Source organism: Xenorhabdus doucetiae (assembly GCF_000968195.1).
In the GTDB taxonomy this organism is placed as follows: domain Bacteria; phylum Pseudomonadota; class Gammaproteobacteria; order Enterobacterales; family Enterobacteriaceae; genus Xenorhabdus; species Xenorhabdus doucetiae.
In genome coordinates this window covers 2,767,392-2,825,062 of sequence record NZ_FO704550.1, presented here as the reverse complement: position 1 = coordinate 2,825,062, position 57,671 = coordinate 2,767,392, and the positions used below count along the sequence as shown (strand labels likewise).

The 57,671-nt window shown below is 47.3% G+C and carries 49 protein-coding genes, 1 tRNA gene and 1 pseudogene (2 of these 51 cut by a window edge); 15 read left to right on the top strand and 36 right to left on the bottom strand.

The annotated features are described in order from the left end of the window. The 9 genes from cvpA to XDD1_RS12225 all read right to left on the bottom strand — a co-directional run. On the bottom strand, positions 1–114 hold the 5' end (the start) of the coding sequence (gene cvpA, locus XDD1_RS12265) for a colicin V production protein (RefSeq protein WP_045971542.1). The gene continues 375 nt to the left of window position 1, outside the view; only the first 114 of its 489 coding nucleotides appear in the window; it begins with the start codon at positions 112–114; its stop codon lies off the left edge, out of view. Between the two features lie 115 nt (positions 115–229). Beyond that, positions 230–916, bottom strand: a complete 687-nt coding sequence (dedD, locus tag XDD1_RS12260) for a cell division protein DedD (RefSeq protein WP_045971540.1) — start codon at positions 914–916, stop codon at positions 230–232. After that, a complete protein-coding gene (gene folC, locus XDD1_RS12255; RefSeq protein ID WP_045971538.1) occupies positions 906–2,219 on the bottom strand; it encodes a bifunctional tetrahydrofolate synthase/dihydrofolate synthase in 1,314 nt (437 codons plus the stop codon). The genes dedD and folC overlap by 11 nt, the downstream gene beginning before the upstream one ends. Further along, complete coding sequence (accD, locus tag XDD1_RS12250; protein ID WP_045971536.1) at positions 2,212–3,159, bottom strand: acetyl-CoA carboxylase, carboxyltransferase subunit beta; 948 nt, start codon at positions 3,157–3,159, stop codon at positions 2,212–2,214. The genes folC and accD overlap by 8 nt, the downstream gene beginning before the upstream one ends. 117 nt (positions 3,160–3,276) lie before the next feature. Further along, complete coding sequence (locus tag XDD1_RS12245; protein ID WP_045971534.1) at positions 3,277–3,975, bottom strand: DedA family protein; 699 nt, start codon at positions 3,973–3,975, stop codon at positions 3,277–3,279. Positions 3,976–4,021: 46 nt separating this feature from the next. Continuing rightward, on the bottom strand, positions 4,022–4,861 hold the full coding sequence (gene truA, locus XDD1_RS12240) for a tRNA pseudouridine(38-40) synthase TruA (protein WP_045971532.1): 840 nt from the start codon (positions 4,859–4,861) through the stop codon (positions 4,022–4,024). Next, the gene (locus XDD1_RS12235; RefSeq protein WP_045971530.1) at positions 4,861–5,871 is read right to left on the bottom strand and encodes an aspartate-semialdehyde dehydrogenase; all 1,011 of its coding nucleotides are present in this window, start codon (positions 5,869–5,871) and stop codon (positions 4,861–4,863) included. The genes truA and XDD1_RS12235 overlap by 1 nt, the downstream gene beginning before the upstream one ends. Before the next feature lie 68 nt (positions 5,872–5,939). Beyond that, entirely contained in the window at positions 5,940–7,067 is a 1,128-nt protein-coding gene (gene pdxB / locus XDD1_RS12230; protein WP_045971528.1) for a 4-phosphoerythronate dehydrogenase PdxB, read from the bottom strand. 135 nt (positions 7,068–7,202) lie between these two features. After that, positions 7,203–7,982 (bottom strand): AraC family transcriptional regulator, encoded by a 780-nt coding sequence (locus XDD1_RS12225; RefSeq protein ID WP_045971526.1) that lies wholly within the window; start codon positions 7,980–7,982, stop codon positions 7,203–7,205. 165 nt (positions 7,983–8,147) lie between these two features. Between XDD1_RS12225 and XDD1_RS12220 the strand changes: the two genes are divergently transcribed. Then, on the top strand, positions 8,148–9,059 hold the full coding sequence (locus XDD1_RS12220) for a DMT family transporter (RefSeq protein ID WP_045971524.1): 912 nt from the start codon (positions 8,148–8,150) through the stop codon (positions 9,057–9,059). Here the strand turns inward: XDD1_RS12220 and XDD1_RS12215 are convergent. Next, the gene (locus tag XDD1_RS12215) at positions 9,000–10,433 is read right to left on the bottom strand and encodes a sensor histidine kinase (RefSeq protein WP_045971522.1); all 1,434 of its coding nucleotides are present in this window, start codon (positions 10,431–10,433) and stop codon (positions 9,000–9,002) included. The two genes, XDD1_RS12220 and XDD1_RS12215, sit on opposite strands and share 60 nt — an antisense overlap. Next, on the bottom strand, positions 10,430–11,095 hold the full coding sequence (gene tctD, locus XDD1_RS12210; RefSeq protein ID WP_045971520.1) for a transcriptional regulator TctD: 666 nt from the start codon (positions 11,093–11,095) through the stop codon (positions 10,430–10,432). Before tctD ends, XDD1_RS12215 begins: the two co-directional genes overlap by 4 nt. A 284-nt stretch (positions 11,096–11,379) precedes the next feature. Between tctD and XDD1_RS12205 the strand changes: the two genes are divergently transcribed. From XDD1_RS12205 to XDD1_RS12195, 3 genes are read left to right on the top strand one after another with little or no spacing between them, the layout of a single operon-like run. Beyond that, positions 11,380–12,354: a Bug family tripartite tricarboxylate transporter substrate binding protein gene (locus XDD1_RS12205; protein WP_045971518.1), complete on the top strand. Its 975-nt coding sequence runs from the start codon at positions 11,380–11,382 to the stop codon at positions 12,352–12,354. A 13-nt stretch (positions 12,355–12,367) separates the two neighbouring features. Next, positions 12,368–12,799, top strand: coding sequence for a tripartite tricarboxylate transporter TctB family protein (locus XDD1_RS12200; protein WP_045971516.1), 432 nt, complete (start codon positions 12,368–12,370; stop codon positions 12,797–12,799). Positions 12,800–12,809: 10 nt separating this feature from the next. Beyond that, complete coding sequence (locus XDD1_RS12195; RefSeq protein ID WP_045971513.1) at positions 12,810–14,330, top strand: tripartite tricarboxylate transporter permease; 1,521 nt, start codon at positions 12,810–12,812, stop codon at positions 14,328–14,330. Between the two features lie 59 nt (positions 14,331–14,389). Here the strand turns inward: XDD1_RS12195 and fabB are convergent, their stop codons facing one another. Then, positions 14,390–15,604: a beta-ketoacyl-ACP synthase I gene (fabB, locus tag XDD1_RS12190; protein WP_045971511.1), complete on the bottom strand. Its 1,215-nt coding sequence runs from the start codon at positions 15,602–15,604 to the stop codon at positions 14,390–14,392. 203 nt (positions 15,605–15,807) lie between these two features. Between fabB and mnmC the strand changes: the two genes are divergently transcribed. Further along, on the top strand, positions 15,808–17,856 hold the full coding sequence (gene mnmC / locus XDD1_RS12185; protein ID WP_045973558.1) for a bifunctional tRNA (5-methylaminomethyl-2-thiouridine)(34)-methyltransferase MnmD/FAD-dependent 5-carboxymethylaminomethyl-2-thiouridine(34) oxidoreductase MnmC: 2,049 nt from the start codon (positions 15,808–15,810) through the stop codon (positions 17,854–17,856). A 117-nt stretch (positions 17,857–17,973) separates the two neighbouring features. Here mnmC and XDD1_RS12180 read toward each other — a convergent pair whose 3' ends face one another. The 13 genes from XDD1_RS12180 to hutI form a co-directional block, all read right to left on the bottom strand. Continuing rightward, entirely contained in the window at positions 17,974–18,492 is a 519-nt protein-coding gene (locus XDD1_RS12180) for a GNAT family N-acetyltransferase (RefSeq protein WP_045973557.1), read from the bottom strand. Positions 18,493–18,497: 5 nt separating this feature from the next. Next, complete coding sequence (locus tag XDD1_RS19450; protein WP_052705699.1) at positions 18,498–19,628, bottom strand: coiled-coil domain-containing protein; 1,131 nt, start codon at positions 19,626–19,628, stop codon at positions 18,498–18,500. A gap of 511 nt (positions 19,629–20,139) precedes the next feature. Next, positions 20,140–20,415 (bottom strand): YfcL family protein, encoded by a 276-nt coding sequence (locus XDD1_RS12170; protein ID WP_045973553.1) that lies wholly within the window; start codon positions 20,413–20,415, stop codon positions 20,140–20,142. Positions 20,416–20,437: 22 nt separating this feature from the next. After that, on the bottom strand, positions 20,438–20,989 hold the full coding sequence (locus XDD1_RS12165) for an elongation factor P hydroxylase (RefSeq protein ID WP_045971510.1): 552 nt from the start codon (positions 20,987–20,989) through the stop codon (positions 20,438–20,440). Positions 20,990–21,010: 21 nt separating this feature from the next. Continuing rightward, positions 21,011–21,811, bottom strand: a complete 801-nt coding sequence (locus XDD1_RS12160; RefSeq protein ID WP_045971508.1) for a sulfite exporter TauE/SafE family protein — start codon at positions 21,809–21,811, stop codon at positions 21,011–21,013. A gap of 13 nt (positions 21,812–21,824) precedes the next feature. Continuing rightward, positions 21,825–22,907: a chorismate synthase gene (gene aroC / locus XDD1_RS12155; RefSeq protein ID WP_045971506.1), complete on the bottom strand. Its 1,083-nt coding sequence runs from the start codon at positions 22,905–22,907 to the stop codon at positions 21,825–21,827. Positions 22,908–23,152: 245 nt separating this feature from the next. Continuing rightward, positions 23,153–24,088 (bottom strand): 50S ribosomal protein L3 N(5)-glutamine methyltransferase, encoded by a 936-nt coding sequence (prmB, locus tag XDD1_RS12150; RefSeq protein WP_045971504.1) that lies wholly within the window; start codon positions 24,086–24,088, stop codon positions 23,153–23,155. Between the two features lie 182 nt (positions 24,089–24,270). After that, entirely contained in the window at positions 24,271–25,629 is a 1,359-nt protein-coding gene (locus XDD1_RS12145) for an amino acid permease (RefSeq protein WP_045971502.1), read from the bottom strand. 92 nt (positions 25,630–25,721) lie between these two features. After that, positions 25,722–27,254 carry a histidine ammonia-lyase gene (gene hutH / locus XDD1_RS12140; RefSeq protein WP_045971500.1) on the bottom strand — a complete coding sequence of 511 codons (1,533 nt, stop codon included), beginning with the start codon at positions 27,252–27,254 and terminating at the stop codon, positions 25,722–25,724. Between the two features lie 14 nt (positions 27,255–27,268). Next, positions 27,269–28,963 carry a urocanate hydratase gene (hutU, locus tag XDD1_RS12135; RefSeq protein WP_197541032.1) on the bottom strand — a complete coding sequence of 565 codons (1,695 nt, stop codon included), beginning with the start codon at positions 28,961–28,963 and terminating at the stop codon, positions 27,269–27,271. Between the two features lie 316 nt (positions 28,964–29,279). After that, a complete protein-coding gene (gene hutC / locus XDD1_RS12130) occupies positions 29,280–30,041 on the bottom strand; it encodes a histidine utilization repressor (protein WP_408068275.1) in 762 nt (253 codons plus the stop codon). Between the two features lie 46 nt (positions 30,042–30,087). Beyond that, complete coding sequence (gene hutG / locus XDD1_RS12125; RefSeq protein ID WP_045971496.1) at positions 30,088–31,047, bottom strand: formimidoylglutamase; 960 nt, start codon at positions 31,045–31,047, stop codon at positions 30,088–30,090. 18 nt (positions 31,048–31,065) lie between these two features. Beyond that, complete coding sequence (gene hutI / locus XDD1_RS12120) at positions 31,066–32,313, bottom strand: imidazolonepropionase (RefSeq protein WP_045971494.1); 1,248 nt, start codon at positions 32,311–32,313, stop codon at positions 31,066–31,068. A gap of 187 nt (positions 32,314–32,500) precedes the next feature. Here hutI and smrB point away from each other — a divergent pair, with 187 nt between their 5' ends. Beyond that, positions 32,501–33,043 carry an endonuclease SmrB gene (gene smrB / locus XDD1_RS12115; RefSeq protein WP_045971492.1) on the top strand — a complete coding sequence of 181 codons (543 nt, stop codon included), beginning with the start codon at positions 32,501–32,503 and terminating at the stop codon, positions 33,041–33,043. A 30-nt stretch (positions 33,044–33,073) separates the two neighbouring features. Here smrB and sixA read toward each other — a convergent pair whose 3' ends face one another. The 4 genes from sixA to XDD1_RS12095 all read right to left on the bottom strand — a co-directional run bounded on the left by sixA (position 33,074) and on the right by XDD1_RS12095 (position 37,678). Further along, complete coding sequence (gene sixA, locus XDD1_RS12110) at positions 33,074–33,556, bottom strand: phosphohistidine phosphatase SixA (RefSeq protein ID WP_045971490.1); 483 nt, start codon at positions 33,554–33,556, stop codon at positions 33,074–33,076. 21 nt (positions 33,557–33,577) lie between these two features. Continuing rightward, a complete protein-coding gene (gene fadJ / locus XDD1_RS12105; RefSeq protein WP_045971488.1) occupies positions 33,578–35,776 on the bottom strand; it encodes a fatty acid oxidation complex subunit alpha FadJ in 2,199 nt (732 codons plus the stop codon). Further along, positions 35,776–37,086 (bottom strand): acetyl-CoA C-acyltransferase FadI, encoded by a 1,311-nt coding sequence (gene fadI / locus XDD1_RS12100; RefSeq protein WP_045971486.1) that lies wholly within the window; start codon positions 37,084–37,086, stop codon positions 35,776–35,778. Before fadI ends, fadJ begins: the two co-directional genes overlap by 1 nt. A 295-nt stretch (positions 37,087–37,381) precedes the next feature. Continuing rightward, entirely contained in the window at positions 37,382–37,678 is a 297-nt protein-coding gene (locus tag XDD1_RS12095; RefSeq protein WP_084721136.1) for a YfcZ/YiiS family protein, read from the bottom strand. 351 nt (positions 37,679–38,029) lie between these two features. Here XDD1_RS12095 and fadL point away from each other — a divergent pair, with 351 nt between their 5' ends. Continuing rightward, on the top strand, positions 38,030–39,337 hold the full coding sequence (gene fadL / locus XDD1_RS12090; RefSeq protein ID WP_045971484.1) for a long-chain fatty acid transporter FadL: 1,308 nt from the start codon (positions 38,030–38,032) through the stop codon (positions 39,335–39,337). A gap of 74 nt (positions 39,338–39,411) precedes the next feature. Here the strand turns inward: fadL and mlaA are convergent, their stop codons facing one another. After that, positions 39,412–40,164: a phospholipid-binding lipoprotein MlaA gene (gene mlaA / locus XDD1_RS12085; protein WP_045971482.1), complete on the bottom strand. Its 753-nt coding sequence runs from the start codon at positions 40,162–40,164 to the stop codon at positions 39,412–39,414. 188 nt (positions 40,165–40,352) lie between these two features. Between mlaA and XDD1_RS12080 the strand changes: the two genes are divergently transcribed. From XDD1_RS12080 to XDD1_RS12070, 3 genes and pseudogenes are all read left to right on the top strand, one after another. After that, positions 40,353–40,427 (top strand) — tRNA-Arg (locus XDD1_RS12080). Positions 40,428–40,551: 124 nt separating this feature from the next. Next, positions 40,552–40,776: pseudogene (locus XDD1_RS12075) on the top strand (Arm DNA-binding domain-containing protein); the annotation flags it as partial. A gap of 70 nt (positions 40,777–40,846) precedes the next feature. After that, on the top strand, positions 40,847–41,170 hold the full coding sequence (locus XDD1_RS12070) for an IS630 transposase-related protein (RefSeq protein WP_045971478.1): 324 nt from the start codon (positions 40,847–40,849) through the stop codon (positions 41,168–41,170). Here XDD1_RS12070 and XDD1_RS20225 read toward each other — a convergent pair. Beyond that, positions 41,151–41,282, bottom strand: a complete 132-nt coding sequence (locus XDD1_RS20225; protein WP_269450518.1) for a hypothetical protein — start codon at positions 41,280–41,282, stop codon at positions 41,151–41,153. The genes XDD1_RS12070 and XDD1_RS20225 overlap by 20 nt on opposite strands. A 95-nt stretch (positions 41,283–41,377) precedes the next feature. On the opposite strand from XDD1_RS20225, the gene XDD1_RS18920 reads away from it, so the two are divergent. Further along, the gene (locus XDD1_RS18920) at positions 41,378–41,677 is read left to right on the top strand and encodes a transposase (RefSeq protein ID WP_231854403.1); all 300 of its coding nucleotides are present in this window, start codon (positions 41,378–41,380) and stop codon (positions 41,675–41,677) included. Positions 41,678–41,761: 84 nt separating this feature from the next. On the opposite strand, the gene XDD1_RS12065 is transcribed toward XDD1_RS18920, so the two are convergent. Together XDD1_RS12065 and XDD1_RS12060 are read right to left on the bottom strand one after the other, a co-directional pair. Continuing rightward, positions 41,762–42,286 (bottom strand): hypothetical protein, encoded by a 525-nt coding sequence (locus tag XDD1_RS12065; RefSeq protein WP_045971476.1) that lies wholly within the window; start codon positions 42,284–42,286, stop codon positions 41,762–41,764. Positions 42,287–42,398: 112 nt separating this feature from the next. Beyond that, positions 42,399–42,638: a hypothetical protein gene (locus XDD1_RS12060; RefSeq protein WP_231854402.1), complete on the bottom strand. Its 240-nt coding sequence runs from the start codon at positions 42,636–42,638 to the stop codon at positions 42,399–42,401. A 263-nt stretch (positions 42,639–42,901) separates the two neighbouring features. Between XDD1_RS12060 and XDD1_RS12055 the strand changes: the two genes are divergently transcribed. From XDD1_RS12055 to XDD1_RS12045, 3 genes are read left to right on the top strand one after another with little or no spacing between them, the layout of a single operon-like run. After that, positions 42,902–44,452: a recombinase family protein gene (locus XDD1_RS12055; RefSeq protein WP_045971472.1), complete on the top strand. Its 1,551-nt coding sequence runs from the start codon at positions 42,902–42,904 to the stop codon at positions 44,450–44,452. Next, positions 44,449–45,351, top strand: coding sequence for a ParB/RepB/Spo0J family partition protein (locus XDD1_RS12050; RefSeq protein WP_045971471.1), 903 nt, complete (start codon positions 44,449–44,451; stop codon positions 45,349–45,351). Before XDD1_RS12055 ends, XDD1_RS12050 begins: the two co-directional genes overlap by 4 nt. Beyond that, positions 45,348–45,839 carry a ParB/RepB/Spo0J family partition protein gene (locus tag XDD1_RS12045; protein WP_052705697.1) on the top strand — a complete coding sequence of 164 codons (492 nt, stop codon included), beginning with the start codon at positions 45,348–45,350 and terminating at the stop codon, positions 45,837–45,839. The genes XDD1_RS12050 and XDD1_RS12045 overlap by 4 nt, the downstream gene beginning before the upstream one ends. Here XDD1_RS12045 and XDD1_RS12040 read toward each other — a convergent pair. Next, the gene (locus tag XDD1_RS12040) at positions 45,806–46,342 is read right to left on the bottom strand and encodes an IS630 family transposase (RefSeq protein ID WP_084720900.1); all 537 of its coding nucleotides are present in this window, start codon (positions 46,340–46,342) and stop codon (positions 45,806–45,808) included. The two genes, XDD1_RS12045 and XDD1_RS12040, sit on opposite strands and share 34 nt — an antisense overlap. Next, positions 46,336–46,809: a helix-turn-helix domain-containing protein gene (locus XDD1_RS12035; RefSeq protein WP_045968011.1), complete on the bottom strand. Its 474-nt coding sequence runs from the start codon at positions 46,807–46,809 to the stop codon at positions 46,336–46,338. The genes XDD1_RS12040 and XDD1_RS12035 overlap by 7 nt, the downstream gene beginning before the upstream one ends. Positions 46,810–47,026: 217 nt before the next feature. Between XDD1_RS12035 and XDD1_RS12030 the strand changes: the two genes are divergently transcribed. Then, on the top strand, positions 47,027–48,064 hold the full coding sequence (locus tag XDD1_RS12030; protein WP_045968390.1) for an IS630 family transposase: 1,038 nt from the start codon (positions 47,027–47,029) through the stop codon (positions 48,062–48,064). Positions 48,065–48,444: 380 nt separating this feature from the next. On the opposite strand, the gene XDD1_RS12025 is transcribed toward XDD1_RS12030, so the two are convergent. After that, positions 48,445–57,671 carry the 3' portion of a non-ribosomal peptide synthetase gene (locus XDD1_RS12025; RefSeq protein WP_052705696.1) on the bottom strand. It continues 2,398 nt past the right edge of the window, so only the last 9,227 of its 11,625 coding nucleotides appear in the window; the start codon falls outside the window, past its right edge; the stop codon is at positions 48,445–48,447.

Genomic DNA, 57,671 nt, shown 5'->3' with positions numbered 1-57,671 from the left:
GAAAGCACAGCCCCATGTTATCAGGGAGAGCGCTTCGCGAACAAAACCACGAATCAGGCTAACCAGTGCCGAGAAGCCAATAATGGCAATAATCGTATAATCAATCCAGACCATATCTTAATCCAAAAACAGGCCCCCGACATTCAGGTCGGGCGCATTCTAACAGAAAACGAAAACGTTTGCGTAGTGGATTCATCACTCTACCGAAAATAATTTAAAGACCCTCCGATTATGGCCTATAGTTTTTGATCTGCCCTTGTAATCCCGTAATTTCCCTCAATTCGGCCAAAATGGATTCCAGTGCCTGCCTTGACGCATTCGGCCCGACATAGATCCGGGTCAATTGCCCCTGTACCGGAGAAGCAGGCACAGTGTATACCTGATGCCCGGAAAGGCGCAGCTTCGCCACTATCTCGCCAACTTTATCCGCATTTTTTAATGCGCCAAGTTGCACCACATAGGCTGTTGCCTGAGGCGCTTGTTCTGCTGGCTTCGGTTTAGTCTCTGGCTGGCTTTCAATACGCGATTCCGGTTTCACCTGCGGTTTAGTTTCTAGTTTCGGCTGAGGCGGGGATTCAGGTTTCACCGTTGTTTTAGGATCTTGTGTACCAGTAACAGGGGGGGCTATTACTGGCTCTGAAGACGGTAACCTGGACAGTGTTTCTAAATCTGGCTCTTGCTCCTGTGATTGCATGGCTTGTACAGCCCCTTCAGGCGGTGTGGACGGCATGTTTTGTGCCAATGGCGGGATCGAGTCAATATCTTCTTCATCACCCGGTTTTGGCACCAAAGGAATCGCAGCAAATTGCTCTTCGTTATATTTCTTATCGCCATCAAAAATCATCGGCAACACAATCACGCCCAATGCGACAAGCACGAGGGTTCCAACCAAGCGATTTTGAAATTTACTGGCCACTTTCCTTGCCCTCCTCCGATTCCTCCACAACCAATGCCTCCATCACATGGGCAACCGTGTGGAAAGAACCACAGACCACAATGATATCCTGCACCGATGCGTCTTCCATTGCCTGCTGCCAGGCTGATTCGACTTGCGGGAAGGTTCTGGCGTGGGCCAGATGCCCAGACAATATTTCAGCTTCGGCTCCCCGCAGTTCATGCAGTGATGCGCAGTACCATTCATCAATTTGTTGGGAAAGACAGGCGAGCGTACCGGCAATGTCTTTGTCTGCCAACATGCCAACGACACCACGAATTTTACTGCCCGCTGAACGAGGCAGTTCGGCCAATTTTTGCACCAGATAACCCGCAGCATGTGGATTATGAGCCACATCCAAAATGACCAGCGGATGTTGCCTGATAATTTGGAAACGTCCCGGCAATTGGGCGTTTCTCAATCCCGTATGGATGGCCTGTTCATCAATGGCGCGGCTGACTTTATCATCCTGTTGCAATAAGCAGTGGATCACCCCCATCGCCGTCGCAGCATTTGCCAACGGCAGGTTGGGTAAAGGCAATGCATTGAATTGCTGATTACCACCTGACCAATTCCAGCGATTTTCATGTTGTGAGAAGTGCCAATCCACACCACGACGAAAGAGCTTCGCGCCCAATTCATCCGCAGTGTCAGCAATTGAATAAGGCATATCCGGTTCACCCACTACCGCAAAATGCCCGCGGCGGAAAATACCGGCTTTTTCACGGCCAATGTGTTCACGATCTGAACCTAACCAATCGGTATGATCCAGCGCGATGCTGGTGATAACGCCAATATCAGCATCAACGATATTGGTGGCATCCAAGCGGCCACCCAATCCCACTTCCAAAATCACGACATCAAGATCCGCTTCTTTGAAAAGCTGTAATGCGGCTAATGTCCCATATTCAAAATAGGTCAATGAGATATCGCCACGCTGGGCTTCAATCGCGGCAAATACACGGCAGAAATCCTGTTCCGTGGCTTCCTTGCCCTGAATACGTACCCGCTCGGTATAACGCACCAGGTGCGGGGAACTGTACACCCCCACTTTCAGCCCTGCGGCCAGGAAAATAGATTCAAGAGTATGGCAAGTTGTTCCCTTGCCATTGGTGCCTGACACCGTGATCACTTTAGGTGCTGGGTTCAATAGGTCTAATTGACGACCCAGTTTTCCGACACGCTCAAGCCCCATATCAATGGCTTTGGTATGCAGGTTTCCCAGATAGGAAAGCCACGTCATCAGTGGCGACGTGGCTTGAGGAATTTGCAAAATATCAGACATCTTCTTTATTAGGATTGATGTTTATATCAGCTTCAACATCAGCAGAGTCAACAACGACTGCTTCCACTGGCTCCGTTTTTGCGCCCGGCTGCGGTTGATGCGTCAACATGGCGAGCAGGCTGGCAACTTTATCGCGCATGTCTGGACGGCGCACGATCATGTCAATCGCCCCTTTCCCCAGCAGAAATTCACTGCGCTGGAAACCTTCCGGCAATTTTTCACGCACGGTCTGCTCAATGACTCGCGGGCCGGCAAAGCCGATCAATGCCTTCGGTTCCGCGATATTAATATCGCCCAGCATCCCCATACTTGCGGTCACCCCGCCCATCGTTGGGTTGGTCAAAACACAGATATAAGGCAAACCCCGATCTTGCATTTTTGCCAGCGCAGCACTGGTTTTGGCCATCTGCATCAGTGACATCAGGGATTCCTGCATACGTGCCCCACCACTGGAAGTAAAACAGACAAACGGGCAGTTATCTTCCAGAGCCTGTTCAACCGCACGGACAAAACGGGCACCCACCACTGACCCCATTGAGCCACCCATGAAATTGAATTCAAAGGAACCGGCCACCACGGGCATATCATGCAGCTTACCTTTCATGACGATCAGCGCATCTTTTTCTTGCGTCTGCTTCTGGGCGGCAGCCAAGCGATCTTTGTATTTTTTGATATCACGGAATTTCAGGATATCCTTAGGTTCCAGCTCACTGCCTAATTCCGTGCCAGTGCCTTCATCCAAGAATGAATCCAATCGTTGGCGGGCTGAAATACGCATGTGGTGGTCACATCTTGGACACACCTCAAGGTTACGCTCTAATTCAGCACGATAAAGTACTTGACTGCAACTGTCGCATTTTGTCCAAACTCCTTCAGGTATGTTTGCCTTACGAGTTTGCATTATTTTGCTTTTATTTAGAATCTTTTCAATCCAGCTCATTAATGAACCTTTCCGTCTGAATCTGGCTGATGCCAGCTTTTGTTTTACGTGCCATTAAACCACAATGCCATTACAGTGTGGATAAAAAACTGCTCAAACCTGTTTACGGTTATCGATTTATCTATCTACTGCACTGCTTGCTGCTTTTTTCGAGGCAGCGCGACGATGACGCCAAATTTCGATGATGCCCGGCAGAATAGAAATAAAAATAATCGCAACAATCAATAATTTCAGATTCTGCTGTATCACCGGCATATCACCAAATAAATAACCCGCATAGGTGAATAATAGCACCCAGATAAATGCACCGATGACGTTATAAGCCGCAAAATGGCGGTAAGACATTTTCCCCATTCCGGCAACGAACGGTGCAAACGTTCTAATAATTGGCACAAACCGAGCCAAAATGATGGCTTTTCCACCGTGTTTTTCATAAAACCCATGAGTCTTATCTAAATAACTCCGGCGGAAAATCTTTGAATTTGGATTGGTAAACAGTTTCTCACCAAAAATTCTACCAATGGTATAGTTTATCGCATCACCAATAATGGCGGCTGTAATCATCAAAGCTGCCATTATGTGGACATTAAGATCATTGGAATCAAGTGCAGAGAGTGCACCCGCCACGAAGAGCAAGGAGTCCCCCGGCAAAAATGGCGTCACCACCAAGCCTGTTTCACAAAATATAATCAGAAACAGAATGCCGTAAACCCAATCACCATAGTGAGCCACCAACTCCGCTAAATGCGCATCAATGTGTAAAATAAAATCGACAATAAATTTCGCAAAATCAACAAAATGAGTTAAAAACTCCATAATATTCCTCGTTACGACCCAACATCCCTGTCATGATTCGAAAATGTCAGATTAATTTATTTCCCAGAAACAGGGGGCCCATCATCGGTTCAGGTAAACCAAAATGTTCAGGATAATCCACCGCAACTAAATATAAGCCCTCAGCTTTGGCGGTTGCTGCCGCTTTTGTCCTGTCTTTCAGGGCTAATAATTCCGCCATCCAGCCAATATCCTGATTACCGCAACCAATCTCCAGCAAGCTGCCAACGATATTGCGCACCATATGATGAACGAAGGCATTCGCCTTAATATCAACCACAATATAATGCCCGTGCCGGCTAACGTTTATATGCATCATATTGCGCCACGGTGAATTGGACTGGCACTGCACGGCGCGGAAAGAGGTAAAGTCATTCTCTCCCAACAAGCTCTGTGCCGCTTCATGCATTTTTTTCTCATCCAATGGATAATGAAAATGCGTGACACCGTGCGCCAATACCGCAGGACGATAGCGATGGTTGAAAATCACATAGCGATAACGGCGAGCGGTTGCACTGAAACGCGCATGGAATTCATCCTCCACCGTTTTGACCCAACGTACCGCAATATCCGCTGGCAAATGGCTATTGACTCCCATGGTCCATGCGGCATCTTTACGTTGTACTGAGGTGGTAAAATGCACAACCTGCCCGGTTGCGTGTACCCCGGCATCCGTCCTGCCTGCACAAAAAACGGCAATCGGCTCATTCGCGACTTTCGACAGCGCTTTTTCCAGGCACTCCTGTACGCTTTTCACTTCTTGCTGACGCTGCCAACCATAATATCGGCTGCCGTCATATTCAATCCCCAGTGCAATTTTCACTTGCTTTGCCGCTGGCACAGGCTGACCCAGCTCGGTATCAGACATCAGTAAAATTGCTCCTGCATCAGTTTTTCGGCGATTTCAACCGCCATCAGGGCACCGCCAAAACGGATATTATCGGCAACTGACCAGAATTGCAGCATCTCTGGCATACCATAATCATGGCGCAGGCAACCGATGCTTAAACTATCACTGCCCGACGCATCCGTGACCGGAGTCGGGTAATCTCCCTCTTCTGAGACCTGAATGTCTTCGACACGTTCAAGTTCATCACGCGCCTCTTCTATCCCCACCGGACGCAATGTTTCGACACTGACCATCTGCGCAATGCCATAGAAAACCGACGATTGGACACAATTTACGGAAACCGGCAGCCCTTCATCCTGCAATATTCTGCGAATTTGATCGACAATACGACGCTCTTCACGCACTGTACCTTCTGCATCAGGTAACAGAGGCAGCATATTGAACGCCAATTGTTTGCTGAAACGGCCTTCATCGGGGGGAATGCCATTTAATAAACGGGCACTCTGCCCTGCCAGTTCATCAATGGCAGCTTTGCCATGCACGGAAACGGGCAATAGATTGGTCAACTGTAAACGGGCAATGCCGGCCGCATCGATCAAGGGCTTGATGGCGGTCAGTACTTGACTGGTTGCGCTGTCGGCCACCGCAATGATGTTACGGTGACGGTATTCAGCTAATGCGTATGAATTAACGCCGGGAACCACCAGAGGCACATCAGGCTCTGCGGCAAACAAGCCGCTGCTGTCAATCACCAGACAACCCGACTCCGTTGCTTTTTCAATATGTTGCGCAGTGACTTCCATCGTCGCGGCAAAAAAAGCGAATTGCACCTGTGACCAGTCAAATTCTGCCGCATCACGAACGGTGATATTTTTGCCGTTAAAACGCTGGATCTTTCCAGCACTTTGTTCGCTGGCAAGAAGATGCAGTTCACCAACCGGAAACTGACGTTCCTGTAATAACGCCAATATCGCTTCACCAACTGCGCCCGTTGCACCCAATAGCGCAATATTCCAACCTTCTGACATGTTGGTTTTCTCCACTTCTCTTATTTCATTTCTTATTTTTGCCGGCTGGCAGGAAACCCCTGCCGGTATTAAATCACCGTTGCATTAAATCCAATGCTGGATAGCAATTGAGCGCTCTCTTCTGCGTCACAATGCACGGTCAGGGAAGACCACTCCCGACGTTCTGGATAGTTTTTGCGTAACCGATCAAACGCACCCGCCTGATCCGCAACCTGACGTAAGGGAGCATCATCACGGCGCACATCATACACTAAGTGCATCAAACGCTTGAGGACGCTTTGTGTGACTTCTCCCTGCACGGTGATCTGGCTGAAATCAGAAGCCGGCAACCAATCAGCCAGTTCCGTCTTGCGGGGTTGTCCCAAGAATTCACAGTAAGCCTCAAAAACCTGGGTTGTTCCCCGTGCCTTGCCTTCCAGGGTATAGCCAGCAATATGGGGAGTCGCAATATCGACTAACTCCAGCAGGGGCAGGGAAAGATTAGGCTCTGGTTCCCAAACATCAAGGACGGTACGGAGTTTTTTCCCCTGTTGCAGTACGGCAAGTAGTGCTTGATTATCAACCACCTCGCCACGGCTGGCATTAATTAAAATTCGGTTGTCCGGTAATGCAGAAAGTAATTCTGCATCCGCCAAATGATAGGTCTGATAGGGGCCAGATTGATTCAAAGGGGTATGGAAAGTCAGAATATCGGCTTCTTTCACCAGTTTTTCTAAAGGCCAAAACTCGCCGTCATCGCCCCGATCTGCGCGGGGAGGATCGCACAGTAAGGTCTTCACGCCCAAAGCCGCCAGCCGTTCAGCCAGACGCCCGCCGACATTGCCAACCCCGACAATACCGACAGTTTTATCTTTAAGTTGGAACTGATCTTGTTCAGCCAATAGCATCAGTGCCGAAAAGACATACTCAACGACGGCAATAGCATTACATCCGGGGGCGGCGGAAAACCCAATTCCGGCCTGAGATAACCATTGCTGGTCAACATGATCCATTCCCGCGGTCGCCGTTCCGACAAACTTCACTGAGCTGCCTTGCAACAGGGATTCATTAACTTTAGTGACCGATCGAACCATAAAGGCATCAGCGTGTTCCAGCACACCCTCCGGTACTGGACGCCCCGGAATGGCCTGTACTTCACCCAATTGCTGAAAGAGTTGTTCAGCATAAGGCATATTTTCATCAACCAAAATTTTCACTTTTCTCATCCAATGGCTTAAATGGGCGTGACCCGCTATTCTGCCACTTTATCTGCATAAAACCTATATGCCTTGCTCTTTTCAAGCTAGCCGCCCAGTAACAAGATGATGGATATAGGATTTTTTATTGTCAGATCAGCCTCTTCTGAAACGTTCCGGTGTTGTCCCTGCAAGCTGCTGAAACATGGCAATAAAAGCCGAGGATGAGCTATACCCCACATCAAACGCAATTTCGTAAATACTTTTCCCCTGTTCTAATAAGGATATAGCATGCAGAAAACGTAGCCGTTGACGCCATTCACCAAACGACATTCCCAGCTCCTGCTTACAACGCCGCGATAACGTTCTTTCTGAGGTATAACGCTTCTTGGCCCACTCCGCTAAAGAGGTATTATCCGCCGGATTACGTTCCAACATCTGCAAGATTGGTGCGAGCAACTTATCTTTTGAGGAAGGCAAATAGGTACATTGCCTTGGTGATAATTCCAACTGATCAATCAATACTTGTGCCAAACGCTGATCTTTTTCAGTTTCCGGTTGCCGGATCTTACGGGCAAAAAAATCCACCATAATGGCATTAAAAATGTCATTCAATCGCATAAGACAAGGTTGTTGCGGTAACGCATCCGCCCATTGAGGGGAAATATCGATGATCCAAAATCGCAACGCTTTCCGGTTATAACTCGAATGGATGGTATTTTCCGGTATCCAGATACAAAACTCCGGTGGGGCAAGGAAATGTTGCTTTTCCATCTGCATTTCCATGACACCACAAACGACATAAATTAATTGACCAAAAGGGTGCGTATGTAACCGACATTCAGTATCAGCATGCAATGTTTCATCACGAAAAGAGAGTGTCTCTGGCATCATGGGCTGAAATATCGCTTGATTCGCCTCCATCCGCTCTATCATTTTTACCTCCGCAAAGTTTTTCCCACAAAATGTTTACCCATAAAATAATCAGGGGGATATATCTTGTCTTAATTACCGCATCTGTTGTCTGTTTATCAATATATATAATAAATCGGTCACTGCTAAACTAAACCAACAATACACTGATATAAATAATCTAGCTTGATGAAGAACTTATTGTTTCCCCTCGTTGCGGTGCTGATCTGGTCAATCAATGCCGTTGTCAGTAAAGCAGCCGCTACGCTGATTGAACCCGCAGCCATTGCTTTCTACCGATGGTTTATCGCCTTTCTGGTTTTGACACCTTTTGTCTTATTGCCCGTTCTGAAACAGCGGAAAATCGTGACCCAATACTGGTGGAAGTTATTAATTCTGGGATCGCTGGGCATGGTGCTGAACCAAAGCCTGGCCTATTACGCCGCCCATACCGTCAGTGCGACAATCATCGGTATTTTCACCTCACTGATCCCCTTATTAACCGTCATTATCAGTATCTTTGCCCTGCGGGTTGCGCCGACGGTGGGTATCACCCTCGGCACCGCACTGTCTGTATTCGGTTTGGTATGGCTGGTCAGCAAAGGAGAACCGTCTTCCTTATTGCAGCATGGTCTGGGTACTGGAGAAGTGATGATGTTTATTGCCGCCGCTTCGTATGCTCTATACGGCGTTTTAACCAAACGCTGGGCGATTCCCTTACCCAACTGGCAATCACTCTATATGCAAATTGGCTTTGGCGTTTTATTACTGCTGCCCAACTTTATGATGACAGAGAATATTCAATTAACGGCTGATAATATTTCCCTTGTCCTGTTTGCCGGCATTCCCGCCTCCATCATAGCGCCCTATTTATGGATACAAGGAGTCGCGCGCATTGGGGCCAATATGACGTCTATTTTTATGAATCTGGCGCCCGTTTTTACGGCCATCATTGCTATCGTGGCACTGCATGAAAAAATGCACAGTTATCACTTAATTGGCGGAAGTATTGTGCTGTTCGGTGTAATACTCGCCCAACAATTACGTATTCCGCTCACTCGCAGAAAGCCGGAATATAATTCGAACGAGCAATCCTCCTAATCGTTCGCCGGGCAAAAGCTGGAGAGTGGCACCATGATACAGGCTGACCTCTTTCACAATGGTCAGCCCCAACCCCGCCCCCTCCAGCCCGGCAGCATTATCCAATCGGTTAAACGCCATAAGCGATTGATGAATATCTTCTTGGGCAATCCCCGGCCCTGAATCCTCGATCTCAAGGCAGCCCTGTTTTTTATCCGGCATAATGTGCACTCTGCCCGTTACCACGCCCATTCGCGGCGTATATTTGATAGCGTTATCCAGCAGATTAGCGCACATTTCGGCTAACAATAGCGGATCGCCTTTGATCCACAAGGCGTCTTCCCCTTCATAGCCCAAATCAATATCTTTACTTTCTGCTTGCTGTAAGCGGGAAAAACAGGCTTGTTGCAATAATTCCACCATATTGACCGGTTGATAATGCTGTATTGCCTCTTTTTTATGCACTTTAAGCTGTGAAAATTGCAATAAGCGATCAATCAGTGAAATCATGTTGTCCACACTTTGATCAATCGCCGTCAGTGTGTTGCTTCTCTGTTCTGGATTTTGTTCCGCACGTGCGACGGCAACCTGGGTTTTCAGCACCGCCAAAGGTGTCCTCAGTTGATGGGAAGCGTCGGCGCTGAACCGCTCCTGACGTTCTACCATTAACTGCAACCGTTCGATATAACGGTTGAGCGCTTGAAGTAATGGAGAAAGTTCAGACCACGGCAAAATATCTGGCAAGGGGGTCAGATCATTCGCCGCACGGCGGATCATCATGCCGGACAGTTTTCGCAATGGCTTAAGCAGGAGTTTGAGCAGAATATACGCAAGGAGCAAAGTCAATAAGACAACCGCGCCTTGATTGATCAGGGATGAAAGCAGTAATTGGTGAGCCATATATTGGCGGGACATCACGGTTTCTGCCACCAATATTAACGCCATTCCCATAGTGCCCCCTTCATTAATTGGCTGATACAATCCCACCACCCGTATTGGTTGCCCCTGATATTCTGCATCATAAAAATAGGCCAAGGCGGTATATAAAGGCGAACGCTGAATGTGCGGCGGTATCCGGGGAAGGTCATCGTAGCCGGAAATCGTCTTTCCTTCCGGTGAGATAACCTGATAGTACAAGCGATCGTTCGTATTGCGTTCAAAGCTGTCCAAGACAACATAAGGCACATCAACGATCAAACGCCTCTCCTTCACTGTCAGGCGTTCAGCAACGGTTCTGGCTGAGGCCAGCAAGGTTCGGTCATAAGCCAGCATGGTAGAATTTTTCACACTGACATATTGGCTATAAACAGAAGCGCAGCCCAGCAGCAATAGCGGTACGCCGAAGAACAACAGCAATTGGTGGAATAACGAACGCGGTATTTTCACAGACTTCATTGCAGCAACTCCAACCGATAGCCCAATCCACGCAAGGTTTTGATCCCGATATCACTGTTGAGTAATTTTTTCCGCAACCGGTGCACATACAGTTCGATACTTTGTGGGTTTGCTTCATCCGCCAAGGAAAACACCTGCTCAAACAGTTGCTGTTTAGAAACCGGACGCCCCCGGCGATGAAAAAGTGTTGTCAGGACAGATAATTCCCTGGGCGTCAGTGCCAGAGGGATATGGTTTAACAGAAAATACCCTTCATCTTCATAAGCTAATGAACCGAATTTCTGTGTCTCTTGCGGTATCGCCGTACTGCGACGCAACAAGGCACGAATGCGGGCTTCCAGTTCCTGAAAATCAAAAGGCTTGGTCAAATAATCATCCGCCCCCGCATTCAACCCCTTCACCCGATCCGTCACCTCTGTTTTGGCGGTTAATAACAATACCGGTAAGTTTTGACCGCGCTTACGTAACCGCGATAACAGGGATAATCCATCCAATCTGGGTAAGGCAACATCCAGAATCAATAACGCATAATTTTCCGTCTGCAATAACTGATCGGCCACTACACCATCTTCCGCCAGATCCACCACAAACCCGGAATGATTCAATGCCTTTTGTAACCAATGTAATAACTCCGGATGATCCTCAACCAATAAGAGACGCATGAATAATACCTACTGTTAAAAATTAACCAGAGAAATAAAGCGGAGATGCTACACAATTGCAATATTAAGATTTAGCAATTGCTTGCGGGTTAACAGAAAACATAAATTCAAACAAACAATTAACAAAAATATGCAAAACGCCGCACAAATTAAGCGACTAGGGTCACATCCATATGATTTTTATTGTTAATGAAAGGTAATTGAAAGGTTTCAACTATATAAATAAACACCTGCCAGAAATTTAGCCCTCATCTCTTTGTACTGGCATTATGCGAGGAATAAAAATGAAAAAATTCATAACCTTATTAGCTACTGTAAGCCTGCTTCTTTGTACCAGTGCTTTCGCAACCTCTGCCCCCAATAGAACCGAGTGTATTGCACCGGCCAAACCCGGTGGAGGCTTTGATTTAACCTGTAAACTCGTCCAAATCTCATTATTGGAAACCCAAACCATAGATTCGCCCATGCGGGTGACGTTTATGCCCGGTGGTGTCGGTGCGGTTGCCTATAATGCCATCATTGCCCAAAGACCCGCTGAACCCGGCACGATTGTTGCGTTCTCTGGCGGTTCGCTATTGAATCTTGCTCAGGGCAAATTTGGTCGTTACAACGTCAATGAAGTACGCTGGCTGGCCAGTGTCGGTACCGACTACGGCATGATTGCGGTGAACTATGACTCCCCTTACAAAAACCTGACGGATTTGATGGCGGCGTTTAAAAAATCCCCTGAGAGTATTGTGTTTGGCGCAGGCGCGTCTATCGGTAGCCAAGACTGGATGAAAACCGCATTACTGGCAAAAAAGGCGGGTATTGATCCCCGCAAAATGCGCTATGTCGCGTTCGAAGGTGGCGGTGAGCCTATCACGGCGTTGTTGGGAAATCATATCCAAGTCGTCTCCGGTGACCTGAGTGAAACTTTACCTTACCTCCACGGCGATAAGATCCGCATACTGGCTGTTTATGCGGAGAAACGGTTAGGTGGTGAGCTGGCAACTATTCCAACCGCAAAAGAACAGGGTTATGACCTTGTTTGGCCGGTCATTCGTGGCTTTTATATGGGGCCAAAAGTTTCTGATGAGCAATATCAATGGTGGGTAGAGACCTTTCAAAAACTGCAACAATCTGCGGAATTCAAACAACAACGTGAGCTACGTGGGTTATTTGAATTCAATATGACAGGCAAAGAACTGGATGACTATGTGAAAAAACAGGTCATTCAATACCATGAAATGGCCAAATCCTTTGGTTTAGCAAAATAACGGGAGCGGCATCATGAGCGATCGCATCTTTGCTACGGTATGGCTGATGCTATGTGGCATTGGCTTGTTTATTGGATGGGGAATTCATAGCGAATATAACTATGAACCTCTGGGCCCTCGCCCGTTTCCCATCGTTATTATTTCACTCATGGCACTCTGTGCTTTACTGTTGCTGTTTAAAAAACCGGACGCCATCCACTGGCCGGCACCACAGGTGTTACTGCGCCTGGCCTTGTTGGTGATTTCACTTGCCATATATGCCGGGTCATTTGAGTGGTTGGGTTTTCCGCTCGCCACTACATTATTGACGATTTGTGTGGCATTACTCTTTAACGCCACGCTCCTTATCGCAATTATTTCCGGTGTATTTCTGGGTATTTCGCTCTTTTTTGCTTTTGATCGTCTGTTAGATGTCACGCTGCCCGTCGGCAGTTGGCTCAGTTGAGGAGATAATAATGGACACTTGGCTATATCTGAGCCACGGTTTTGAAGTCGCATTAGTGCCGAAAAATTTGCTCATTGCACTGATTGGTTGCTTTATTGGTACGGTTGTTGGGTTATTACCCGGCCTGGGGCCTATCAATGGAGTCGCAATCCTGTTACCACTGGCTTTTGCCCTGAAATTACCGGCTGAATCGGCTTTAATCTTATTGGCTACCGTCTATATTGGCTGCGAATACGGAGGCCGTATCTCTTCGATCTTACTGAATGTACCGGGAGATGCAGCTGCCATCATGACAACCCTTGACGGCCACCCCATGGCAAAGCAAGGACGGGCAGGTGTTGCACTCTCCATCTCTGCCGTCAGTTCGTTTTGTGGTTCACTGCTGGCTATCCTTGGCATCATCTTATTTGCCCCGTTGTTAGCACAATGGTCTTTAGCATTCGGGCCTGCTGAGTACTTTGCCCTGATGGTCTTTGCTATTGCCTGCCTCGGCAGCATGATGAGCCAAAACCCGGTAAAATCACTATTAGCAGCTCTAATCGGTCTGGCGTTAGCCACCGTCGGCGTGGATGCCAATACAGGCGTTTACCGTTTTACCTTTGATAGCGTCCATCTCTCCGATGGGATTCAATTTATTGTGGTTGTTATTGGGCTGTTTTCCGTCAGTGAAATTTTATTGATGCTGGAAAGCACGTCTATGGGTCAAAAAGCCATCAGTAAAACAGGACGCCTGCTTTTCAATAAAAAAGAAGCGGTAACGTGTGTCGGGCCAACCTTGCGTTCCTCACTGATTGGCTTTTTCGTGGGAATATTACCGGGTGCCGGGGCGACCATCGCCAGTGCCATCACCTATATGACAGAAAAAAAGCTCAGCGGTAACAGTGATTCATTCGGCAAAGGAGATATTCGTGGTGTCGCCGCCCCAGAAGCGGCCAATAACGCCTCAGCCTGTGGTTCATTCATTCCCATGTTAACCCTCGGTGTACCCGGTTCAGGAACAACCGCCGTGATGATGGGGGCTTTGACCCTTTATAACATCACGCCGGGTCCCACCATGTTCACAGAACAGCCGGATATTGTCTGGGGGCTGATTGCGGCTTTGTTGATCGCCAATATTTTGCTGCTGATCATGAACATTCCGATGATTGGGCTATTTACCCGTATGCTGAATATTCCAATGTGGTTTCTGGTTCCTGCCATCGCCATTGTTTCCGCCGTTGGCGTCTATGCCATTCACAGTACCACGTTTGATCTTATGTTGATGGTAGGGTTAGGCGTTTTCGGTTACATACTGCGGAAAATGAATTTCCCAATGTCACCCCTGATCTTAGGTTTTGTCTTGGGCGGTATGCTGGAACAAAACCTGCGGCGGGCACTTTCAATCAGCAATGGAAATTTTGACATCCTGTGGAGTAGTACGATTACTCAGGTTTTGCTGGTGCTGGCGGTACTGGTGATTGTTATCCCACCGGTTCTGCGCATCATTAATAGACGCCGCAATAAACACCACAATAAAGCCATAACTCACTAATTAAAAAGCGAATCCACCTCGTCAGTGGATTGGCTTTCATTCATTGCAGTTGCGGATAATCAGTTTGAATACTTGCGCATCACCAGGGATGCATTTGTCCCCCCGAACCCGAAGCTATTGGACATAACTGTCTTTAGCTCGCGTTTGGTGGGTTCAGTAATAATGTCCATGCCCTGTGCTTTTTCATCCAAATTTTCAATATTGATGCTTGGTGCAATAATGCCATGTTCCAGCATCAACAAACTGTAAATCGCTTCATGAGCACCCGCTGCCCCTAATGAGTGCCCGGTCATCGCCTTAGTGGCGGAAATGGCCGGCGTATTGTCACCGAAAACCTCCCGGATGGCTCCCAACTCTTTCAAGTCACCAATTGGCGTCGACGTTCCGTGGGTATTGATGTAATCAACGCCACCTTCAATGCCATCCAGTGCCATCTTCATACAGCGCACCGCGCCTTCCCCGGAAGGGGCGACCATATCTGCACCATCTGAATTTGCCCCATAACCGATGATCTCAGCATAGATATGCGCACCACGGGCTAATGCGTGCTCTAATTCTTCAACAACAACAATCCCGCCACCGCCGGCAATCACAAAACCATCACGGTCCTGATCATAAGTGCGGGAGGCTTGTTCTGGTGTTTCATTATATTTGGTGGAAAGTGCGCCCATTGCATCAAATTCACACGCCATTTCCCAACTGAGTTCTTCACCGCCCCCGGCAAAAATAACATCTTGTTTACCGAGTTGGATTAATTCAACGGCATGGCCAATACAGTGTGCTGAAGTTGAACAAGCAGAACTGATGGAGTAGTTGACGCCCTTGATCTTAAACGGTGTGGCTAAACAGGCTGATACGCCAGAAGCCATTGCACGTGTGACCATATAAGGCCCAACGCCACGCAACCCACGGGCACGCATACCATCGGAGCCCGCGACTTGGTTATAAGGAGAGCCGCCGCCTGAACCAACCACCAAGCCAGTACGCAGGTTAGAAACTTGTTCATCGGACAGGCCAGAATCTTTAATGGCCTCATCCATTGCCAGATAAGCATAAATAGAGGCGTCACTCATGAAACGTAGAACCTTGCGGTCAATCAAACCAGTCGTATCCAGTTTTACATTGCCCCAGACGTGGCTGCGCATTCCCATCTCTTTAAATTTTTCTGAGAAAGTTATCCCGGAACGGCCCTCTTTCAGAGATTCCAGCACCTCTTTCTGGTTATTACCAATACTGGAGACAATACCCAGACCAGTGATTACTGCACGTTTCATTACTTACCTCATCAATATGTTTACCAGCAGGATTTACTCAACTGCACTTTAGCGTACACTTGTACGCTGAACAAGTCCGATCAGGTTAAAAATTCAAAGAAAAATTGATCTAAACTCAACTTGACGCTTTAGCATGGGTGGTGCAACCCAATGAAGACCGTTAAAATCCCGATATGATTGTTATCAACAGTACAGGCATTATTGTGAAAAGCAGTGCTATCAGCAACGCAACCCTGAGCTGGAATGAGCAGGGCACCCCCATTTCAGAGCAGTTTGATGATGTTTATTTTTCAAATCAAGATGGCTTGGAAGAAACATTGTATGTATTTTTGCAAGGTAATCATTTCCCTCAACGTTTTACGACCCATTCCCGTCCAGAGTGCGTTATTGCAGAAACCGGATTTGGTACTGGATTGAATTTCCTGACACTTTGGCGAGCTTTCGCTCATTTCAGACAACAATATCCCGAAGCTGCATTAAAACGGCTGCATTATATCAGTTTTGAAAAATACCCATTACAAGCGGCTGACCTGCAAACAGCGCACCAACGCTGGCCAGAACTTAAGGCGTTTTCTGCACAATTATGCCAGCAATGGCCCTTGCCGCTGGCTGGCTGCCATCGATTAATTCTGGATAATGGCGCGATCACTCTGGATCTCTGGTTTGGGGATGTCAATGATCTGTTACCTAAGATCCATTCAAACCTGACAGGGAAAGTTGATGCCTGGTTTTTAGATGGTTTTGCGCCAGCAAAAAATCCACAAATGTGGAGTGAACAGTTGTTCGCTGCAATGGCAAAATTTTGCCGTCCTGAAGGGACATTTGCGACCTTTACCTCCGCCGGAGTCGTCCGCCGGGGATTGCAGGCAGCGGGCTTTAATGTCACTAAGGTCAAAGGATTCGGGCGTAAACGAGAGATGCTGACCGGCACCTTATCGCCATTGAGTGATCCACTTCCCTTACCTGATACGCCGTGGTTTTCCCGCCAAGCGGCTACCCATACCGATGATATTGCCATCATCGGCGGCGGTATTGCCAGCGCACTGACCGCACTGGCGCTATTGCGCCGTGGCGCCAAGGTCACGCTATATTGTCAGGATGCGCAACCTGCTCAAAATGCCTCCGGTAATCAACAAGGGGCGCTTTATCCCTTATTGAATGGTAATAACGATCCATTAGAACGCTTTTTTACATCAGCATTTACGTTTGCCCGCCGTCAGTACGATCAGTTAATTGACGAAAATGTATCCTTTGACTACCAATGGTGTGGGGTCAGCCAGTTAGCTTATGATGAAAAAAGCGCGAATAAAATTGGTAAAATGCGACGGACAGCATGGCCGGACGAAATGGCCCTTGGTATGGAGCGCCGCCAATTAAGCCACGTCAGTGGGTTAGATGTAAATTACGATGGCATTCACTATCCACAAGGAGGGTGGTTATATCCCGCACAATTGACTCAAGCGGTGATTAAACGGGCTGAACAACAGGGAATGAAGGTTTATTTTAATCATAAAATGACTCAGCTCATTCAAAATGAAAACGGCTGGCAGTTGCAAATTGAACATAAAGAAAATCGGCAATGCAAGGATCACAACGTGGTCATTATTGCCAATGGTCACTGCCTGCCGCAATTTGAACAAACTCAAAAACTCCCTGTCACTGCGGTTCGTGGTCAAGTTAGCCATATTCCAACCACGGATGACCTGCGCCAATTAAAAAGTGTGCTGTGTTACGATGGCTACATGACGCCCGTCAATCCTAACAATCAATATCACTGTCTCGGTGCCAGTTATCAGCGCAATCAGTTGAACACTCTGTATTCCTCTGCCGAGCAACAAGAAAACCGCGATCGTTTATTAAAATGTTTTCCTGATGTTGATTGGCCACAACAGGTTGACATTTCAGCAGAAAAATCCCGCCAGGGTATCCGCTGTGTCATTCGGGATCATATGCCAATGATCGGAAATGTGCCTGCTTTCAGTGAGCTTATGGATAAATATGCGAATTTATCCCTACAAATAAACACGAATAAGGTTATTGACGAATCCCCTTATTACCCGAATTTATTTGTGCTTGGTGCGTTAGGCTCGCGTGGATTATGCTCTGCGCCTTTAAGTGCAGAATTACTGGCTAGCCAGATTTTTGGCGAAGCGCTACCGCTTGATGATGAAACATTGGCGGCTTTACACCCAAATCGCTTTTGGGTTCGGAAGCTATTACGTGGCAAAGCGGTGAAGGCAGAAAAACCTTAAAGTGATTCACTCTGCTGCGTCAGGTATGGCAAAAATCATACCTGACGCAAACACCAAAATCTTTATTTGCAAACATTGGCCTTATACTCAGGTTCAGTTCCTATTCGGGTATTGCAATTATATCGTCAGGCAACGTCTCATTGCGCAGCGTTGTTCTTCGACAAACCCATCATCGATTTCACTTTGTAATATTTGTTGTAACGACTCAGAAATTTGTTGCGAGTCTAAGATCTCAAACCCTAATTTGTGATAGAAAGGCGCGTTCCAGTTAACATAACGAAACGTTGTCAATGTTACAGCATTAAGCTGACGCTGCTGCGCAACCTGAATGACGTTCTCAATCAACGCCTTCCCAATACCTTTTCTCTGCCAATGTTCATGCACTGAAAGTTCCACAATATGCAGCCCATCATCTAACGGTTTAGCCAAAATAAACCCAATAGGTAAAGATCCTTCATTAAGCGCAATCCAGCTATTCCCTTGCGTAATATAGCCCAAATGCTGCGGTTCCGTTTGCACATAACCATCGGCTATCCAATCCAGTTCAGGTATAAACCGAAATAATTCCGCAGCAGAACGTTCTATGGCAGGTAATTGGGTTACATCTGATTTTTGTGTTAACCGAATTGAAAACAGCGTATTCAAATCATAAACCTCATGGCTGCAATAATGACACCAGAAAACCCAAACATCATTGTGACCATCCATTTGGTTTGAGCCACTATTTTACTGGATAGGTCCTCATGTAAAGAGGATATTCTCTGATGTATAAATGATATTTCTTTACGTATAGATACTGTTTCACTATTCAATGATGATATATCACTACGTACAGATATCATGTCCTTCTGCAAGGATGATATGTCACCGCGTACAGCTACCATATCCTTCTGCAAGGTCGAGATATCACTACGTACTGCGACCATATCCTTCTGCAAAGTCGATATATCGCTACGTACTGCGACCATGTCATTCTGCAAGGTCGATATATCGCTACGTACTGCGACCATATCCTTCTGCAAAGTCGATATATCGCTACGTACTGCGACCATATCCTTCTGCAAAGTCGATATATCGCTACGTACTGCGACCATGTCATTCTGCAAGGTCGAGATATCGCTACGTACAGCTACCATATCCTTCTGCAAGGTTGATATGTCACTACGCATAGTGCCCACATCTTTCTGCAAGGACGAAATATCGTCACGCACAGTTACCATATCATTCTGCAAGGTTGATATGTCACTACGCATAGTACCCACATCTTTCTGCAAGGTCGAGATATCGCCACGCACAGTTCCCACATCTTTCTGCAAGGTCGAGATATCGCCACGCATAGTGCCCACATCTTTCTGCAAGGACGATATATCACCACGCATAGTGCCCGTATCCTTCTGCAAGATCGATATATCACCACGCATAGTGCCCGTATCCTTCTGCAAGGTCGATATATCACTACTTACAGATCCCATATTACCTTGCAAGGGTAATACATCTCCACGTATAGAATATATTTCTTTATGAATCAAGACACTAATAGCTTCAACATCCGCTTTTGTTGCATAATTTGATTTTATAACAGCAACATCCATTTTTATTTGAGTAACATCTGATTCCAGATTTTCAACTCTTTTTTCCAATGTGGTATTCATCATTCTTTTCTCAGCAAAATTTAATGAGTTAGAATTTATCGATTCAGGTAACAAAAGTACTGTATTATTTTCAGCATGATCTCTGTAACTACCTTGAACAAAACTGCTTTCCGTCTTCATGTCACGCTCTCCCGAAGTATCCTTTTCTAGTTTTGACTTCTCAAGGGGAATTTATTTATTTTGCCAATACAAAAACTTATTGATTTACTTCATTTTCCAATATGTCATCGTCCAAATATTAGCATCACGTCTTATATTAATCATCAGTTGTTCTATTAATAGCATGATCATTTTGAATCATTATTTAAAGTAATAATAAATAATTATATTCATATTCGTTAAATAGTGACACGTTTATACGTTATTTTTAACATCACTTGAAAAAACCTCCTTAAATAATAGTAATAAATAAAATGTCATTATTTTATTTACTATTTTCCCTTACAGCATAACTGTACTTTATCTTTATTTTAAAAGGATCAATAAAGATTGAATTGTTACTATTTCTTCTCATTTTTGAGAAGCACTACGAATTTTTTTGTAATCGGGGGAGGGGAATTACTTCGTTCGGGCAGAAAAAATAAAGGGCTATATCAATAGCCCAAAATAAAATAACTTTTATATCAGAAGATTAGGCTTTCGCACTCTCCAGCAATGCTTGCCACGTTGCCAAAACCAAAGCTTGATCGGGTGGAGCCAATTCTCCCGCTTTAATCGCTTTGTGGATGCTTTCTTCTACACGCTGATGAAGCTGTTCAACCGTATTTGCGCCTTCTTGCTCCAATTCGGCAACCGCTAATGTCAGATGCCCGCGGAGGTATCCACCAGCAAATAATTCGTCATCACTGGCATGTTCAACCCTATCATCAATTTGCGCCAGAATGCGTGTTTCAAACTCTGCGAGCATTATTTTTTCCTCAAAATCAATTTCAATTCGCAAAAGGATCTTCCGGATAAGGAAAATGCCCTGCTTTTAGTGGAGGCGTATTGTAAAACGATTGCAGACCTTGAATAAAGCGTGCTGCTCGTGTGGGTATGCCATTTTCAAGGTATTGCATGACTTGGGCATGCACTTTCCGCTGAAAAGCAAGGCGATCTGGCTCAAAATCGCCTTCAAGGTTGTCACAACTGATATTGAAGGGAAATCCTGCTGCGACGCAGAATAACCATTCCAGCGATTGCGGCTTAATCTCCACTTTTTCAAACGCTTCCTGCGTTTGGGCATCACGCCCATCAGGGCAATACCAGTAGCCAAAATCGATCAGTTTGCGACGCGCTTCACCCGCAATGCACCAATGAGAAATTTCATGTAATCCACTGGCATAAAATCCGTGGGCAAACACGATCCGGTGATAGTCCACTTGATCATCTGCCGGCAGATAAATCGGCTCATCATCACCTTTTATCAAACGGGTGTTATAGTCATTGCTAAAGCAATTATCAAAAATTTCAATCAGTTGTTGATAATGATGTGCAGTCATGTATTAATGCCGAACCCTAAATCAAAAATAAAACGCCAGCCAAGAACGGATGGTTTCTCCGTGGTGATCATAAAGCAGTTTAATGCTCATCAGGAAAGAGATAGTCACCAGCATCGGACGGATAATTTTCTGCCCTCTGCTCAATACCAAACTTGCGCCTAACCGTGCACCAATAATTTGCCCCACCAGCATCACAACGCCGACCAGCCATAAGACCTGTCCACCAAGGATAAAGAACCCCAAGGCGCCGATATTGGAGGCAAAGTTCAGTACCTTGGCATGAGCCGTGGCTTTTGCCAAATTGTAGCCACAAAGCATGACATAAGAGAGTGCGAAAAAAGATCCTGTTCCCGGCCCAAACACGCCATCGTAAAAGCCAATTCCACATCCGGCAAGGCAGCCAAATGCCATTGGTCCAAGGCGACGTTGCCGATCTTCTGCACCAATATTCGGTATCAACAGAAAATAGAGGCCGATAATGATCACCAGCGCCGGCAATAAATAACGCAGAAAATCCGCTGACACAAACTGAACCAGCAAAGCCCCTAACATGGCGCCGATGATCGTCATGATGATGGCAAAACGCTGGGAACGTAAATCCACCACACCACGGCGGATAAAATAAAGACTGGCAGAGAAAGAACTGCCTACTGCCTGTAATTTATTGGTTGCCAGTGTCTGGACTGGAGAAATTCCTACTGAGAGCAATGCGGGAATGGTCAATAATCCACCCCCTCCGGCAATAGAATCGATAAACCCGGCAACCATCGCAATCAAAAACAGGAGACCGTAAATTTCCGCCCCCAATAATGACCATTCCATGAATCATTTCCTACTAACGTGGAAGCGGGGGTATCACATCGGCGCATTGTGCCCGCTGACGCAGTAAGTGATCCATCAGGACAATCGCCATCATGGCTTCTGCGATCGGCACCGCACGGATACCCACACAAGGATCGTGCCGGCCACGCGTCACCATATCCACTTCCTCTCCCTGACGATTAATCGTTTTGCCCGGCACCATAATACTGGAGGTCGGTTTCAGAGCGATATGCGCCACAATCGGCTGGCTGCTGCTAATACCGCCCAAAATGCCGCCGGCATGATTACTGGTAAAGCCCTGCGTCGTGATTTCATCACGGTTTTCGCTGCCACGTAAATTGACAACACCAAAACCGTCGCCGATTTCAACCCCTTTTACCGCGTTGATACTCATCAAAGCGTGGGCAATATCGGCATCCAGACAGTCAAAAACCGGCTCACCCAATCCCACCGGGACGTTTTCAGCCACCACACTGACTTTCGCACCGATAGAATCGCCCTCTTTTTTCAGCGTCCGAAGTAATTCATCAAGCTGGGTCAATTTACTGGCATCAGGACAGAAAAAAGGATTCTGCTCAACCAGATCCCAGTCTTGCAATTCACAACGAATATCGCCCATCTGCGTCAGGCAGGCACGTATAAGAATGCCGTGTTTTTCGAATAGATATTTTTTAGCAATGGCCCCTGCGGCAACGCGCATGGCGGTTTCACGGGCAGATGAACGCCCGCCGCCACGGTAATCGCGCAAGCCATATTTCTGTTCGTAGGTATAGTCAGCATGACCTGGGCGGAAGACATCTTTGATCGCACTGTAATCTTGTGAACGCTGATCGGTGTTTTCAATCATCAGGCCAATGCTGGTGCCTGTTGTCACGCCGTCAAACACACCCGAAAGAATGCGGACTTGATCGGGTTCACGGCGCTGGGTCGTATAACGGGAAGTGCCCGGACGACGCCTGTCCAGGTCGATTTGTAAATCAGCTTCGCTGATCGTAATACCGGGTGGAACACCATCAACAATACATCCCAGTGCGATGCCGTGGGATTCACCAAATGTGGTGACACGAAAAAACTGCCCAATACTGTTTCCTGCCATGCCTATTCCTACCCTGCCATCATTATTTATGCGTTAAAAATGAGAGCGAATAACAATAACTCACCCAATGATTAAAACCTATCTTATTTCAGTAATTTTATTTGACTTTAAATCGCGTTTCAAAATGAAAGACGTCAATCTTGTCCCGCACGACACGCAGGACAAGATGACACGCTATCACGATGATGAAAACCTGTTTAATGTCATGGGATATTAGTTTTAACCATTGCGTGGTGTGAAAAATATTACGCTTTGAATTGCTGGAAATATTCGTGATATTCAACAAGCTGCTGGCGAGTCAGCACGAAAACACCATCACCATAAGCATGGTCGAATTTCAGCCATTTAAAGGGAACGTCAGGGTATTGCTCAATCAGGTGAACCATACTGTTACCGACTTCACAGAGCAGGATGCCATCTTCCGCAAGGAAATCCGGGGCTGTCGCCAGAATACGAAGAACCAACTGCAATCCATCAACACCCGCCGCCATCGCTAACTCAGGTTCATGACGATATTCTTCAGGAAAATCACTGAGATCTTCCTCATCGACATAAGGCGGGTTAGTCACAATGATGTCATATTTCACGGGTGGCATATCATGAAACAGATCTGAACGGATCGGGATTACCCGCTGGGAAAGCCGGTGGTTCTCTATATTGATCTCTGCAACGGCCAACGCATCCGGCGAAATATCAACCGCATCCACTTCCGCTTCCGGGAAGGCATAGGCACAGGCTATGGCAATACAACCGCTGCCGGTACAAAGATCCAAAATGGTCGATGGTTGATGTGAGATAAGCCCTTCAAATTGGTTGTCAATCACATATCTCACCAGTGAACGTGGAATCAAAACCCGCTCATCGACATAAAATTCATGGCCACAGAACCAAGCCTGATTGGTCAAATAAGCCACCGGAACACGTTCATTAACCCGGAGCATGACTCGTTCCACAATGCGCTGGCGTTCGGTTGATGTCAGACGTGAAGCCATCATTGAATCTGGAATATCCTGAGGCAAGTGCAATGTGGGAAGCACTAATTGCAAAGCTTCATCCCACGGATGACATGAAGTATGCCCACAATAGATATTCGCTTCGTTAAAACGGCTGGCAGACCAACGCAACATATCAAGGATAGTATGCAGCTCTGCAACAGCCTCATCGGCTAAAATCTTATCCAAAAAACACCTCCAAATAACAAAAAAGATAGATACTCTATAACCTCAGGTTGCAGCCCGCAAAACAAACGCCGCGGATTATCTCCCTGCATTGTGGGAGATAATCAATGCCTCTTGAAGTGCGGCGAGTATATCAGATTGTTAGTCTGCCATGATCCCGAACACAAATCAGCTTCCGCGTTTTTTCACCCACGTTTTTTCACCCATAAATAATAGCTGAGGGTTAATAATGCTATCCACATGATCCCAACGTACAATGCGATTCGGGTATTGGGGAAATAGCCTAATACGGCAATCACAAATGCCATAAAAGCAATGGCTAAAGTAGGCGCAACTGGCCAGAAAGGAACGGGGAATTTAAGCTGTTTAACCTCTTCTGCCGGCATTTTCCGACGCATGGTATATTGTGACAGCAAAATCATCAGCCAGACCCAGACGGTGGCAAATGTTGCGATAGATGCAATGATGATGAACACTTTTTCTGGCAGCAGATAATTCAACACTACACCCACCAGCAAGATCCCTGACATCGTTAACACCGTCACCCACGGCACGCCGTTTTTCGTCAGCCGGGTAAACGAGGCCGGAGCTTGTTTTTCCTGCGCCATACCATACATCATCCGCCCGGCGCCAAAAATATCACTGTTGATCGCAGAAATTGCTGCGGTAATCACGACAACATTCAAGATATTGGCAGCGAAATCAATGCCAAAACTGGAGAATATCTGAACAAACGGACTGCCATTTTGCCCCACTTGATTCCACGGATAAATGCACATCAAAACAAACAGCGTAAGGACATAGAACAGTAAGATACGGAATGGGACGGCATTAATGGCGCGTGGGATGGATTGTTCCGGATTTTTGGCTTCGCTGGCCGTGATACCGATGACTTCAATGCCACCAAAAGCAAACATCACGACCGTAAACGAAGCAATCACGCCTGCAACACCGTTTGGCATAAATCCGCCATGTTGCCATAAGTTCGATAGGCCTGTGGCCTGTTCGGCTTCCTGACCGAATCCATACAGCATGATGCCGAAACCGCCGATAATCATCGCAATAATCGCAACCACTTTGATAATGGACAGCCAAAACTCCATTTCCCCAAAGACTTTGACGTTACAGAGGTTTATTGCCCCAATAAAAAAGACAATGCCCAGTACCCAAATCCACTGGTCAACATGGGGAAACCAGAGCTTCATGTAGATGCCGAATGCGGTGACGTCAGCAAGACAAACAATTAACATTTCAAAGACGTAAGTCCATCCGGTCAGAAAACCCGCTAATGGCCCTAAGTAGTGAGTCGCATAATAAGAGAACGATCCCGGTGCAGAACGATGCACCGCCATTTCCCCCAATGCCCGCATGACCATGAAAACGGCGGCACCCCCGATGATATAAGCCAGCAATACCGCGGGTCCCGCAGCGTTAATAGCGCCGGCTGAACCATAGAAAAGACCGGTGCCAATCGCCGAACCCAGTGCCATAAATCGAATGTGGCGAACGCTTAACCCTCGCTTGAGTTGTGAGATGTTTTGCATGATTTATCCTTGTGTCTTTTATTATTGGATTGAAAAAGATAAATACGACGATAAGGCCGGATTTTATCCGGCCTCAGACGATGTGTTTGTACTTAATTTTCTAAGATATTGCCAGCGGGCAACAAGGCAGAAAGTTGCTGTTCAGCCAACAACTGGATTGCCGCATCAATATCCGGGGCGAAAAAGCGATCTTTATCATAATGCGCCACTTTGTCGCGGAGAATATGGCGGGCTTTTTCCAAAACCGGACTGCTCTTCAAGCCATGACGGAAATCCATGCCCTGACACGCCGTCAACCATTCAATCGCTAAGATCCCACGCACGTTATCTGCCATTTCCCATAGGCGACGGCCTGCGGCGGGTGCCATTGAAACGTGATCTTCCTGATTGGCAGACGTTGGCAGGCTATCGACACTGGAAGGATGCGCCAATGCTTTGTTCTCACTTGCCAGCGCAGCCGCCGTCACTTGGGCAATCATGAAACCCGAATTTACGCCGCTGTTCTCAACTAAGAATGGGGGTAACTGCGACATATTGCTATCCATCAGCAAAGCAATACGGCGTTCTGACAATGAACCCATTTCTGCCAACGCGAGTGCCAGATTATCCGCTGCCATCGCGACGGGTTCAGCATGGAAATTACCACCAGAAATCACTTCATCTTCTTCGGTAAAGACCAGTGGATTATCAGAGACCGCATTGGCTTCAACCATAATGACATCAGCCGCATGGCGGATTTGGGTTAAACAGGCACCCATCACTTGTGGCTGGCAGCGTAATGAATAAGGGTCCTGAACTTTCGGGCAATTATTATGCGACTGAGAAATCCCACTTTGTTCTTCCAATACCCAACGGTAAAGCGCGGCCACATCAATTTGGCCTTTCTGACCGCGTGCGTCATGGATACGCGCATCAAACGGCTTACGGGAACCCAGCGCAGCTTCAACGGACAAGGCACCACAGACCACCGCTGATGCCAGTAAATCTTGGGCGGCAAACAGCCCTTTTAAGGCGAAGGCGGTGGACGCCTGTGTCCCGTTGAGCAGTGCCAGCCCTTCTTTCGCAACCAGCGTAATCGGCTTCAGCCCCGCTTTTTCCAGTGCCGCTTTCGCCGGCAGCCATTCCCCCCGATAGCGGGCTTGGCCTTCTCCCAATAATAACAGGCTCATATGTGCCAGTGGCGCTAAGTCGCCGGAAGCCCCGACTGAACCTTTGCTTGGGATACAGGGATAAACGTCGGCGTTAACCAAGGCAATCAATCCCTCAATCACGTCCAGACGAATGCCGGAATAGCCACGGGCAAGGCTGTTGATTTTCAACACCATAATCAACCGGACAATATCATCCGGCAGAGGCTCACCCACGCCCGCAGCGTGTGACAATACAATAGAACGCTGTAACTCTTCTAAATCCTGCGTGGCAATACGGGTATTTGCCAACAAACCAAAACCGGTATTAATCCCATAAGCCGTTCTATTTTCGCTGATGATGCGATTCACACAAGCGACGCTGTTCTCAATGGCAGGAACGCATTGTTCGTCCAAACGGATGTGAACAGGATGCTGATAAACATGGCGTAATTCTTCAAGCGTCATTTTCCCCGGATGAATAGTGATATTTTTCATTTTAACAACGCCCCTTATTTTGCATCGGTCACTGGCAGGTTTAACATTGGCAGGTTTAATCCCTGCTCTTTCGCACACTGGATAGCCAACTCATAACCCGCATCAGCATGACGCATCACGCCGGTTGCCGGATCATTGTGTAATACACGGGCAATACGTTCAGCCGCTTCGTCAGTGCCATCACAAACAATGACCATGCCGGAGTGTTGCGAGAACCCCATACCCACCCCACCACCATGATGCAGGGAAACCCATGTCGCGCCACCCGCCGTATTCAGTAAGGCATTCAGCAGAGGCCAGTCAGAAACCGCATCCGAGCCATCCTGCATGGATTCCGTTTCGCGATTTGGGCTGGCAACAGAGCCGGAATCCAAATGGTCACGACCAATCACGATGGGCGCAGACAGTTCCCCACGGCGAACCATTTCATTGAATGCCAGCCCCAATTTGGCGCGATCGCCCAATCCCACCCAGCAAATACGGGCGGGCAATCCCTGGAAACTGATACGCTCTCTCGCCATATCCAACCAACGGTGTAAATGGGCATCGTTCGGCAGCAGTTCTTTGACTTTGGCATCGGTTTTATAAATATCCTCTGGATCACCAGAGAGTGCCGCCCAACGGAAAGGCCCGATGCCACGGCAGAACAGAGGACGAATGTAGGCAGGTACAAATCCGGGGAAATCAAAGGCGTGTTCAACACCCGACTCTTTCGCCATTTGGCGAATGTTATTGCCATAATCGAACGTCGGTATGCCCTGTTTCTGGAACGCCAGCATGGCTTCAACATGCACGGCCATAGAAGCTTTTGCCGCTTGGATCACCACGTCGGGTTCACTTTCGGCGCGGCGGCAATAATCTTCCCATGTCCAACCGGCCGGCAAATAACCATGTAATGGATCATGGGCGCTGGTTTGGTCGGTCACCATATCCGGGCGCACACCACGGCGGACTAACTCAGGTAAAATCTCGGCCGCATTACCACACAATGCTATCGATACGGCTTTACCTTCTTGGGTATAACGTGCAATACGCGCCAAGGCATCATCAAGATCAAGGGCCTGCTCATCGACATATTGGGTACGCAGACGAAAATCAATGCGACTCTGTTGGCACTCTATCGTTAATGAAGACGCGCCGGCCAGTGTTGCCGCCAATGGCTGTGCTCCGCCCATGCCGCCCAAGCCCGCAGTCAGTATCCAGCGCCCGGCCAAATTACCGTTGTAATACTGGCGGCCGGCTTCCACAAACGTTTCGTAAGTACCCTGCACAATGCCCTGACTGCCGATGTATATCCAGCTACCGGCAGTCATCTGGCCATACATTGCCAGCCCTTTGGCATCCAGTTCGTTGAAGTGTTCCCATGTCGCCCAGTGTGGAACCAGATTCGAGTTGGCAATTAATACCCGCGGGGCGTTTTCATGGGTTTTGAACACGCCCACCGGTTTACCTGATTGCACCAGCAGGGTTTCGTCATTTTCCAGATTCGTCAGGGTTTCAACGATTTTTTCATAGCATTCCCAGTTTCTGGCGGCACGACCAATGCCGCCATAGACAACCAGTTCGCAGGGATTTTCCGCCACATCGGGATCAAGATTATTCATGAGCATACGAAGTGGTGCTTCGGTTAACCAACTTTTTGCTGTGAGTTGCGTTCCTCTGGGAGAGCGAATGATTGTGTTGCTAAATTTATTATTTTGTATCGTCACGATTTTTTCCTGTTTCATCGTTGTGAATTTTGTTAATTGTATAGTTGTATATACATGTATATTCAATAGGCAAAAATGTGACGGAGATAAAGTTAATAATGCGGAGAAAGATACTATTTATTATATAAATCAATCAAATGACATTGATTTACTTCGTGATAAATCGGGAAATATTTTTGCTGGTTTTGTGTTTAATATCACATTGATTTTACATTATTGTCACAATGCTTCATAAAAAACCAATAAAAAACCTCTTCCATCCCACAAGGGAAAAAGAGGTTTTTGCGGTTTAATTTTTGTGGCTTAAGTAGAAAGGCTATGAATTAAAACGCCCTTTCAACTTATATCGATGTCCGGGAAACAATAATTTGGCACTGGAAACAATAAATGCTTTCGACCAGGTTCGCCGGCTGATTAACAAGCAAGGCGTATTGGCCTCAATTTGCAATAACCGGCATGAGAGTGCATCTCCCGCCACGGCTTCAACAATATGCTCCCCTTCTGTCAATGGCGCGACGTGAGATAAGTAATCATGGGCCGTTTGCTGACGGAAATCTTGCCGCAAATAGTCTGGTGCCGCCTGAACATTGACATAGCGATCTTCAATTTGTACCGGCACATCATTTTCATAATGGATAATGATGGAATGATAGAGAGGGGCTCCTACCGCAATGCTGAATTCCGCAGCCTGAGTGATATTGGCGTTCACTTCAGCGAGTTTCAGCACCTTGCTGCGATGCCGGTTAGCGCGAGCCGCAATTTCATCAGCAATACTGTGAATTTCAAATAATGCAGACTGTCCTTTCGGCTCAGAAACAAACGACCCGACGCCTTGCAAACGGAATAGAAAGCCTTCTGCCGTTAACTCCCTCAAGGCCCGATTAGCCGTCATACGGCTACAGTTAAATTGCTTGACCAATTCCGCTTCCGAAGGAACCCGATCATGCGGTTTCCACGCCCCGGTATAGATCTTTTCAATAATCGCTTGCTTGACTTGCGCATACAAAGGCACGGGTTTGGCATTTGTATCTGGTAAATCGCTATCTGGTAAATTGCTATCTGATAGATCGTCTGTCACTATCCTTTCCTTCTCACTTTTTACTCTCTCCAACGGGTGCCCCAGCCTATCTGCTCCACCAATGCACCAACTGCCATGCAAGACGGGCGGCGGCTTTTCCTCCCATTCCCTGAATATCATACAGAGGGTTAAGCTCCACTAAATCGACGGCTTGCAGTTTTTTGCTCTGACAGATGAGTTGAACCAACGGCAATAAACGTTCCAGCGGAACGCCCAATGCCGCAGGCGCAGAAACAGCGGGCATTTGCCAAATGGGCAGCACGTCCAGATCGATCGTCATATAAATGATATCAACCTGATTAATGATAGCCTGAAGTTGCTGCTGTACCTTATCCAACATGGATTCAACACAGTGGGTATCCCAAATAATGGTGACATCAAGATGATTAGCTTCATCCAGTAATGCCTGCGTATTTGATGCCAAGCTGGCGCCAACACAACTGTAATTAAACGGGCGTTGATGTTGCCGGCAGTAATGGGCAAGTTGCCGAAATGGAGTGCCGGATGTCGGCTGCGGCGAATTGCGCAGATCCAAGTGCGCATCAAAATTAATGATACCGACACGCTGCTCCGGAAACGCACGGTAAATTCCCATCCCATGCGCAAAGGCCGTTTCATGTCCACCACCAAAAATCAGCGTCTTCATATTATGCTGCTGGCATTGATAGACAGCGTCACTGAGCGCCTGTTGTGCCTCACTCAGTTCCCCCGGATTGGCGCGGATATTGCCCAAATCCACCAACCGATCATGACCCTCATAACTTGCCAGATTCGCCAACGATTGGCGCAAATATTCCGGCCCCGATTTCGCGCCCGGACGCCCCTGATTGAGTTTGACGCCTTCATCACATTCAAACCCCAATAGCGCAATATGATGGGGAAATTCTGCGGGTGAGAAACGGGCTGGCTGTTTTACTGTCTGGAATAGCCGTAAGGCATTATTGGCTTCGGCAAGATCATTGCGCCCTTGCCAAATGTTTTCTGATGTTGGCTGCCATAAGTTCATATTTTTCCCTCATCTCCCTTAATGATTGCTAATTTCGCCATGATAAACACGATAAACCAACGGGTTATGGCCTAACTCGTATAAGATATCAACCGGGTTCTGAGCATCCCAAATAACAAAGTCCGCCATAAAACCGGCCGCCAATTGCCCATGACTCTTCGCCCGCCCCAATGCCTGAGCGGCATGAACGGTGACGCCCTGCCATACTTCTTCTGGCGTTAAACCAAACTGTACGCAAGCCATGTTCATGATCAGGCGCAAAGAAGCGAAAGGACTGGTTCCGGGATTAAAATCGGTTGAAATCGCCATTGGGACACCATACTGACGCAATAAGGCAATCGGGGGACGTTGTGTTTCTCTCAGGAAATAAAATGCCCCCGGCAGTAATACCGCCACCGTCCCGCTACGGCTGATCGCTTCAATCCCTTTTTCATCCAAATGCTCGATATGATCAACGGATAAACCTTGATATTCAGCCACCAGCTCACTTCCGCCCAAATTGGAAAGTTGCTCAACATGGCCTTTTACGGGAATATTCAGGCGTTTTGCGCTGGCAAAAAGACGCTTGGTCTGGTTCAGGTTGAAACCCACCGTTTCACAAAATACATCGACGGCTTCGAATAACTGTTTTTGCCAGAGAGTGGGCAAGATGGAATCACAAACTAACTCGATATAGGCATCAGGGTCCTGTTTATATTCAGGCGGGACGGCATGAGCAGAAAGTAACGTCGGGCTAATTTCGATGGGATTTTTCTCTGCCAATGCCCGAACAACCTGCAACTGTTTCTCTTCATTTGCCAGATCCAGCCCATAACCTGATTTCACTTCAATCGTCGTCACCCCTTCGGCCATCAAGGCATTGAGACGTTTCTGTGACACGATTTCCAATTGTTGGGCGGAACTATTACGGGTGGCATTGACGGTGGAGTTAATCCCGCCCCCTTTTGCGCTGATTTCTTCATAAGAAACCCCGTTCAGGCGCTGCTCCCACTCAGAGGCTCTATTGCCACCAAAAACTAAGTGGGTATGGCAATCGATTAAACCCGGTGTTATTAGCCGCTGCCCGGCGTCAATGATTTTGCATGGGTTGGCAGGAACACTGGCGGTCGGCAAAATCGCCAGAATTTTTTCATCCCGCACAATCAGGTCATGCTGTTCCAACATGCCGTAACTGCTTTTATCACTAATACCTTTCATGGCAGGGTTCATGGTGGCAAGTCTGGCATTACGCCATATGACATCAGTGTCTCTTAATTCGATTGACATTTTACTATCCTGTTATTTTTCTTTTCTTGTTGGACTCAAACCTCAAGTTGTATATACATTTATTTTATAACCAAACCTAATTGTCAAATCATTTTGTGAACAATTTGTTACTTAAAATGATAGCTTCCAAGAAAAATCACAAAAAATCAGGTACACTTGCCAAAAGTTGTGAGTAAATGAACGTGTGATGAAGAAAAAAGATCAATTAAACCCAGAAGACATCAGTCTATTCAGAACATCTGTTGCGGGAACCCGTCGCATTGCGCAAGATACGGTTTCCCATTCCCCGAAAAGAAAAAAAATTAATCAGGCTGCCCCTGAACGCTTAATGCAAGAGCAGGCCGATGCCAGTTACTATTTTTCCGATGAGTTCCAGCCCAATTTGGATATGGAAGGCCCGACCCGTTACATTCGGGAAGGGGCCAGTCATTATGAATTAAAGAAATTGCGGCGAGGAGATTATTCCCCTGAGCTTTTTCTGGACTTACATGGACTCACTCAGTTACAAGCCAAACAAGAAATCGGGGCATTAATCGCTGCCTGTCGTCGCGAACATGTCTATTGTGCCTGTGTTATGCATGGCCACGGTAAACATATTCTCAAGCAACAAGCACCGTTATGGCTTGCCCAACATCCTGATATTATTGCCTTCCATCAAGCGCCTAAAGCGTGGGGAGGGAACGCTGCGTTACTCATTTTGGTCGAGGCCGATGAAGTTACGCAGCGTTAATTATATTGCCGGATAATTAAGATGGATTGATCACAATTTCGCCGCCAATTGCGCCGGAGATGTTTGCCATAACAGACAGCCTTTTTCTGTTTGGTGATCCAGCTCGACACAAGCAATGCTGGATGTGGCAAACATCGGGGGAGTTTGCCCAGGGCAAAGCTCAGAAACCAAATAACCGACTAACGGTAAATGGGAAACCACCAATACGGATTGGTGCCCTTGGGTTAACAAAACGTGTAAATAGCTGGCAACCAGCGCGACATCCCCCGATGGCGTTAATTCAGCCAGTATTTCTTCATTGTCAGGCAGTGCCAAGTTTTCTCGCACGACCTTTAACGTTTGCTCTGCACGGATATAAGGACTGACCAACACACAATCAATGCCAGGTGATTGCTGCGAAAGCCAACAAGCCATTTTTTGTGATTCTTGACACCCGCGAGGTGTCAATTCCCGTGCTGCATCACTGACTGCATCTAAAGCAGCATCACCATGACGCATAATAAAAACATACATAATCCACCGTCTGGTTTTAAGTTATGCGTAAAATTTCTTTTTCTGTTCAGCCATCTGGACTAAATACTCACAAGGGGTAAATCGATCCCCATATTGCGCCTCCAGACGACGTAAAATTTCAACCACTTTATCACTGCCAAGTTTATCCATGTAACGGAATGGTCCGCCCAAGAATGGCGGAAATCCGATGCCAAATACCGCCCCAATATCGCCATCACGGGGACTTCTGATAATACCTTCCTCCAAACAGCGCACGGCTTCATTCAGCATCAGTATCACACAACGCTGGGCGATATCAGCAGGCAACATTTTTATCGCAGGTTTGATATTTAATAAAGCATAAACCGATGCGTCTGCTTCTTTTTTGGATTTTTTCCCAAAAGGCCAGAATGCGCGTTTTTTATTCGCATATAAATAAAAACCGCGCCCATTCTTCTTGCCCTTCCGGTCATCCTGCAAAATGGCGGCCAACATCTCTGGCGCGGCAAACCGGCTCCCCAATTGTTCTACCAGAATAGGGATAATTTTGGTGCCGACATCGATACCCACTTCATCCAGCAGATTGATGGGGCCAATCGGAAAGCCGAAGTTTGTCAATGCACTATCGATATGTTCAATAGGCTCACCTTCCACTAAACAATAACCCGCTTCATTAATGTAGGGGGTCAGAATTCGGTTGACATAAAACCCCGCTTTATCTCCGACAACAATGGCGGTTTTTCCCTGTTTCTTCGCCAAGGCCACGGCAGTGGCAATCGTTTTTTCACTCGTTCCTGCATGGGGAATGACTTCCACCAACGGCATTTTATCTACCGGGCTAAAATAGTGAAGACCAATGACCTGCTCTGGCCGGGCCGCCACCTCAGCGATCTTGTGAATAGGCAATGAAGAGGTGTTAGACGCAAAGATAGTTTCGGGTTTCGTATGCTCTTCAATTTCGGCAACCATTTTGCGTTTCAAGACTAAATCTTCAAATACCGCTTCAACGACAATATCCGCTTGCTGAAATCCACTGTAATCCGTGCTTCCTGACAGCAGGGACATCTGGCGAGTACGCTCACCTGATTTTAATCGACGCTGTTTTACCCGCTTGGAAAGGCGATCCCAAGTATATTTCAGTGCTTGATTGATGCCTTTTTCATTAATATCTTTAATACGGACAGGCAGGTTTCCTCGTGTCGCGGTGACATTGGCAATACCGCCCCCCATCAAGCCTCCGCCCAGAATCCCCACCTGTTTAATTTCGGCGGGCTGCTCTGAAGAACCGGTTTCATTTTTTAACGCCGTAGAAGCAAAAAACAGGCTCCGCAATGCTTCTGATTCTGGCGTCATCGCCAGCTCACCAAATGCTTTGGCTTCAAGCTGAAAACCTTTCTCCGTACCTTTTTCCAGACCCGCCCGGATTACATTGATAATTTTCTCTGGCGCGGGATAATGACCACGGGTTTTTTCTCGCGTTTTTTGGTGCACCATCGAGAATAATAACGGCCTGCCCAAGGTACTTGCCAGCACACGCTGCGACCAGGCCAATGGCTTACGCTTCACGATGCCTTTTTTAACATTGCCCTTTTTAATATATTGCACAGCAACATCCAGCAAGATATCCAAAGGAACCGCGTCATCGACCACGCCTAACCGTTGCGCCTGTTTTGCCTTAAGCTGACGCCCGGTCAATATGATGTCCAGAGCAGCGCTGACACCAATCAAACGCGGTAATCGCTGCGTCCCGCCTGAACCCGGTAACAGGCCAAGCTGAACTTCCGGCAAACCAAGGCGGGTTTTCTCATCCAAGGAACAGATGCGCGCATGACAAGCCAATGCCAACTCCAGCCCACCGCCTAAGCACGCACCATGGATCGCAGCCACAATCGGTAAAGGATAATCGGCGATTTGCGCAAAGAGTTTTTGCCCTTTTTCAGCCAGCTCTGTCGCTTCTTGCGGGGATTGGCAGTGAGCTATCATGCTAATATCGGCACCAGCAATAAAGGTATCTGGCTTACCGGAGATAATCACCAGCCCTTTCAGATCTGAAACTTGTTGGGCTTTTTCAAATATGACCAAGAACTGATCGACAAATTCGGCTTTCAGTGTGTTAACTTTCTCTCCCGGCACATCAATGGTGATGATCCCCACCTTGTCATCCCTGACAGAAAAACTGAATACCGATTGTTCCGGTTGCATTGCTGCTGAGATCACCGTTGCTTTTTCAGCCTGAACCATTATTCCACCTCCAAGACCATTGCTGCACCCAAACCACCTGCGGCACAAGCTGTCGTTAACCCAAACCCACCACCACGGCGACGCAATTCATTCAACGTCTGGGTCACCATTCTGGCGCCTGTCGCCGCAAATGGATGCCCATAAGCAATGGAGCCTCCCAACACATTGAATTTATCCATATCTACTTCCCCCATTGCCTGAGTGCGCCCCAATTTTTCACGGGCAAATTTTTCACTGGCAAACATGTTTAGATTCGTGAGGGTTTGCGCAGCAAAGGCTTCGTGCATATCGATGAGAGTGAGTTCATTCAGTGTGATACCGGCACGATCCAGTGCCAGCGGTGTGGCATAAGACGGCCCCAGTAACATGTCCTGCCAAACATCAATAGCAGAAAACGCATAACTGCGTAAATATCCCAGCGGCGTCATGCCGAGTGCTTTGGCAACCGATTCCCGCATTAACATCACGGCGGCTGCACCATCCGTCAGTGGCGTGCTGTTTGCCGCAGTCACGGTGCCATATTTGCGATCAAAAGCCGGACGCAATTTGGCATAAGAAGCCAACGTTGAATTTTTTCTGATGTTGTTATCTTCTGCCAATGTCTGGCTGTATGGCGGGAAATAGGCCGAAATCACTTCCTGTTGCAAAAGCCCTTGCTCCCAAGCCTTCGCTGCCAATACATGGGAACGGTGCGCCAAGGCATCCTGATCTTCGCGGCTGATGTGGTAGGTCTTTGCCATCTGCTCTGCGGTATCCCCCATTCTCAATCCCGTAGAATACTCGGCAACCGCAGGAGAGACGGGCAATAAATCACGTAATTTCAACCGACTGAGTAATTTTAATCGTTGGGAGAGGCTTTTGGCTTTGTTCATGTCCACTAAAGTGCGGGCTAATGACTTAGTCACGCCAATGGGCAAGACGGATGAGGAATCCGCTCCCCCTGCAATCCCCACATTGACGGTACCCGCCATAATACTTTCAGCCACGTTTGCAATTGCCTGAAAACTTGTCGCACAGGCACGGGAAACACTATAAGCATCCGTATTCACACTTAAGCCGGTGCCTAAAACAATTTCCCTTGCAATATTAGGGGCTTCCGGCATTTGCACAACCTGTCCAAAAACTAATTGGTCGATCTTCTCAGGCGACAAACCGCTCCTAATGACCAGCTCGCTGACGACAGCCTTTCCCAAGTCAACAGCCGGAATACCGTGGTAGAAAGTTGCCTGTTTCGCAAAAGGGATGCGCAACCCGCTGACAATAGCGACACGTTCCTTTTGCGGTATGACTTTTGTTGAAGAACGACCCATAGCAACTCCTAAGCATTATTATTAACTAAATCAATTGATTGATTAAAAAGATTGACTCACCTTGTAAGAGGTCAGACCTGATGGTGCATTGTTAACGCAATGTTGGAAAATAGCAAATAGGAATAAACTAAAAATGAGAGCAAACTCAACTTTAAATTATTTATAATTTATACAACTTAGTGGAAGAATATGCGATAAGAGTACAAAGAAAAGGCAATAATTTACCATCGTTTACACGCGGTTTTCTCGCTGTTTGTCATGATAAAACAATGAGAAAACCGCTGTTTAGCGTAAATTAACGCAAACCTAACTGAAAGATGAGGGCTTCTGCTTGACAACTAAAGGTAAAGTCCACAGATAATTGCATCCCACCCTCAACCGCTTCGATATTATGACGTATGATGCAGGGATCAGACTCTACTTCTTTTACTTTTTTAATCAATGTATTAAGCATAACCTGAGCGTCTTGCTCACTGGCAAAAATATGCTGATAAGACGCGGTGCAATCGTCATTGTCAATGATCGTTCCCACATCAACACAGCAGCAAGCCGCCGTTTCATTGGCACTACAACGGTTAATCGCATCAGACATTTCATTTCTCCAACGATAAAAATTTGCTGATAATTCTACGTGCTCCTGACAGGAGATAACCAGCATTTGCGCTGTTTCAAGCCATTTATCTCACTCTTTATTGATCTGACCACGTCAACAGAAATCCATTTACACTTCGTTAACGGAGGTTGTCGATTTTTTGTTAAGCAAGTCCCAATTTAAGAATCATTTTGGATATATTTAAAAAACATTCTTGCAACATATTCTATTATCAGGCCTATACTTCGTGCACTGGTCTGATTTGTCATTACGATAAACCGACCCTACAATCCCGCGCTCTCAGCTACTTGAGTAGCATGTTAATAATAATTAAACAATGAGGTTTTGGTTATGAACCAGAAAAACCTATTTACACGTTCAGCATTAGCAGTGGCGGTTGCAATCCTTTCATCCAACGCTAGTGCTGCCGGTTTTCAATTGAATGAGTATTCATCATCAGGACTAGGTCGGGCATTTTCTGGAGCAGGCGCCGTTGCAGACAATGCTTCCGTAGGAAGTCGCAACCCCGCGGCCATGACCTTATTCGCTCACCCATCGTTTTCTGGTGGTTTTGTGTATGTCAACCCGAATGTTGATATTACCGGAAATTCACCTCTGACCAAAAATAGCACCGACGCGAAAAATATCGCACCACATGCATGGATCCCAAACCTGCATTTTATTACCCCGATCAATGATCAGTGGTATGTTGGCGCATCAGCAACGTCTAACTTTGGTCTGGCGACCAGTTTCAGCAATAATTATCCTGCTGGCTTAATTGGCGGTAAAACTGACCTTAAGACGTTGAATTTTAATCTAAGTGGTGCTTACAAGTTCAATGATCAGTTCAGCTTTGGCTTAGGTGTCAATGCGGTTTATGCCGATGCCAAAATTACCCGCCATCTGGGTGAAGTAGGTTCTCTGAGTAAGACGCCAACTCCGGCAACTTTTGAAGCAGCCAAATTGGAAGGTAAAGATTGGGGCTACGGCTGGAATGCAGGATTCCTGTATCAGTATGACGAAAATAACCGTTACAGCCTGACTTACCGCTCAAAAGTCAAAGTGAAGTTCAAAAACGGCGATTACAGCAGTGATTTTCCACATGTACCAGGAATACTTGATAATGGCACTGGCGGTAAGGTAGTCAAAGGCAGGCTGGATCTGAACTTACCAGATATGTGGGAACTCTCAGGTTATAACCGTATTGCACCACAGTGGGCAATCCACTATAGCCTGCTGTACACTGGCTGGAGTGATTTCAAGGAATTAAAAGCAGTCAGGAATGACACCGGTAAAGTTGCATTTGAGAAACACGAAGGTTTCCGCGATGCTTACCGTATTTCGCTGGGTACCACTTATTACTATGACGATAACTGGACATTCCGTACCGGTGTCGCCTTCGATGAAAGCCCTGTACCCGCCAAAAACCGTTCTATCTCTATTCCGGATCAGGATCGCTTCTGGTTTAGCGTAGGAACCACTTACGCATTCACTAAAGATGCTTCCGTGGATGTTGGCGTTTCCTATATGCGTGGTAAGAAAGTACACGTTAACGAAAGACTGCAAGAGGATAAACAGGCTCCTCTCAATACACCATACGATTTCGATTCCAAAGGAACCGCATGGCTGTATGGCGTGAACTTTAACTATACGTTCTAATCTTCTTGCTGACCTAATCTTGTCACTTAAAAAGGATAGCAACCCGCTATCCTTTTTTAATGATGGAGACTGAATTAATCTATCGAATCCAATTCATCCTGAATGCTTGCCGCATTAGGATTTTTTTCGGGTTCCAACTTGCCGCCATTAGCCATAAAATCATGGCGTTGGAAATAAGCATCACGCACCATCAAATAAGGATCTGATGAATTTTTTAACAGACCGTCAGAATCCAGCAGGCGGGCACGGGTTTCTATCCCCTGAAACACCCACTTCCCTACCGACATCCACCCCGTGAGATAACTCAGCACGGGATAAGTCATATCCGCAACGTTACCGCCTTCATCACGCAATGTAAAACTACCGTAACCGGGCAGAACAACATAGGGGCCATACCCCACATTGTAGTACCCCAATGTCGTACCAAAACGCATGGGATCGTCTTTTGCCAGTTTGGGATTCGCCATAGAAGCAACATCAATCAGCCCCCCCATTCCCAAGAGGGTATTCAAAAAGAAACGGTTAAAGTGTTTTGCTCCTTCATGAACATCGCCACGCAAAAAACTGTTCACCATACTGGCCGGCTCTTCAAGATTACTCATAAAATTGCCAATACCATTTCGCGCAGGCATCGGCACATAATTGCGCCAAGCGACAGCAACAGGGCGCAGAACATAAGGGTCGAGAACATCATAATTAAAGTTGAACATAGCACGGTTAAACCCTTCCAGTGGATCAGAACGCCCCTGTTCCATCGTATTCGATGAACTGGCACATCCCACAAGTAAGAGTGCGGTAAGAGCAACCCCGCTCAGACGATACTTCATATTGTTCTCCACATAATTATTTTTAGACATCAACTATCACGCCGCATACCAGCTAATGCACCCAATATGTAAAATATACTGCCTATTTTTCATTAATGGTAATCAAAAAGGTGATGATTATATAGGCAAACAGTTCGTTATGCCTTATCTCTGACAAGAAAAACAGGTATACTGTATCCCGTTTTGTTGTCCCCTTAGTTAAATGGATATAACGAGCCCCTCCTAAGGGCTAATTGCAGGTTCGATTCCTGCAGGGGACGCCATTCGATAGTTCACCGCAGTTCTTACCCGTCCGCAGAATCCCTTAAATATCATAGTATCCCAAAAGCAACCGTTCGCATTAGTTCGTTGACAGCCGAACTCTTATTTGGGTAAATATTTTACCCAATGCTCACTGTAAAACAGATTGATACAGCAAAGCCCAAAGAAAAGCCCTACCGATTATCAGATAGCAATGGGCTTTATCTATATATTCCGTTGTCTGGCAAAAAGGTATGGCAACTGCATTACCAATTTGACGGCAAAGAAAAAATCCATACAGTGGGTAAGTATCCTGAAATATCCCTTTCCGAAGCCAGAGATCGAGTGTTTAAGTTAAAGAAAGAGCTGGCTAATGACATATAGCGGAATCACAACACTGTGTCATAATACCAGTGACTTCCAATAATGAGGCAGAATTGAGATGGGTTACAGCCTGGATTTTCGAAAAAGAGTACTGGCATACAAAGATAAGCATTCGTTGACGTTCGAACAAACCAGCGACCACTTTGAGGTCTCTATCCGCACCCTGTTTCGGTGGTGCAACAAAATAGAACCCTGCATGACACGTGATAAACCGCCGACGAAAATTAGTGACGAAACACTTATCGCTGATGTCCGGAATTATCCCGATGACTATCAATGGGAAAGAGCGAAACGTCTGGGGGTTTCTCAGTCCGCTATCCATTACGCCTTGAAACGACTGAAAATAACCTTCAAAAAAAACGCTAAAACATCCCATCGCTGACGAACACGCTCGTCAGGTATTTGGCGAGCATATCCGCCATCATGAACAGGCGGGTAAACAGATTGTTTATCTGGATGAAAGCGGCTTTGAACAGTCCATGCCACGTACGCATGGCTATTCGTCAAAAGGGTCGCGCTGTTTTGGTTTACATGACTGGCAACACAAAGGCCGTGTTAATGTTATGGTGCCATCATTAAAAATACCTTTGTGACCTTAAGTGTATTTGCCGGAAATATTAATGCGAATGTGTTTCATGCCTGGATAACACAAGATTTGTTGCCGAAGGTCCCAAAGAATGCAGTGATTGTGATGGATAATGCTTCTTTTCATAAACGATGTGACACGCTAAAAGCGATAGCTGATCATGGATGCCAGTTAGAATGGCTTCCGCCTTACAGCCCGGATTTAAATCCTATCGAACATAAATGGGCTGGAGCAAAAGCCACAAGAAGACGAGAAAGATGCTCTATTGATGAGCTGTTTACAGAACATGTAACCTATGTCTGATTATATTGATTTTTCTATACATTGATTTATCTGGCGTTCATGGGTGTCTGTATCCCATTCAAAATATTGCCTTGAATTACTAACTCAGAATGCCTTCCAAAAGCGGCCACCAGTAGGAGCACCGTGGGAAACAAATGATTTTAATTGGTTTTGTTGATCGTTTCTTATAATAACGCAAGCAGGTAATCCACCATCCATTTCTTGAATATCAATATCTCCTGCGGGTGCAAAAACAGGTACACCAAAACAATTTGCTAAGTCTTGTGGGTAACCATGCTGTAAGGCTATACCGGATATGGCCAAAAAAATGGCACTAATCTGGTGACCTAGCCCTCTTCTCTGTATTTCATCGACTATTCTCTTGACGTTTTCGGAAAATACAACTGGGGTTACATGTTGGTTTGATAAATTAGATGCAATAAGGGCGAGCACTCTTTCATTTCCCGTTCTTGTTCTGTCAATGAAGTAATCGAGTGTGCCGACTATCTGACCTGAAGGGTTACGAATAGAATGGACATATAAATCAGCGTAACCTCCAGGAGCTATATGATAAAGGTCTACGTAATACTTCATGCTTTCATAGTACTTAGGAATAAAAAGCTTTCCCATCCTTCTCCCCTTAACTTGCAAATACAAGTGAAATTAGACCTACAGTAAGGTGAGAAAATCTTGATTTAAAAATATGATAATTTCACATGTTATGACCACATTTTGAAAATAATTATTTCCCGTTTAGCTTCTCTCGTACCGCCCAGTGGCGATCTTGCTCTTCCGGTGTCGCGCTCTGGTCTTCTAACCTGTCACTGATTCGCAACCCATCAGGTAACAGCACCCATGCGATATAAAAATACCGGAGTTCATACTCCTCGATTGGGATCCACGGATAGATACCGTTGTACTCTCCATCTTCCCAAAACCTAACATAACCAATGTGCCAGCCGTCGCACGGATTTAAGAGCAATACCTCTTTGCCGTTCATATCCAGTGTAGATAATTTAGATGCAGAGCGGATATAGGCATTTAAATCAACAAATGTTAATTAGATTAAATAACTATTATTTTCCGATTTAATAGACATACAATAAATAAAGTTCGCAAAAACAATATATTATATCAACGAATGCAAAATAAATCATATTTTTGAATTAAAATCATTGAAATTACATTCTTTTTGATCAACCCTGTTTTACCTAAAACATTTCGAGACCGTAAAGAGTTGAGAAAATGGGTTCTAATAACTATGAAAATCAATTAATTAAAGTAGCTCAATACCTTAGGATGTCTACTGAACATCAGCAATATTCATTGCACAATCAAGCTACGTTTATCAAAAATTATGCTGATAAGCATAATATGGTGATAACCCACACCTACGATGATGCAGGCAAAAGTGGCGTAACTATTTCAGGACGTCAAGCTCTTCAACAACTTTTGAATGATGTCATTTACCACAACATAGAGATCCAAGCTGTCCTAGTCTATGATGTTAGTCGATTTGGCCGTTTTCAAGATATTGATGAGGCAGGTTATTACAGCTACCTTTTTAAAATGAATGGCGTAGATGTGATTTTTTGTGCCGAACACATACCAACAAAAGAACATCCCCTTGAAGCGATGCTTATGCTAAGTATTAAGCGTGCAGGGGCAGCAGATCTCAGCAAGAATCTTTCGGACAAAGTTTATGCAGGCCAAGTGAATTTAATTAAACGTGGTTATCATCAAGGAGGACTTGCAGGATACGGGTTAAGGCGACAACTCATTGACGAAAAACATAATCCCAAAGAAATTTTACCCTTCGGAAAACGAAAAAGTATTCAAACAGATAGAGTAATTTTAATTCCTGGTCCTAAAAATGAGCGAAAGATAGTGAATGAGATATTCGACATGTTTATTTTTAATAATATGCCGGAATTCATAATAGCGAATCGGCTCAATGAAAGAGGTATTAAAGCAGAAAACGGAAAATCTTGGACAAGAGCAAAAATCCATCAAATATTAACTAATGAAAAATATATTGGCAATAGCATCTATAATAAAACATCATATAAATTAAAACAGAAGTTTATAAGAAATCCTGAGTCTGAATGGGTAAGATGCAACAAAGCTTTTAAGCCAATAGTATCAGAGAAAAAATTCCTTTTAGCCAAGAATATCATACTCGCGCGCTCTTCTCATCTAACGAATGAACAGCTTTTAGAGCATTTGCAAAAAAAATTGAATGAAAAAGGCAAACTTTCAGGTTTTATAATAGACGAGGATGATCAGGGACCATCAAGTTCAGTATATAGAAACAGATTCGGGGGGCTATTACGTGCATATGAAATTATAGGTTATAAACCCGAACATGATTATAGCTACATTAAAATCAACAAAGAGTTAAGAGAATATTACCATGATGCTATTGAACAAGTAGTGAAAAACATAGCCATATTTAACAATACCGTTGATAACCAATCCCAATATCCACTGTTATTAGTCAATGAAGATATTGGTATCTCGTTAATTATATCACGATGTAAAAAGCTAAAATCTGGTAAACTACGTTGGAAAATAAGGTTTGAGAATTCATTAAATCCAGATATTAGCATAGTTATTCGTATGGATAGCACCAATCACCATCCCGTAGATTATTATATTTTCCCTTCTCTAGATTTCGTTTTTGAAAAAATCATCTTGTCTGAAAATAATCCTTTCCATTTAGAGTTATATCGATTTGATAGTTTGGATAATTTTTATCATATGATAGAAAGAACGTCCATACAGGAGGCCGTATGAATCAAAATTCCTTTAACAATCATAGAATAATCTTAGTTGACATTAAATCAATAAAAATAGCCAACCCACGGACAAGAAACAAATTTATTCATAATGAGATTAAGGAAAACATTGAGAAAACAGGATTGAGAAAACCTGTTTCTTTAAGGAAGATAAAAGATGGAGAGTTTGAGTATGCATTAATATGTGGACAAGGGAGACTTGAAGCTCTTATTAATTTAGGAGAAACAAAAGTCCCAGCCATTATTAAGGATGTTGACGAAGAGGATGGATATATTATGAGTCTCGTGGAAAACATAGCAAGAAGAAACCCAAGATCTGCTGAGCTATTCGAAGTTGTAAGGGACATGAAACTGAGAGGCCTAACTGACTCAGTTATTAGTGAACACATTGGCTATTCTAAAGATTGGGTAAATAATATCACAATGTTACTTTCTAAAGGCGAGAAAAAGCTATTATCTGCCGTAGAGAATCGAAAGATCCCTTTATATTTGGCCGTAGAGTTTGCCAGAAGCAATACAGCAGAGGCTCAACACCTATTCCTTAATGCTTATGAAAAAGGTTTAATAAAAAGCAAAGATGTTATAAAAATCAGAAATATTCTCGATCAACGAAGTGAGGGGAAAAAAGGAAGCAAGAATAATGAATATATTTATAATAAGGGAAATAAGAAGATTTCTCCTGAGGAGCTGGTGGTGCTTTATCAAGATAACATAGATAAACATAAATCCTTACATGCAAAATCAGAGTATATTTCACAAAACCTAGTTTTGATAAAGCAAATAATTCAAGAGCTTCTGCAAAAAAAAGATTTTGTTAGTATACTAATAACCGAAAACATGGATTATATTCCAACACTAATTATAGACTCTATAAAAAATGAAGAGGAACTAAAATGATCAAGTTCTGTTTCGATGATGAGTTTGTAGATCTGGACATAAAAAAACTTTCACCATCAAAGGAATTAATAACTAACGTAAAACAAAGTGTTAAATATTCTCAAATTAAAACCTCTATAAAAGAAATAGGCCTTATAGAGCCAATAATTGTATATCTAGAGAATAATGGAAATACCATAAAGATTTTAGATGGGCATTTGCGGGTCGAAGCGATGAAAGAACTTGGATTTGATAAGGTCGCAAGTTTAATATCCACCTTAGATGACGCATATACTCCAAATAAGCAAGTTAACAGATTAACAATAATCCAAGAACAAAAAATGTTAAAACTGGCGTTAGAAAGGGTATCGATAGAAAAACTTAGCTCATCATTAGGAATTTCTATTGAAACCCTAAGAGGTAGATCTCAAATTCTTAATGGTATTGATTCAGAAGTAGTTTCTCTTCTAAGTACTCAAGAGAAATTAATTGCAAATTGGTTACCATAACCGCCCAATAACGTATTTAATTCATTCTCCATTGTCTCCTGAGTCCAAGTGATAAAACGTCGCCAATGGTATTTGGCTTGTTTCCAGACGATTTCAATCAAATTCAGCTCTGGGCTGTAGGCGGGAAGGTAGAATAAAAACAGGTTGTGTTCTCGTAACCAGCTATTTCTGATTTTTTCTTCAATCCCGTGATGGATACGCGCATTATCCAACACTAAAAATGTCAGGCGGTTGTCCCCTTGTTGGGCGAGCTGCTCTAAAAAATCAATCACGTCATCTCGCGTGATACTGCCTGACGTTGTCTGGTAAAACAGCGTGTTATCCGTGTAATTTAACGCCCCCAGAACTGACCGCCTGTCATGCTCTTGAGGCTCAGTTTCATGGGGCTTACCCCGTGGACTCCATCCATATTGCACCGGAGGAGATGCGGCAAAACCCGCCTCATCAAAATAGACCAAACGGTAATGGCCTAACTGTGCTCCAGCCTTAATTTTATTCAGCAAGGCGGATTTGTTAGCAAACTCCGTTTCGTTGCGCTTTTTTTAAGCGATAGACGGGTGCGTTTATAGGTGAGCCCCTGCTTTTTCAGGGTATTTGCCAGCGTTTCAAGCGTACAAGGCAGGGGCCCATGCTTTGCCTCAACGCACTGGGCTATCCGTGCGAGAGTTAGGGACTCTGCACAGGCAGCTTCGACCGCAGTGGCAATCATTTCAGGCGTCATAGCGAGATACCGGCCTCCAGCATGACCGCCTAATAATCCCGCTATCCCTGAATTGTGCCACATGTGAACCCAATTATAGATAACCCGGAGACTGCATCCTATTTCAGCGGTGATCTGGGACGGCTTGCTCCCTCTGGCAAGCATGAGCAAACCCGTTCCTCGCGTACGGATATCCCGGTGGGGATGATTCAAAGCGAGTTGTTGCAATGTTATTCGTTCAGGCTCAGAAAGTATTATCTTCGATTTCATAAGGACAGGCAGAAAATCAGGTTATCGTGTTATCGATTGTAACAGTAATGCAGATAGTTTATCTGATTAACTTAAAATAAATAAAACATCAACAAAATGGTGATTAGGGCAACCGAGTGAATGAACATATATCATCCACATTAGAAAATCCGACAATTATACCAATCGCCATTGAAGATGCTTGATTTCTTATCCAAACCCGATCATGCTTGCAATCATGAAAATTCATCTGACACCAGAACAAAAACGTGCCCTCGAATTGATGCATGATACCACTCGTGATAGTCGAGTCTGTGATCGCATCAAGGCCGTGCTTTTGGCGTCAGAGGGCTGGACAGCTCAGATGATTGCTCAGGCCTTACGTATTCATGAAACTACGGTAAGCCGTCACCTAAAAGATTTCATCGCGCAGGAAAAACTCACCCCCGAAAATGGCGGTTCTGAAAGCCATCTCTCTGCCAAACAAACCGCCGATCTGGTTGATTATTTGACGGCAAATTTGCTGCATACGACCGCTCAAATTGTGGATTATGTACGAGCTCGTTGGCAGGTGTCTTTCAGCGTGGGAGGCATGACGAAATGGCTTCACCGACAAGGTTTCAGCTACAAAAAGCCAAAGGGCGTTCCTCATAAATTCGATGCGGATAAGCAGCAACAATTTATTGATGACTACCAGTCTCTGAAAGACCGGGCAGGTCAGAATGAACCTATCCTATTTATTGATGCGGTGCATCCTTCGCAGTCCACAAAGCTCAGCTATGGTTGGATGAAAGCGGGGAAAAATCAGGTAAAAGTGGTCGAAACCACCGGCAGTCGTACCCGTCTCAATCTTCTGGGCGCCCTCAATTTACAACGAATTGAAGACACCGTGATCCGTGAATACCCGAGTATCAATGCCGAAAATATCGCGTATTTTTTCGGCGCTATTAGAGAAACTTACCCACTTTCGCAAAAAATTCATATTATTCTGGATGGGGCGGGTTACCACCGGGCAGAATTGGTGAAAGAGGTGGCATATGTCCTTAATATTGAACTGCATTACCTACCGCCTTACAGCCCAAACCTCAATCCAATAGAGCGATTGTGGAAGTATATGAATGAGCAAGTACGTAACAATGTTTATTTTCCGGATGCGAAGACATTCCGTGAAACCCTTCGTCACTTTTTTCATGTCACTTTGCCAGAAAAAGCGAAAGAACTCACGACTAGACTGACTGACAACTTTCAGATTTTAAAACCTGCATCTTCAAGTTAGATTGGTATAATACTTGATCCAGAAATTTAATTTTTCATCCAGAATCGTTTTCAGGGTGAGAAATGGAACGTTTTTTTAATCTTAAATTGTATTTAATGTAATCTATTGGTGGGTGAAAATAACACAATTTGGTTTTGCTAAATGGTTTGCCAAAATGATAGAAGTATCAAAGAAACTCAGTCCTATTTTTGCGAATGTCTTGATTATACAAAAATAAACTTTTCATTCTCTTACCCTAGGTGAAATATGCTGTGAATAAATCGTTGCAATTAGGAAGCGCCGGCATTTTACATGTGAGTCTAACCAACGGTTCTATACCCAATAAACTTGAAAACGTCTTACTCCCCGTGATGTGAGGAGTAAGACCGTATCTGACCATATCAACCGTCGTTATTCATGTCCCCCACAACCAACGCCAATTCACACAAGGTTGGGTGAGAGAACAAAGCCGCCAGCGGAACCTGCATACCTTGCGCATACATCCGGGACAGCAGTTGTATCGCGACCAGTGAATGACCGCCCAGCGTGAAAAAATTATCATGGCGGGCGACCCGTTCAATTTTCAGCAACGCCTGCCAGATCTTGGCCAGCGCAATTTCCACCTCACCGATGGGAACTTCATCGCCGTGTGTCGCAGCATGTGTTGTCGCAACAGGCGGGGCCGAGACAGGGGGTGCCGGGTGTCCGGCAGCAGGCCGAACGGCGAGGTTTTCGATCGGCTGTTGGGAGGCGGTGTTCAATGCGTCAACCAGTGCCGTCAGGGCGTTGATCATATCGCTGTTCAAACGGGCGGGATCAATACCGGTCACGGCTTGGGCTGCCAATCGGAAGCCTCTGCCCCTATCATCCACGGCCAAGTAGAGGGAATAGTGAGTTCTCTCCTGTGCTGTGAGCAGACGTATGCCTTCCCATGTATTGCGGGTTGAATCCCGCCGGCTATGGCGATAGTTGAGCAGGGCGTTGAAGAGTGGCAGGGGCGGTGTCACACCGCTACAGCGTTGGGCCAATGCCAGTGGTGCCTGCTCATGTTCCAGTAGCCGGGTCAAACTGCGGTAGGCCGCTTGTACCGTTTCCTGTACGCTGTTCCCCGTCAGCCGTATCCTGACCGGCAGGGTATTGATAAACAGCCCCAAAATCTTATCGAGACTCATGCCGCCCTGCATACGTCCCAATAAGACGGTGCCGAAGACCACATCATCCCTTGCACTGGCTTTTGCCAACACCAGTGCCCACGCAACATGGAACAGCACACCGGGGCTGACTCCCTGACGGCGTGCCTGCGTGCGGATCGCGCTGGACAAGGCCGCACTCAGAGGCTGTGCGACTTCCGTGACAGGTTGATCTCCACGGTTGATGTCCAGTATGCCGAAAGGCGCGGTCGGTGTATCCACATCGGCGAGGATCTTACGGAAATAGGCTTTATGGGCTGACATGGGCACCCTCAGGGATTGGGCGATAAACTGACGGTAAGGCAGTACCGAGTGAAGTGCCGGAAGAGGTGCCGGAGAGAGGTGTTCGGTACAGGAGTACAATCGCTGATTAATTTCCGCCATGATAGCGTCCAGCGACATATGGTCATTGAGCATATGGTGGCAGCGCAGGGCCAATAACCATTCTCCCCGCTGCGGATCATGGGCGATATCGGCGGATAACAGCGGTGCCTGACTCACATCAAGGCGGCGCTGGCAGGGATCAGTATGCGCCCGTAATTGAGACAGAACGTCTTTGTCGCTGCCCGGCATAAACGTATCGATGCGCAAAGACGCCTGACGGCAGACAACTTGTACCGGTTGTGTTAATCCCTGCCAACAGATGGCGGTGCGCAAAATATCATGTCGGTCAATCAGTTGTTGCAACGCCGCCAGAAAATCATCAAGACGCTTACGGGTATCGAAAGCCAGCATGATGTGTAACAGATAAATATCTCCCTCTGTTTGCAGCAGGTGGTGAAACAGCATGCCTTCCTGTAATGGCGCGAGGGGATAAATATCTTGGATATTGGCCGCACCGCCGGAGATTGTTGCGGCGAGGGTATCAATCTCGTGTTGTGTTAAGGACACTAACGGCAACATGTCAGGCGTGATGGCAATGCAACCCTCCGGGATAAGATTGGGTGGCACAGTGAATGGAGTCGTGTCCTGAACTGACCACATGGTTTTCGCCATCTCGGCCAGCACGGGAGCGGAAAACACGGTACGGATATCAAGGCCATAACCCTGATTACGCAGCCGTTCGATCAGATTGACGACCATCAGCGAGTGACCGCCCAGCTCAAAGAAATGGTCATGGCGGCTGACCTTTTCCAGCCCTAATAGGGCTTGCCAAATTTCGGCTAGTGCGATTTCCATCGCGCCGGTGGGTGCGGCATAAGCGCGGGTCACGATCGCCGACTGATCCGGCATCGGCAGGGCTTTACGGTCGAGCTTGCCATTGGGTGCCAGCGGGAAAGCATCAAGGATCACAAAGGCGCTGGGCAGCATAAAATCAGCAAGATGTTGCGCAAGTTGCTTGCGGAGTGCCGAGGGCACCAGTTTCACATTGGGTTCAGCGAGCAGATAGGCAACCAGACGTTTTTCACCCAAGATCTCTTCGCGGGCAAGCACAATGGCTTCACGCACGCCGTGGCATTGTCCCAATCTGGCTTCAATTTCTCCCAATTCGATACGGAAGCCGCGTATCTTGACCTGAAAATCATTGCGGCCAAGGTACTCGATATTGCCGTCAGGCCGCCAGCGCCCCAAGTCACCGGTTTTATACATACGAGCGTTGGCGCGGTCGCTGAAGGGATCGGCGATAAATCTCTTTGCCGTCAGTTCCGGTTGGTTCGAATAACCACGGGCGACCCCCATCCCTCCGATATGGATTTCACCACTCACGCCGATAGGCACGGGCTGACCGAAGGTATCCAAAATATAGATGCGGGTATTGGATAACGGGCGACCAATGGGAATGTTGTCGATAATCGTTGGCGCTGGTTTGTTATCTATCCGCAGGGTCGTGGCGGTGACGGTCACTTCGGTGGGACCATAGGCGTTGAACCAGCGGCAGGATTGCGTCTGCGGGCACGATAGCCAGTCCATCAAATAGCGGTATTCCACTTTATCGCCACCGACAATCACTGTGTGCAGATAAGGGCTGAAACCGCCACGTCCGGCGACGAGTTCCTGTACCCAATGGTGCCAAAAGGCGGTCGGAATATTGATGATAGTGACTTTTTGTTCACGCAAGAAATCGACAAACGTGCTATCCGGTATTTTGATATCGGACGGCCGCAGAACCAGTGTCGCGCCCGATGCCAGCGTGGGGAAAATATCCGATACCGAAATATCAAACGCCACGGTCACAAATTGCAGAATACGATCGCCCAATTGGGGATGACTGATCTGACAGTGGGCCTGGATCAGGCTCACGACATTGTGGTGCTCCAGCATCACTCCTTTTGGGTGTCCTGTGGAGCCGGACGTGTAGATGATATAGGCCAGATGATGGGGCTGTAACCCTATTTGCTGGCTGTCGGGGTTATGTTGCGGCTGTTTTGCCAGACTGGCTTGGTGCGTTACATCGTCCAGCGGCCAGACGGAGATACCTTGCAGCGGCAAATCGATGGGCAAACGTTGCTGTAATCGCTTTTGGATCAGCAAGATGACCGGTTTGCTGTCCGATAATTGATAGGCTAACCGTTCGATGGGGTATTCGGGATCGAGCGGGACATAACCGGCACCGGCTTTTAAGATCCCGAACAGGCCGATGATCATGTCCAGACTCCGTTCAACATAAATCGCCACGCGATCATCCGGATGCACGCCAAAGGCAATCAGGCTGTGTGCCAGTTGATTAGCACGGCAGTTCAGTTCGCGATAGCTCAGCGATTGACCTTCAAAGACCACGGCGGTTACGTCCGGTGTGCGCTGGACTTGTGCTTCGAACAGTTGATGAATAAATAATGGATTAGTCAGCGCAGGTTGCGGGAAATCAATCCGGGGCGTATTGAAATCAACCAGTAACTGCTGGCGCTCTGCCGCGGATAATATCGACAGGTGGGCAATGGTCTGTGTTTCATCGGCCGTCATGGCGGTCAGCACGTGGATGAGATAACCGACCATGCGTTCAACGGTCGCACGCTCGAACAGATCGGAAGCATATTCCAGATAACCACCAAGTCCATTCAAGGTTTCTGTCAATGGCGTTTCTGTTAATGGCGTTTCTGTTAATGATAGTGTCAGGTCAAAGTGCGCACTGTGGTGTGGCTGTTCCATCAACGAGACGGATAAACCAGGTAATTCGAAGGTCTGGGCGGGTGTATTGTTCAGCGCCAGCATAACCTGAAAGATCGGGCTGTAGCTCAGGCTGCGTTCAGGTTGCAGCGTTTCCACCAACTGTTCAAACGGCAGGTCTTGATGCGCATAGGCCGCCAGCGCCTTTTCACGGACATGAGCAAGCAGTTCCGCTACCGTGTTGCTATTTTCCAGTTCGACCCGCAATGGCAGGGTATTGGCGAAAAAGCCAATTAATCCTTCCAGTTCACTGTGTTGGCGGTTAGCGACGGGGGTGCCGATGACGATATCATCCTGACCACTCAGGCGGGACAGTACAATACCCCAGCCGGCCAGCAGGATCATAAATAACGTGGTGCCCTGACGCTGACCGAGCGCCCTGAGTGCGGACAATAAGTCCGCACTCAGGTGGACGGGCACGTGACTGCCGGTATAACGTTGTTCGGGGGGACGCGGTCGATCGGTGGGGAGATCCAGCCGTGCCGGTGCGCCTTGCAGTTGCTGTTGCCAGAAATGTTGTTGCGTGGTGAGTACTTCACCCCGCAGCCATTCCCGTTGCCAGACGGCATAGTCGGCGTATTGAATCGGCAGGGGTGGCAGCGGAGCAGCATGTCCTTCCCGCGCAGCCCGGTAGAGTGCCGCCAGTTCGCGGAACAATATTCCTGCCGACCAGCCGTCGCTGATCATATGGTGTTGGGTGAGGATCAAGACATGTTCTTCGTCCGCCAGTTGCAGCAATTGTCCCCGGATCAGTGATTCATGGGCGAAATTGAACGGGGTTTGGGCTTCGCGTTCTACGAGTTTATCAATACGGTTCAGGCGGGCGGTGTTGTCTAATCCGCGCAGATCCTGACGGGTCAAATTAAACCCGCTCTCTGCGGCGTCGATGTGCTGGTAAGGCTGTTCATCCACCAGCACAAAACAGGTGCGCAGGCTTTCATGTCGGGTGACGAGGCGATCAAGCGCCGCCGTAAACGCCGAATGGTCAAGTGGCCCGTTGAGGTGCAGAACGGCCGGAATATGGTAGGCCAGACTGGCGGCGGGATTGAGCCGGGCGAGGAACCACAGGCGTTGCTGGGCGAAAGAGAGCGGCAACGGCTGGCGGCGATCGGCGGCAGGGATTAGCGTTTGCGTCACCCTTGTTTGTGTAATCATTGGGCTGTCGGTGAGCACCGCCGCCAGATCCGTGAGGACAGGATGGGCAAAGAGTTGCGGCAGGGAGAGTTCCCGCGCCAGCTTCTGCCGTATCCGGGCGGTGAGCTGAACCGCGAGCAGGGAGTGGCCGCCGAGTTCAAAGAAATGATCATGACGGCCGACCTTTTCTATTTTCAATAGTTCCTGCCAGATCCCGGCGAGTGCCATTTCTATGTGACCGACGGGGGCTTCATAGCCGCGGGTTGCAATGGCAGACTGATCCGGTGCGGGCAAGGCCTGACGGTCGAATTTGCCGTTCGGCGTCAGCGGGAAGGCGTTGAGCGTGACAAAGGCACCGGGCAGCATATATTCGGCAAGGTGTAGCGCGAGCTGCCGGCGAAGTTCCGCCGGTTCCGGTTTCATCCCCGCTTGGGGCAGCAGATAGGCGACCAGTTGCTTTTGCCCTGAACCGTTTTTATCTGAACCATTTTCACAAGCCAGTACCACGGCTTCGCGTACCCCGCGGCATTGGAGCAATTGCGCCTCGATTTCCCCCAGTTCGATACGAAAGCCACGGATCTTGACCTGAAAATCGTTGCGGCCGAGATATTCGATATTGCCGTCAAGCCGCCAACGCCCCAGATCGCCGGTTTTGTACATGCGGGCTTGCGGCAGGCCGGAGAATGGATCGGGCAGGAAGCGTTCTGCCGTCAGTTCCGGGCGATTCAGGTAACCGCGCGCCACTCCCGCTCCGGCGATATGGATTTCTCCGGTAACACCGAGCGGGACAGGCTGACCGTTGGCATCGAGAATATAGATTTGGGTATTGGCAATCGGGCGGCCAATATGGGCGGCAAAGCCCGTTGTCCGGTGCATGCGTACCCAAGTCGAATAGGTTGTTGTCTCCGAAGGACCGTATAAATTGCATACGTCCTGTACCGCCGTTCGCGTGAACAACTGCTCAACGAGATGGGATTTCAGGGCTTCACCGGCCAGATTGATGGTTCGGGTGGTTGCCGGGATAGCAGTCGCCGGGATAGCAGTCGCCGGGATCGCCGTCTCAGGGATCGCATTAGTATCAAGTAAATGGGCGATAGCCGATGGCACGGTATTGATCAGGCTGACGGCCGGTTTTGGGGTGGCAGGTTGGGTGACCAGCGCAAGCGCATCAGGGACAAGATGTACCGTGCCGCCTGAAATGAGCGGTGCAAAACATTCGTAGACGGCCAGGTCAAAATTCAGCGAGGTGGCGAACAGGGTATGGGCTAATTCCTCAAAACGAAACGTTTGCCGCGCCCAAGTGAGGAAATTCACCGTATTGCGGTGTTCGATCGCCACTCCTTTGGGCAGACCGGTAGAGCCTGAGGTGTAGATCACGTAAGCCAGATGGCGCGACGTCAGGCCTTGTGCCTGTGGGGCAGGATTTTCGGACGGCATGTTATCAAGGGGCAGTACGGGATTATCGAGTAGCACGGTGTCAAGTAGCACTGTGGGCACCGGACAGGCCAGCCGATCGGCCAACGTCGTCTGGGTAAGCAGTATCCTCGGTGCGGCATCTTCCAGCATATACGCCAGCCGTTCGGCGGGATAAGCCGGATCGAGTGGTACATAGGCTCCACCCGCTTTCAAAATGGCCAATAAACCGACTACCATCGCCGGACTGCGTTCGACACAAATCGCCACCCGATCGTCCGGACGCACACCCAGCCCAATCAGGTGATGCGCCAGACGATTGGCGTGGCGGTTTAGTTGATCATAGCTGAGGAGTTGATTATTAAAGGCTACGGCAATGGCGTCGGGAGTGCGTTGTACTTGTGCTTCAAACAATTGATGAATTAACGCCTCTTGCGGGAAGTCAGTTTGGGTGGCGTTAAAATCAATCAGCAATTGCCGGCGCTCGGTGGCGGGCAGAATGGGGATATGCAAGATCGGCTTGTCAGGCTCCGTGTCTAACGCATTCACCAGCCCCGTCAGGGCGGTGGTCATATAGGCGATTAGACGGGTCGGATCGATACCTGAAACCGTCTGCGCAACCAAACTGAATCCTTCACCCAAATCATCCACGGACAAGGTAAAAGGATAATGGGTTCGCTCCTGTACCGCCAGCAGGCGGACACCTTCCCACGCGATATGGATGGCACCCGGTTGACTATGGCGATAGTTGAGTAGTGCGCTGAATAGCGGCAGGGATGGCGCCACACCGCTACAGCGCTGTGCCAGCGCCAGCGGGGCTTGTTCATGTTCCAGTAATCCCATCAGACTGCGGTAGGCCGCTTGCACGGTTGCTTGTGCGCTTCCTGCCAGCCGGATTCGCACGGGCAGGGTATTAATAAACAGTCCCAAAATCCGGTTGAGGTTGATATTTCCCTGCATGCGTCCCAGCAAGACCGTGCCGAAGACCACATCATCCCGCCCACTGGTCTGCGCCAGCACTTGTGCCCATGCGACATGGAATAGCACGCTGGAACTCACCCCCTGACGGCGAGCTTGCAGGCGGATCGCCTTGGCCAGCGCCGGATCAAGGGATTGAGTGGCCTCGATTATCTGCCTGTCCCCATTGAGGGTATCCAGTATGCCGAAAGGCGCGGTCGGCTCATGAATATCGGCGAGCACTTCACGGAAGTAAGCCTCGTGCCCTGAATCCTTCATTCGCAGGGATTGGGCGACAAAGTTGCGGTAAGGCCAGTTACGGTAAGGCAACGCGGCCGGCAATTTCCCGTTATCTAAGTTTTCAGCACGCTTGTTTTGGAAATGACGATATAGCAGCTCATTGATTTCAGCCATGATCAATTCCAGCGTTATATGGTCACTGATCAGATGGTGGAAGCACAGGGCCAGCAACCACTCATCCTGCTGCGGATCATGGGCAATGTCGGCTGAGAACAGCGGAGCCTGACTGATATCAAGACGGCGATGGCGCGGATCGGTATGCGCCAGCAATTGCGCAGGGACGTCCTGTTCGCTGTCTTTGCTATCTTTATTGTCCGGTATAAACGCGTTAATGCGCAGGGTGGCCCGACGCCAGACCACCTGTACCGGCTTTGCCAAGCCCTGCCAGCAGACGGCGGTGCGTAAAATATCATGGCGGTCAATGACCTGTTGCAGGGCAGCGAGAAAGGCATCAAGGCGCTTGCGGGTATCGAAGGCAAATAAACTACGTAACAGATAAGTGTCGCCTTGGGTCTGTAGCAGGTAATGAAACAGAATGCCTTCCTGGAGTGGGGCGAGCGGGTAGATATCTTGAATATTGGCGGCGCCATCGGGAGTTGCGGCAGCGATGGCATCAATTTCGGGTTGGGACAGGGATAACAACGTCAGCATGTCAGGCGTGATGGCGGTACAGCCATCAGGGATAAGATTGGGCGGTACGGCGGACGTTGCCATATTGTCCTGAACTGTCCGCATCGCTTTCGCCATTTCGCTCAGCACCGGAGTGGTGAACACCGTATGGATATCCAACAGCCAACCCAAACTGTGCAGCCGTTCGCTCAGGCTGACCGCCATCAGTGAATGGCCGCCAAGCTCGAAAAAGTGGTCATGGCGGCCGATATTTTCCAATCCGAGCAAAGTTTGCCAAATTCCGGCCAATACCGTTTCTGTTTCATTTACCGGCGCTTGGTAGCCGCGTGTTGCGATTGCCGCCTGATCCGGTTCCGGCAGGGCCTGACGGTCGAGTTTGCCATTGGGGGTTCGCGGGAAGGTGTCGAGCGTCACAAAGGCGCTGGGGATCATATACTCGGCAAGGTGCTGCGTGAGTTGCCGGCGCAGTTCCGCCGGCGCTAATTCTGCGTCGGGTTCAGCCAGCAGGTAAGCGACCAGACGTTTCTGATCGGCACTATCCTCGCGGGCAACCACAACCGCTTCGCGCACCCCGTGGCACTGGGTGAGCTGAGCTTCTATTTCCCCCAGTTCAATGCGGAAGCCACGCAGCTTGATTTGAAAATCGTTGCGGCCGAGGTATTCGATATTGCCGTCAGGCCGCCAACGCGCCAGATCGCCGGTTTTGTACATGCGGGCGCCGGCTACCGACGAGAAAGGATCGGGCAGAAAGCGTTCCGCTGTCAGTTCTGGACGATTAAGATAGCCACGGGCGACCCCCACACCGCCGATATAGATCTCGCCTTTGACGCCGATCGGGACGGGCTGGGCATGGGCATCAAGGAGATAAATTTGGCTATTGGCGATGGGGCGGCCAATCG

Bases quoted from the DNA above. Each gene is read 5' to 3' on its own strand.
- XDD1_RS12200 (WP_045971516.1), top strand. From the start codon at position 12,368: ATGAGCGATCGCATCTTTGCTACGGTATGGCTGATGCTATGTGGCATT.
- XDD1_RS12165 (WP_045971510.1), bottom strand. From the start codon at position 20,989: ATGACTGCACATCATTATCAACAACTGATTGAAATTTTTGATAATTGC.
- fadI (WP_045971486.1), bottom strand. From the start codon at position 37,086: ATGGGTCGTTCTTCAACAAAAGTCATACCGCAAAAGGAACGTGTCGCT.
- mlaA (WP_045971482.1), bottom strand. From the start codon at position 40,164: ATGAAGTATCGTCTGAGCGGGGTTGCTCTTACCGCACTCTTACTTGTG.
- XDD1_RS12170 (WP_045973553.1), bottom strand. From the start codon at position 20,415: ATGCTCGCAGAGTTTGAAACACGCATTCTGGCGCAAATTGATGATAGG.
- XDD1_RS19450 (WP_052705699.1), bottom strand. From the start codon at position 19,628: ATGAAGACGGAAAGCAGTTTTGTTCAAGGTAGTTACAGAGATCATGCT.
- XDD1_RS12070 (WP_045971478.1), top strand. From the start codon at position 40,847: ATGGGTTACAGCCTGGATTTTCGAAAAAGAGTACTGGCATACAAAGAT.
- XDD1_RS12095 (WP_084721136.1), bottom strand. From the start codon at position 37,678: ATGTCTGATGCGATTAACCGTTGTAGTGCCAATGAAACGGCGGCTTGC.
- hutG (WP_045971496.1), bottom strand. From the start codon at position 31,047: ATGAACTTATGGCAGCCAACATCAGAAAACATTTGGCAAGGGCGCAAT.
- XDD1_RS12195 (WP_045971513.1), top strand. From the start codon at position 12,810: ATGGACACTTGGCTATATCTGAGCCACGGTTTTGAAGTCGCATTAGTG.
- XDD1_RS12065 (WP_045971476.1), bottom strand. From the start codon at position 42,286: ATGGGAAAGCTTTTTATTCCTAAGTACTATGAAAGCATGAAGTATTAC.
- accD (WP_045971536.1), bottom strand. From the start codon at position 3,159: ATGAGCTGGATTGAAAAGATTCTAAATAAAAGCAAAATAATGCAAACT.
- sixA (WP_045971490.1), bottom strand. From the start codon at position 33,556: ATGTATGTTTTTATTATGCGTCATGGTGATGCTGCTTTAGATGCAGTC.
- fabB (WP_045971511.1), bottom strand. From the start codon at position 15,604: ATGAAACGTGCAGTAATCACTGGTCTGGGTATTGTCTCCAGTATTGGT.
- XDD1_RS12220 (WP_045971524.1), top strand. From the start codon at position 8,148: ATGAAGAACTTATTGTTTCCCCTCGTTGCGGTGCTGATCTGGTCAATC.
- XDD1_RS12160 (WP_045971508.1), bottom strand. From the start codon at position 21,811: ATGGAATGGTCATTATTGGGGGCGGAAATTTACGGTCTCCTGTTTTTG.
- XDD1_RS12215 (WP_045971522.1), bottom strand. From the start codon at position 10,433: ATGAAGTCTGTGAAAATACCGCGTTCGTTATTCCACCAATTGCTGTTG.
- XDD1_RS12050 (WP_045971471.1), top strand. From the start codon at position 44,449: ATGAATCAAAATTCCTTTAACAATCATAGAATAATCTTAGTTGACATT.
- truA (WP_045971532.1), bottom strand. From the start codon at position 4,861: ATGTCTGATACCGAGCTGGGTCAGCCTGTGCCAGCGGCAAAGCAAGTG.
- XDD1_RS12205 (WP_045971518.1), top strand. From the start codon at position 11,380: ATGAAAAAATTCATAACCTTATTAGCTACTGTAAGCCTGCTTCTTTGT.
- hutH (WP_045971500.1), bottom strand. From the start codon at position 27,254: ATGAAAAATATCACTATTCATCCGGGGAAAATGACGCTTGAAGAATTA.
- fadJ (WP_045971488.1), bottom strand. From the start codon at position 35,776: ATGGTTCAGGCTGAAAAAGCAACGGTGATCTCAGCAGCAATGCAACCG.
- XDD1_RS12035 (WP_045968011.1), bottom strand. From the start codon at position 46,809: ATGAAATCGAAGATAATACTTTCTGAGCCTGAACGAATAACATTGCAA.
- XDD1_RS12225 (WP_045971526.1), bottom strand. From the start codon at position 7,982: ATGATAGAGCGGATGGAGGCGAATCAAGCGATATTTCAGCCCATGATG.
- folC (WP_045971538.1), bottom strand. From the start codon at position 2,219: ATGTCTGATATTTTGCAAATTCCTCAAGCCACGTCGCCACTGATGACG.
- hutI (WP_045971494.1), bottom strand. From the start codon at position 32,313: ATGTCAATCGAATTAAGAGACACTGATGTCATATGGCGTAATGCCAGA.
- smrB (WP_045971492.1), top strand. From the start codon at position 32,501: ATGAAGAAAAAAGATCAATTAAACCCAGAAGACATCAGTCTATTCAGA.
- aroC (WP_045971506.1), bottom strand. From the start codon at position 22,907: ATGGCAGGAAACAGTATTGGGCAGTTTTTTCGTGTCACCACATTTGGT.
- XDD1_RS12145 (WP_045971502.1), bottom strand. From the start codon at position 25,629: ATGCAAAACATCTCACAACTCAAGCGAGGGTTAAGCGTTCGCCACATT.
- XDD1_RS20225 (WP_269450518.1), bottom strand. From the start codon at position 41,282: ATGCGTACGTGGCATGGACTGTTCAAAGCCGCTTTCATCCAGATAAAC.
- XDD1_RS12055 (WP_045971472.1), top strand. From the start codon at position 42,902: ATGGGTTCTAATAACTATGAAAATCAATTAATTAAAGTAGCTCAATAC.
- tctD (WP_045971520.1), bottom strand. From the start codon at position 11,095: ATGCGTCTCTTATTGGTTGAGGATCATCCGGAGTTATTACATTGGTTA.
- XDD1_RS12030 (WP_045968390.1), top strand. From the start codon at position 47,027: ATGAAAATTCATCTGACACCAGAACAAAAACGTGCCCTCGAATTGATG.
- XDD1_RS12235 (WP_045971530.1), bottom strand. From the start codon at position 5,871: ATGTCAGAAGGTTGGAATATTGCGCTATTGGGTGCAACGGGCGCAGTT.
- XDD1_RS12045 (WP_052705697.1), top strand. From the start codon at position 45,348: ATGATCAAGTTCTGTTTCGATGATGAGTTTGTAGATCTGGACATAAAA.
- XDD1_RS12245 (WP_045971534.1), bottom strand. From the start codon at position 3,975: ATGGAGTTTTTAACTCATTTTGTTGATTTTGCGAAATTTATTGTCGAT.
- fadL (WP_045971484.1), top strand. From the start codon at position 38,030: ATGAACCAGAAAAACCTATTTACACGTTCAGCATTAGCAGTGGCGGTT.